Consider the following 56450-nt stretch of genomic DNA (forward strand, 5'->3'; position numbering starts at 1 on the left):
GCACGTCCCCGTGCGTTTCCCGCAGGTCTCCGGACCGCCGCCACGAAAGTCCCGTGGATTCCGGACGAGAGGGGATTTGCGCTTCTTCTGGGCATGATTGACGGATCATCGGCCGGCCGGTAGCACAGTCGCACCCGCAGGCCCTGCACGAGTCACCCGTCCGGCCCTGTGGCTCGTACGACCCGTCCCGCCCGATCGCCCCCAGGAGACCGCGTTGCGAGGATCCCCCACCCGACCCGGCCCCTACCCGGAGGGGGTGCCCGCCCAGGAGGTGTCCCCGCTGCCCTACACGCTGCCGAAGGGCCAGCAGTACGTCAACCGGGGGCGAGGTGCCCGGTGAGTACCTGTACGCGGTGGCCTTCGACCGGTCCTCGCACCAGGTGGTCAGGGGCAAGGAGCTGTACCACCGGATCCAGTTCGGTCACCGGGTCGCCTTCGTGCGGGCGGCGGACGTGACGGTGAAGCAGGGGTAGCGGCGGCCGTCCCCGGCATCCGGTTCCGTCCCTCGTTCCCGGCTTTCCCGCCGGCGGACGGGGCCGGTCAGCCCTGCTGGAACAGTTCGGCGGGCAGCGGCTTGAGGAGGGTGTACAGGTCGTCGGTGATGGGGCGGTCCCAGGCGGCGATGGTGACCAGCACGTTGTCGCTGCGGTCGAACTGCACACAGGAGATCCGGCTCTCGGAGAGCTTCACCCGGCGCACGATGAGCAGGTTGTCGCCCTGCATGACGGGCACGTCCTCGGTGCCGACGACGGTGACCTCCTCTTCGTTCTCCAGCGCCAGCAGCAGCTGCGCGACCTCGAAGGGGACCTCGCCCTCGGAAACCTCGCGGGCGGGGGAGCCCTCCGGCAGATTGCCGATGATCATCGCGGGGCCGCGGCCGCCGAACAGGTCGTAGCGCAGGAAGACGCCCTGGCAGGTGCCGTCAGGGGCGGGCAGCAGCCCGGCGCCCAGGTTCCCGGGCCAGTCGCCGGGGTCCATGGCCAGTACGTCGAAGTCGGGTCCGGCGGGAGTGGCGCTGCGGCGGCGGAGGAACGACATGCCGCCATGGTACGTGCCCGGAACCGCGGACGGACGGCCGGGCGACCCCGCCACGTCCGCCCGGTCGGGCCAGTGGCCGCCGTGGTGCCCGGCTCCCTCCGGACTACTCCTCCGGGGGCGCCGGCGGAACCACCGCGACGGGGCTCGCCGCGTGGAGCAGGACGGCCTGAGTGACGGAGCCCATCATGCGGGCCGGTGCCAGCAGGCGCCGCCGGTGGCGTCCCAGGACGACCAGACCGGCGCCCTGGGACGCCTCGACCAGGTGCCCGGCGGCGTCCCCGGGCAGCACCCGGACCTCGGCGGTGACCTCGGGGTGCCGTTCGCGGTGCGGGGCGAGGAAGCCATCGGCCAGGACGCGGGTCTCGTGCTCGACGGCGCCCTGGTCGATCTGCGGGGCGGGCATCTCCCCCGGCAGCATCCAGGTCTGCAGGGGCCACGGATAAGCGGCGACGACCCGGAGCACGGCGCCACGCAGGGCAGCCTCACGGAAGGCGAAGGCCAGGGTGGCCTCGTCGGGGCTGTCGACGTTCACGCCGACGACGACCCCGGCTCCGGCGGGCTCGGCGGACGCGCCGGTGTCCCGTCCGGGCCGGGGCACCACGACGACGGGGCATTCGGCGTCCCGGGCCGCGGCAAGGGAGTGGGAACCGAGCAGCAGGCCGGCGAAGCCGCCGCGGCCCCGGGAGCCGAGCACCAGCAGCTGCGCGGTGGCCCCCTGTTCGGGCAGGACGGCACCGGGAGCACCGTCCAGGGCCACGAAGTCGACGGCCGGCAGGCCGGTCCGTCCCTCCAGCAGGCCTCGGACCAGAGCGATGACCGGATCGTCCTCGGGGGCGGGTGGTCCGGCGGGCCCCTCCTCGGGCCGGCCCCGGAGGGCGTACTGACGTACGTGCGCCACCCGCAGCGGAGCCTCGCGCCGGTGTGCGGCGTCGAGGGCCCACTCCAGGGCGCGCAGACTGTCGTCCGAACCGTCGACCGCCGCGACGACCGGCTGGGTGCTCATGGGGTTCCTCACTTCCGGACCACGGCCCTCACGTTCCCGGGCCGGCCTGGCTCGGGGCCCGGTCCCGGAAGGGTATCCCCGGTCATGTGTCCAGAAGATCGGCGACGACACCTGTCCGGCTGCCCTTCCGCTCACCGGCCGGCGGGTCCGGGCCCGCGCCGCGAAGCCGTACGCCTCCGGCTCACGTCAGGTCGAACTCCCCCTCCCGGGCTCCCGACACGAAGGCGCCCCATTCGGCCGGGGTGAAGATCAGGGAAGGGCTCTGTGGGCGGCCACTGTTCCGCATGGCGATGAAGCCCTCCACGAAGGCGATCTGGACATCCCCCAGACCCCGGCTGCTGGACTGCCACTGTGCGTTGCTCAGATCCAGGTCGGGCTTGTCCCAGCCGGTGAGCGGTCGCTGCTGGGTGGTGCTTTCGGCCACGTCCGTGCTCCTCCCGATTTCCGTCGTCCGCGGCCAGCCTAGCCATCGGTTCCGGCCGCCGACAGGTCATGCGAGGAGTCGCTTTCCCCGGGGTGGCGCGGGCGGTTCGGGAGACGGGGCCGGCCGCCCACCAGCCGCATGGGGGAGAGGGGACACCGCCGGACACATTGCCGGGAAGACCCCCGCGGGGTCCGGCGGCCCCGCCCGGTGGGCGGGGAGCCGCGTCCGGTGGGCGGGGAGCCGCGTCCGGTGACGGTCGAGCAGGCCCTCGCCTTCCCTTCGGACGTGGCCGTGGTCCAGGGCCGGACGGGCGCGGCGCGACCGTCACCGGAGGAGGTCCCCGGCCCGCTGTCGGGACCGTCGGTCCTCCGACGGCGGACTCCGGGCGGCGGAGTCCGCCCCGCGCGGTCGGGACCACGGGCTCCGGACCGCGCGGTTGAACGCGGAATGGCGTGTGAACGTACTGGTGGGGGCAGGCCCGTTCACGGGCCCGGTGTGCCATGCCCTCGTAGTACCGCGCGGAAGGACCCCGGGTGCAGCTCTTCACACGCTCCCGTCAGCTGTCGGACCACACCGGGAGCGGAGCGGACCCGGCCGACGGTCCGGCCGGAACCACCGGCCACCCCGCCGCCGCCCCCGCCGGCACTCCCGGGCCCTCCGAGCAGGCCCCGGACGGCCAGGCAGCCACACGGCGGGACCGCTGGCGCCCCGGCCACCCCCGCGCGGCCCGTGCCGTCACCGTCGGGACGACCGTCCTGGCCGGAGGGCTGCTGCTGTTCGCGCTCCTCGTACCGAACCGCGTGGAGCGGCTGTCCCTCGAGTCGTTCTTCCGCATCCCGGCCGAGGGCGTCCTGCTGGCGACGCTGCTGCTCGCGCTGCCGCCGAGGCCCCGGCGGATCACGGCGGTGGTCTCGGGCGTCCTCCTCGGTCTGCTCACCGTCCTGAAGATGGTGGACATGGGGTTCTACCAGGTGCTGGCCCGGCCGTTCGACCTGGTGCTCGACTGGATCCTGCTCGACGACGCGGCCGAGTTCGTCCGGGAGTCGTTCGGCCGGGGCGGGCAGATCCTCGCCGTGATCGGAGTGGTCGTCCTGTTCGTCGCCCTGCTGGTGCTGATGACGCTGGCGGCGGTGCGGATCACGAACCTGATGGTCCGCCACCGTGCGTCCGCCGCCCGCACCACCCTGGTCCTGGGCGTCGCATGGATCACCTGTGTCACCCTGGGCGTGCAGATCACCGGTGTCCCGCTCGCCACCAAGGGCAACGCGGAGATGCTGGGCAACCGCCTGGAGCAGGTGCGCGCGGGGCTCGGGGACGCGCGGGTCTTCGAGCAGCAGGCCGCCGTCGACGCCTTCGCCGACACTCCGCCGGACCAGTTGTTCACCGGGCTGCGCGGCAAGGACGTCCTGTTCACCTTCGTCGAGAGCTACGGCCGGGTGGCGATCGACGATCCGGCGATGGCGGAGCCGATCGGCGCGGTGCTGAAGGAGGGCACCGGTTCCCTGAAGGCCGCCGGTTTCGAGTCGCGCAGCGGCTGGCTCAGGTCGCCGGTGACGGGCGCGGGCAGCTGGCTCGCCCACTCCACCTTCCTGTCCGGTCTGTGGATCAAGAACCAGCAGCGCTACCGCAGCCTCACCACCAGCGACCGCATGACCCTCACCAGCTACTTCCGCAAGGCCGGCGACTGGCGCACCGTCGGCATCGTGCCCGGGGTGCGGCGGGCCTGGCCGGAGGGCAAGTACTTCGGCCTGGACCACATCTACGACTCCGAGCACCTCGGTTACCAGGGCCCGTACTTCAGCTGGACGCCGGTGCCCGACCAGTTCAGCATGGAGGCCTTCGAGCGCCTGGAGCACGGCAGGAAGGACCGTGGGCCGATCATGGCGGAGATCATCCTCGCCTCCAGCCACAACCCGTGGTCCCCCAACGCCCGCATGATCGACTGGGACGAGCTCGGCGACGGCTCCGTGTTCCACGAGATCAAGGAGGAGGGCACCGACCCCGCGGAGGTCTGGCAGGCCCCGGAGAAGGTGCGCACCGAGTACCGCAAGTCCATCGAGTACTCGCTGCGCAGCCTGACCGAGTGGATGGAGCGGTACGGCGACGAGGACACGGTCCTGGTCTTTCTCGGCGACCACCAGCCGGTACCGACCGTCACCGCCGGCAGCACCGGCAAGGACGTGCCGGTCACGATCGTCGCCCGCGACGCGAAGGTCCTGGACCGGGTGGCCGACTGGAACTGGACCGACGGCCTCAAGCCCGCGCCCGACGCCCCGACCTGGGGGATGGACGAGTTCCGCGACCGCTTCATGACCGCGTACGGGCCGCAGGGGGGCAAGGGCAGTGGTGGAAGCCGCGGCGGGAGCGGTGGCTCGTCCGTCCCCACCGGCTGAGCGGAGGCCTCCCGGCCCCGCCCCGCTCCCCTCTTCTCCCCCGTTCACGACGTCCCCGGCGCGCGGAAGAAGTATGCGGCGGGCCTTGCCCCGGGCGGGGTCGGACTGGATTACTGATGCCTGCGGGAGCGACCGAATGATCGGTCGCCCGTATTGACCCGACGGACGCGACGGACGCGATGAGCGAGGGGAAGTTCCTGATGGCTCAGGCGGGGGACCTGCTCGACCCGGCGGAACGGCTCGGCGTGGAGGAACTGCGGGCGCTCCAGCTGGAGCGGCTGCGGGCTTCCTTGCGGCAGGCCTACGACCATGTGCCTTTCTACCGGGCGTCGTTCGACGGGGCGGGCGTCCACCCGGACGACTGCCGCTCCCTCGCCGACCTGTCCCGGTTCCCGTTCACCACCAAGGCGGACCTGCGGGATCACTACCCGTACGGGATGTTCGCCGTACCACGCGAACGGATCCGCCGTCTGCACGCCTCCAGCGGGACCACCGGACGACCCACGGTCGTCGGCTACACCGAGGGCGACCTGTCCATGTGGGCGGACGTCGTGGCCCGTTCGATCCGCGCGGCGGGCGGCCGGCCCGGGGACACGGTGCATGTGGCCTACGGCTACGGGCTGTTCACCGGCGGACTGGGCGCCCACTACGGCGCGGAGCGGCTCGGCTGCACGGTGATTCCCGCATCCGGCGGCATGACGGCCCGGCAGGTGCAGCTGATCCAGGACCTGAAGCCCGCGGTGATCATGGTGACGCCGTCCTACATGCTCACCCTGCTCGACGAGTTCGAGCGGCAGCGCGTCGATCCGCGCGGCACGTCCCTGCGTGTGGGGATCTTCGGCGCCGAGCCCTGGACGGAGCGGATGCGGCAGGAGATCGAGGAGCGGTTCGCCATCGACGCCGTCGACATGTACGGGCTGTCGGAGGTCGTCGGACCGGGTGTCGCACAGGAGTGCGTGGAGACCAAGGACGGACTGCACCTCTGGGAGGACCACTTCCTCCCGGAGGTCGTCGACCCCGTCACCGGCGGGGTACTGCCGGAGGGCGAGCGGGGCGAACTGGTCTTCACCTCGCTCACCAAGGAGGCGATGCCGATCGTGCGGTACCGGACACGCGACCTGACCCGGCTGCTGCCGGGGACCGCGCGGGCGGCGTTCCGGCGGATGGAGAAGGTCACCGGCCGCAGCGACGACATGGTGATCCTGCGCGGAGTGAACCTCTTCCCCACCCAGATCGAGGAGATCGTGCTGCGCACACCGGGTGTGGCGCCGCACTTCCAGCTCCGGCTCACCCGGGAGGGCCGGATGGACGCCCTCACGGTCCGCGCCGAGGCACGGCCGGACGCGGACACCGCCACCCGCGCGGCGGCGGCCCGGTCCGTCGAGGCGGCCGTGAAGGACGGCATCGGGGTGTCGGTCGGGGTGGAGATCGTCGATCCGGAGACGCTGGAGCGGTCGGTGGGCAAGATCCGGCGGATCGTGGACCTGCGTCCGCGCTGAGCCGCGCCGCCTCGCACCCGGCCGGGTGCCGCGCTCACCCGGTGAAACGGTCGCGCAGCTCCCGCTTGAGGATCTTCCCGCCGGCGTTGCGCGGCAACCGGTCCACGAAGAGCACACTTCAGATAGGCGTCGGAGTTGTGTCCGTAGGCACCGGCCCGGTCGCCGAGGGAGGGGCGCGCGCCGAGCAGGACGCTCGCCGCGCGGGAGACGGCGGTGTCCAGCGCCTCGTACGTCCAGGTGCGGTCGCCGTACTCGACGGCGACCCGCGCCGGAGTGCGGCGGGCGCTGCGTCGCAGGAGTCCGTCGACCGTGCCGGCGCGTCCGGGCGCCATGGAAGTCGATCCTCGGTTCACCGGCCGGGGAGGTCAAGACACCGGGCCGGCCGGCGGCAGGCCGCGCGAACGGTCCGGCTCACGCCCCCCGATCGGTGAGGACACCCGCTGTCACCCCCGGCCGCCCCTCACCCCGGTGATGCCGGGAGGCACGATGCGTTGACGTCCGAACTCGCCGTACTCCAGTGACCGGCCCCGGCTGTTCCCGGGTGAGCCGTGGGTGACGTCGCGCTTCCGCGAGAAGGACATCCGGTCCTCGCCGGAGCTGAAGGCGGTCCGCGTGCGCGAGCGTCGACGCGCACGGGCCCGTCCGGTGGTGAGCGGCCGTCGCACCGGGCGGGTCCCGCTTCCCGGCCGGGCCGGTTCGACGGCGCGGCCCCGCACGCCCCATTGACACATCCCGCACCTGACAGGAAAGTTTCACCCCGCAAGGCGATCCCGAAAGAATCTTTCAGGCCGCCGGCCGCGGCCACGACACGGGAGGAACCCCCATGGTGGACGACGGGTCGAGTGCGGACACAGCTGAGACCGGTATCACACGCCGTCGGCTCGGCGGTCGTGCACTGGCCTTGGGCGGCGCCCTGGCCTTCGCCTCCCTCCCGGCCGGTCCGGCCGCGACCGCTTCACCGCCTTCGGCGACATCGGCGGCCGGGGCGGCGGGTGGTGGCGGGCACCCGACTCTGCGGCACGGGTCGGCCCGGCGAGCCGGACTGCTCGCCGGCCATCTGGACCAACTCGTCACCGACGCAGAGGCGTTCCTCCGCCCGCCGCCCGAACACCCCTGGTACGCGGGTGCGGTGCTGCTCGCCGGACGCGGCGGCACCGTGGCCCTGCACCGGCCCATCGGCATGGCGGTGCGCTACCGGGCGTACGACGAGAAGACCGGCACCGGCGTCGAGTTCCCGGCGGACCGGCAGATCCCCATGACCGAGGACACCGTCTTCGACCTGGCCTCGGTGTCGAAGCTGTTCACCTCCGTCCTCGCGGTGCAGCAGATCGAGCGGGGCGCGCTGGAACTGGAGGCGACCGTCGCCTCGTACCTGCCGGAGTTCGGCCGGGCCGGCAAGGAGGGCGTGACGCTCCGTCATCTGCTCACGCACACCTCGGGTTTCCGTGCCTGGATCCCGCTCTACCGGGCGCCGACCCACGCGGAGCGTGTCCGGCTCGTCCTCGACGAGGCACCCGCCGTCCCGCCCGGAGCGGCGTACCTGTACTCGGACCTGAACCTGATCTCGCTCCAGCTGGTGCTCGAGAAGGTCACCGGCCGCACCCTGGACGTCCTCCTGCGGGACGAGATCACCGGCCCGCTGGGCATGGACCGCACCCGCTACAACCCGCCCGCCTCGTGGAAGCCGGGGATCGCCGCCACCGAGGACGCCCGCCCGCCCTGGTCCGGCCTCGACCGGGGGCTGGTGTGGGGCGAGGTGCACGACGAGAACGCCTACAGCCTGGACGGGGTCGCCGGCCACGCGGGCGTGTTCTCCTGCGCCTGGGACCTGGCGGTCCTCGGGCGGGCCCTGCTCAACGGCGGCGGCTACGGCCGGGCACGCATCCTGGGACCGGAGTCGGTGGAGCTGATGTTCACCGACTTCAACACCGGCTTTCCCGGGGACGAGCACGGTCTGGGCTTCGAGCTCCACCAGCACTGGTACATGGGCGCGATGGCCACTCCGCGCACGGCGGGCCACACCGGGTTCACCGGTACCTCGCTGGTGCTCGACCCGACGACCGACTCGTTCCTCGTCGTTCTGGGCAACTCGGTTCATCCGGTCCGCAGTTGGCGCTCCGGCTCGGCTCCCCGGGTGGCCGCCGCGAACCAGCTGGCCCGCGCGGTGCCGGTCGGGCCGGCACCGGGGCGGGGAGGGCGGGACGGGCGGACGTCCTGGTTCTCCGGGATGGCCGGCTCGACGACGGCGACGCTCACGCTGCCCGCGCTGGACACGTCGTCCGGCGACGCACGGCTGCACTGTGCGCTGTGGTGGGACACCGAGCCGCACGCCGACCTCCTCGCCCTGGAGGCCACGACGGACGGCGGTACGGCCTGGCAGCCGGTGCCGTTCGTCACCGAGCGCCGGGGCAAGGCGCCCGAGCAGCATGCGGCGGGCACCGCGACGGGCTGGTCGGGCCGGGTCTGGCACGGCCTCACGGCCGCCCTGCCCACCGCGCGGAGCCTCACCCTGCGCTGGCGGTACGCGACGGACCGGCTGTATGTCGGGCGCGGAGCCTACGTGGACGGAATGCGTGTCCGGGCGGGCGGCCGCGTTCTGTTCGACGAGGCTCGTCCGGCGGACGCGGCACGGGTGCGCGCGGCGGGGTGGACCCGGTCCGCCGACTGAACGCCCCGCGCGTCCCCGGTCCGGTCGCCCCGTCAGCTCGCCTCCAGCACCGCCATCGCCGCGTTGTGTCCCGGTATCCCGCTCACCCCTCCCCCGCGCACCGCGCCCGCGCCGCACAGCAGGACGTTGGCGTGCCGGGTCTCCACCCCCCAGCGGCCGGTGCCGTCCTGGGTGTGGGGCCAGGCCAGGGCGCGGTGGAAGATGTTCCCGCCGGGCAGCCCGAGGTCGCGGTCCAGGTCGAGCGGGGTCTTGGCCTCCAGGCACGGGCGCCCGTCGGCGTCGGTCGCCAGGCAGTCGGCGAGCGGTTCGGCCAGATGGGTGTCGAGCTGGGCGAGAGTCGCGGCGAGGAGTTCCTCGCGCACGGCGTCGTTGTCGTGGACGAACAGCCGGGCCGGGGTGTGCAGGCCGAAGAGGGTGAGCGTCTGGTGGCCCTGGGCGGCGAGCTCCGGACCGAGGATCGTCGGGTCGGTGAGTGAGTGGCAGTAGATCTCGGAGGGCGGAGCGGCGGGCAGCTCACCGGCGGCGGCCCGGGCGTGCGCGGCGGCCAGTTGCCCGTATCCCTCGGCGACGTGAAAGGTCCCGGCGAACGCCTCGCGCGGGTCGACGGAGCTGTCCCGCAGCCTCGGCAGCCGCGTGAGCAGCATGTTCACCTTCAGCTGGGCGCCCTCGGCAGGGGCCGGGGGTGTGTCGCCGGTCAGGACGGCCAGTTCTCGCGGGGAGGCGTTCACCAGGACGTGCCGGGCGGCTGCGACGCCCTCGCCGTCGGCAGTGCGGTGGGCGACCTCGGCGGTGCGGCCGTCCGTGTCGATGCGTGTCACCTCGTGGCCGGTGGCGATGACGGCGTCCGCGTGGCGCGCGGCGGCGGCCAGCGCGTCGGTGAGCGCGCCCATGCCGCCGACCGGCACGTCCCAGTCGCCGGTGCCGCCGCCGATGACGTGGTAGAGAAAGCAGCGGTTCTGCTCGAGCGCGGGGTCGTGGGCGTCGGCGAAGGTGCCGATGAGGGCGTCGGTGAGGACCACGCCCCGCACGAGGTCGTCGGTGAAGTTCCTCTCGACGGCGGCACCGATCGGTTCCTCGAACAGGGTTCGCCAGGCCTCCTCGTCGTCGACGGCGCGGCGCAGTTCCCCGCGGGTGGGCAGCGGTCCGGTGAGCGTGGGGAAGACACGCTCGGCGACGCGGCCGGTCATACCGTAGAAGCGCTGCCAGGCCCGGTACTCGCGGTCGGATCCGGTGAGCCGGGCGAACGCCTCCCGGGTGCGCCGCTCACCGCCGCCGACCAGCAGCCCGGTGGGCCGGCCGTCGCGTTCGGCGGGGGTGTACGAGGAGACGGTGCGGGAGCGTACCCGGAAGTCGAGCCCCAGCTCCCGGACGATCTTCCGGGGCAGCAGGCTGACCAGGTACGAGTACCGGGACAGCCGGGCGTCGACACCGGCGAAGGGCCGGGTGGACACCGCCGCCCCGCCGGTGTGGCCGAGACGCTCCAGCACCAGCACGGAGCGTCCGGCCCGCGCGAGATAGGCGGCGGCGACAAGGCCGTTGTGGCCTCCGCCGACGATGACGGCGTCGTATGTCCGGGTTCCGGCTCCCTCGTGTGCGGTCATGGTTCTTCGTAGCATGTGAAGATCCGTGCCGACCAGGTGGCGGGCGACGTCCCTGCGCGGAGACCGTCTGCCCGGCGCGGCGGACCGGCAGGCCCTCCGCTTGCGTGCCCTCCGCCCGTCCTTCGCCGTCCGTCACACTCCGCCCACCGCCCGCTGCTGCCGCGGTGGGACCGCCTCGCGGTGCGGCCCGGCGGCCGCTTCCTCGTCCCCGAGCCGCTCCAGGCACCGGGCCTCGTCGTTGCGGGCGGCGAGGGTGTCGCGGTGGTCCGCTCCGAGGAGGCGCTCACGGGCGTCGGCCACCCGGCGGTAGTCGGTGAGCGCGTCCGCCCAGCGGCCCAGCCAGCCCAGGCCGACGGCGACCTCGCGGCGGCTGACCAGGGTGTCCGGATGGTCGGCGCCGAGGGCGCTCTCGCGCAGCGCGCACACCGTGCGGGACTCCGCGAGGGCCTCGGCCCAGCGGCCGAGCCGGCCGAGGTTGACGCCCAGGCCGTGCCGGGCGCGCAGGGTCTCGGGGTGGGTGGGGCCCTGGACCCGGGTGCGGTCGTCGACCAGGCCGCGGTAGAGGTCGAGGGCCTGTGCGGTGCGGCCGAGCCGGCCGAGTCCGATCTCGTAACGGGCGGCGAGCGTGTCGGCGTGGTCCGGGCCGAGCGCCCGCGCGCGAGCGTCGGCGACCTCCCGGTAGGTCTCCAGGGCATCCGCCCACCGCCCCAGCTGCCCCAGGGTGTAAGCGACTTCGTAGCGGGTGACCAACGTGTCCGGGTGCTCGGGGCCGAGCACCCGTGCGCGGGCGGCGGCCACCTCGCACGCCATGCTGTACGAGTCCTCCGGGCGGCCCAGCCTGTTGAGGTTGAAGGCGAGGTTGTGCCGGCAGCGCAGGGTGTCGGGGTGCTCGGCGCCCATGGTGCGCTCGCGCGCCGAGAGCACCGACAGATACACCTGGTGGGCGTCGGAGGGACGGCCCAGCCGGGCAAGTACGTATGCCATCTCCTGGCGGACGGCGAGCGTGTCGGGGTGCTCGGAACCGAGCGTGCGGATACGGGTCTCGGCCACGTGCTTGTACTCGCGCAGCGCGTCGGCGGCGCGGCCGGTGCGGCTGAGGGCGAAGGCGGCCTCGTAGCGGCTGGCGAGGCTGTCGGGGTGGTCCGGGCCGAGGAGGCGGGCCCGCTCCGCTGCCACCGCCCGGTGCACTTCCCCCCGCCTCCGTCCAGCGGCCGAGGCGGCCGAGGCTCAGGCCGGCCTTGTGCCGTGCGGCCAGCGTGGCCACCGCCTCGGACGACGGGGCGGGCCGCTCGTCCGGCGGGGGCGGGCCGCCGTGGCCGGCCGCCGGGCGGGCGATCCACTCGCCGGAGAGCCCGCCCGCCGGGTCCGGCGGGGTGCTGCGCGGTCCGGCGACGGCCGCCTTGCGGCCGGAGGTCATGCCGCGTGTCCAGGAGGGCAGCCGGGGCGTGCTGCCCACCGGCCCGGGCCGGTGGGCCCAGCGCGGCGGGGCGAAACGGTCATCCGCGTCGGACGGGCCGGCGGGCTCCGGCCAGTCCGGCACCGCGACCGGTGCCACGGCCAGAGCCGCGGTCGGCACCGTCGGGACCGCCTGGGCCGTCTCGACGGCCCGGCCCGCCGCCGGCGCCGGCTGCAGGGCCGACGCGGCCCGCAACGCGCCGACACGACGGGCCAGTTCGCGTGCGCTGTCGGGGCGCCCGGCGGGTTCCTTGGCCAGCAGGTCGAGGATGATCCGCTCGAGGCGCTCGGGCAGTTCGGCGCGGTGGCCGGGGCGGGGTGTCACGGTGCCCGACCAGGATCGCCCACGCGTCGTCGAGGTCGAACAGCGGTACCCCGGTGGCGATCTCGTAGAGCACGCAGCCGAAGGAGTACAGGTCGCTGCGCCGGTCGACGCCGGTGCCGCTGATCTGCTCCGGTGACATGTAGTGCGGGGTCCCCATCGCGACGCCGGTGCCGGTCAGCCGGGAGGTGAACCCGATGTCGTGGCCGAGGCGGGCGATGCCGAAGTCGCAGATCTTCACCGTCCCGTCGGCGAGCCGCACGATGTTGGCGGGCTTCAGGTCCCGGTGCACGATGCCCTGGTCATGGGTGTGGGCGAGGGCGGCGGCGACCTGCTCGGCGATCTCCACCACTTCGTCGACCGGCAGCGGATGCTGCTTGTTCTCCTCCAGGAGGCGACTGAGATCACGGCCCTGGAGCAGTTCCATCACCAGGTACAGGACACCGTCGTACTCACCGAAGTCGTGCACGACGGTGATCCCGCGGTGCTGCAGGGACGCCGCCACCCGGGCCTCCCGCCGGAAGCGCTCACGCAGCACCCGGCTGAACGCGTGGTCGTGCTGTGCGCCCACCGGCTTGAGGCACTTCACCGCGACCTCTCTGCCGAGCGACTCGTCGCGTGCCCGCCACACCTCCCCCATGCCACCCCGCCCGATCGGATCGACCAGCCGGTACCGGCCGTGGATCAGCCTGCTGTCCCTCATCGTCCGCCCCCGTGAGTGTCCAACGCGCCCTCCCCCGGCCCGTCCAGTATGACGATGTCTCACCCGATTTTGTACGGTGCCGCGCGCGTACGTGACGTCAGTGTGCCGAGGAAGCCAGGGTGTCGAGGAACTCCGTGCAGGCCTGCGCACAGGTTCGGCATGCCTCGGCCGTGCGTTCCGCGCCGGGGTGCCCGTCGAAGGCGTGCGCGCCCTCGAGGCACACCTGCCGGCACCATTCGACCTGGACCCGGACGGTCTCCTCGTCCGTCTGACTGCCCTCGGACAGTACGCGGCTGGTGGCGTCGCACACCTCCGCGCAGATGACGCCCTTGCGCCGCACGGATTCCTGGGGCGTGCCGCCACCGGGATCCACCAGGCTCGCCCGCACCGCGCAGGCCCGCGAGCATTCCGCGCACGCCTGCGCGCAGCCGAACCGGTCCTCGAGATACCGGTACAGCTCCTGCTCGGATGTCGTCGTCACCCAGCGCGGGTAGCCATCACCGCGGGCGGTGAAACCCACTGGTGCCGACTGCCTGCCCGGCGGGTTCACCGGGGGGACCGGGGGTACCCGCGGACCATGACGAACACTGCGACGGACACCCCGTGGATGGAAGCAGCCGACCTCGCCGCGAGCCGCGGGATCATGGGCATCGGCCTCGTTGTGGCGGCCGTGCTGGTCGTGGGCCTGCTGATCGGCCTGTTCGCGTTCGGCAGCAAGCGGGTCGGGCAGGGTGACTCGCCCAGGCCACGCCCCGACGAGCAGCCCCGGATGCCTGAGGGGGGCCCGGTCCATGAGGTCCGGGAACACCGGGAGCCCGACGAGATGCCCCGGAGCGACGACCGGCTGACGCCGCACGACCTGCACGGAGGCAGCTCCGGCAGCCGCCCCGTGACCTCGCAGGAACGGCCTCGCCGGGAGGAGGGCGGCAGCGGCGCGTTCGGCAGTGGCGGGCCGGGGCACCGCTGACCACCGGCGGACCCCACCGTCTTCCTGCCGCGAACGTCGCAGTGGCACACCGTAGTCACCGTGAACAAGGAAGTGAGCACCATGGCAGACCCCGCACGCGAGACCCTGCCGCTGCCCGATTACGACCATCTGCCGATCGGCGGCCTGGAGAGCCGTGTGCGCGCGCTGTCCGCGGACGAGGTGGAGGAAGTCCTGGACTACGAGCGTGCGCACGGCGACCGCCTCCCGGTGATCGAATTGCTGGCGGCCCGTCTGGATCAGTTGCGCACGGGTTCCGAGCCGACGTCGGGCGACCCGGGGGCACTGCGTCCCGAGCAGGGCGCGGGCCGCACGGGCTCCCCCGTCTCGCCCGCCACCTCGCCGCAGCCGTTCGGCCCGCCACCGCACGGCACCCCCGACCAGCGGGGCAGGCCGAAGGGCGACCGCATGGAAGGCTGACCCGTCCGGCACCGCCGCCCTGCGCCTCGCGCGCGCTCCGGAGCGGGCCATGAGCTCATCGACCGCGTCACGCGGGCGTGGAGCTCACGGCCCGCTCCTTCGTTCGCCCCACGTGAGATGGATCACGGCGCCCGGGTGCATCGTGGGGCGGGGTCCAGCGTCTTTGTCCGGGTGTAGGGGTTCGAACGGACGGGACGGTGAGGATGGAGCGGTTTCGGGCAGACGGCTTCGACGAGTTCGCGGCTGCCCGCTGGGGGGCGCTGCTCCATGTCGCGCGTCTGCTCACCGGCGGCGACCGGCAGCGTGCCGAGGACCTGGTGCAGGAGGCCCTGGTGAAGCTGTGGTTCGCCTGGCCGAGGGTCGCCGAGCAGGCGCCGGACGCGTACGTCCGGCAGGTGCTCGTGCGGCTGGCGGCCCGTTCCGCCCGGCGGCGCTGGTGAGGTGAGCGTCCGGTGGATCAGCTGCCCGACCGGCCCGATCCGGGTGATGTGTCGTCGGTCGTGGCGGAACGTTCGCGGCTGGAGGCCGCGTTGGCCCTGCTGCCGCCCCGGCAGCGGGCCGCGGTGGTGCTGCGTTACTGCGAGGACCTGCCCGAGGCCCAGGTGGCGCGGGCCCTCGGCTGCCCGGTGGGCACCGCCCGGTCCCACGCGTCGCGGGGCGTGGCGCGACTGCGGCAGATCCTGTCCGACGCCGTCAGGCCCGTGGGATGAGGGGAGAACCGATGGACGACTTCGAGCGGGAGCTGACGCACATGCTGCGCGGCCCCCGGCAGCAGGCCCCCTTCGATTCCGAACAGCGGGAGCGGCTGTACCGGGGCGTCCGGGCCCGTCACCGGTCCCGGACGCTGTGGCGGGCGGGCGGCTCGGCCCTGGCGGTGGCCGGGCTCAGCGCCGTACTCGCCCTGCTGCCCGGCCTCGGCTCCGACTCCCGGCCGCCTGCCGATCACCGTCCGCCGCCCGCGACCGGTCCGACGTCGCCCCCGGCGGTCCCGACGCCCACTCCACCGGCGACGAGCTCGGCCACCAGCACCTCCCACCCGCCCGTGAGCCCGCCCGTCACCACCGGCGCCGACACCGGTGCCCCGGGGAGCAGCTCACCGACCACGGCCCCACCGCCCACCACGGCGGGCGGGAGCGAGCCGACCTCGGCGCCGGCGTCACCCCCGCCCACCTCGAAGCCTCCGCCCTCGCCCTCCTTCCCGGCCGGCCCCGAGTCGGCCGGAAGCGGGTAGCCGCAGCACCGCGCCGCCCTGCCCCGGCCGGGCGCCCCGTTCGCCCCCGGGACCTTCGCTCCGACCACCACCACGGGCGCATTGGCATGCTCACCTCGGAATGGGGGATTCTGCCCTACGCCGCAAAGTGACCGTGAACCAGCCATGAGAACCGCCGGACGGCCTGCACCGGCCGACAACGACGACAAGGACAGCGACGGCGGGCACCCGAACCCCGTACTCGACCTGGTCGTCCCCGTGCACAACGAGGAGAAGGACCTGGAGCGGTGCGTCCGGCGCCTGCACGCGCATCTCGTGGAGACGTTCCCGTACTCCTTCCGGATCACCGTCGCCGACAACGCCAGCACCGACGCCACCCCTCGGATCGCCGCCCGGCTGGCCCGGGAACTGCCCGGTACGTGCTGGATCCGGCTGGCCGAGAAGGGACGCGGGCGCGCGCTGCACACCGCCTGGTCCGGCTCCGGGCCCCGGTGCTCGCGTACCTGGACGTGGACCTTTCCACCGGTCTCGCGGCCCTGCTGCCCCTCGTGGCCCCGCTGATCTCCGGGCATTCGGACCTCGCGATCGGCACCCGGCTGGCGCGCGGCTCCCAGGTCGTGCGCGGACCGAAGCGGGAGATCGTCTCCCGCTGCTACAACGGCCTGCTGCGCGGCACCCTCGCCGTGGGGTTCTCCGACGCGCAGTGCGGTTTCAAAGCCGTACGCCGGGACGTCGCCGAACAGTTGCTGCCCCTGGTGGAGGACAGGGGATGGTTCTTCGACACCGAACTCCTGGTGATCGCCGAGCGGGCCGGACTGCGCATCCACGAGGTGCCGGTCGACTGGGTGGACGATCCCGACAGCCGGGTCCGCATCGTCTCCACGGCGCTGGCGGATCTGCGCGGCATGGCCCGGCTGGGGCGTGCCCTGGCCGGCGGCCGGCTGCCGTTGACCGCACTGCGCCGGGGCGGAGGTCTCGAGCGGGTCGCGGAGTTGCCGCCCGGCCTGGCCGGTCAGCTGCTGCGCTTCGCCGCGGTCGGTGCCGCAAGCACCCTGTGCCACCTGCTGCTCTACACCGCGCTCCGGGTCTTCACCGGCGCCCAGGCCGCCAACGCGCTCGCCCTGCTGGCCAGCGCGATCGCCAACACGGCCGCGAACCGGCGGCTGACCTTCGGGGTGCGCGGCCGGCACGGGGTGCTCGGGCACCAGCTCAAAGGGCTGGCCGCCTTCCCGGTCGGCCTCGCGCTCACCAGCGGGGCGCTCGCCGTCCTGCACCGCGCCGCCCCCGGGGCCGGTCCCGGCACGGAACTGCCGGTCCTGGTCCTCGCCAACCTCGCAGCGACCCTGCTGTGCTTCCTCCTCCTTCGGGCCTGGGTGTTCCCCGGCCGCAGCACCCGCCGTACGACAGGACCCTCCGCCTCATGAGCAGCACCGTCCGGACCGGCCGTCCGGCAGACCCGTCGGACTCCGCGGACCGGGCGCCGGATCCGACGCCCTGGCCCGATGTCTCCCCTGCGGTGGACGCCGGCCAAAGCCCTCCGGAGCGGCAGCGGCGGGCCGTCGCGCGCCACGGGCCCGTCCTCGCGACGTACGGCGTGCTCAAGCTCGTGGGGTTCGCCGCCTTCATGTACCTGCTCGACTCGGCCGGCGACTTCCGCGGGAAGCATCCCCGCTTCGGCGGCGGCGACCACACCTGGGACGTGCTGGGCAGCTGGGACGGCTGGTGGTACCAGCAGATCGCCCTGCACGGCTACGACCCGGCCCCGGAGCCCGTCCCCGGCGCCACCGGCATGATCACCCTGAAGGGCAACTCGGCGGCGTTCTTCCCGCTCTACCCGACACTGATGCGGCTGGTCTCGGAGGTCACGGGGCTCGGCCCGTACGGCGCCGGGATGACCGTCTCGGTCGTCTGCTCGTTCGTCGCGGCGCTCGGGATCCACGCGGTCACGGCCCGAGTGGGTGGGCGGCGGGCCGGTCTGGCCGCCGTCGGCCTGTGGGCGGTGTGGCCGGGTTCCGGCGCCGAGTGGGCGGTGTACTCCGAGTCCCTGTACACGGCTCTGGCCGTGTGGGCCTGCTACGCCGTCATCACCCGCCGCTGGCTCGTCGCCGGGCTGCTCACGTTCCTCGCCGGGCTCGCTCGGCCGACCGCCGTCACCCTGGTCGCGGCCCTCGCCGTCGCCGGGCTGATCGCGGTGTGCCGGCGGCGGGAGGACATCCGCCGTCCGCTGCTCGCCGTGGCGATCGCCCCGCTGGGAACGCTCGGCTACCTCGGCTGGGTCGGCCACCGCATGGGCGACTGGGGCGGGTACAGCAAGCTCCAGGACGGCGCGTGGGGCCACACGTTCGACTACGGCCGGCACAGCATCGGCGTCCTGACCTCGGTCCCCGTGGGCCATTTCGACTACCTGTTCGCGATGCCCTTCGAGGACGTCATCGGTGTCGGAATGGTCCTGCTCGTGCCGGTCCTCACCGTGCTGCTGGTCCGGTTGCGCCCACCCGCCGTGCTCGTCGTGTACACGGTGCTGTCGTACCTGATGGTGATGGGCACCCAGCAGTACTTCGGCAATGTCTCGCGCCATCTCCTCCCCCTGTTCCCCCTCCTGATCCCGCTCGCCCTGGCCATGCGCCGCCTCCGGCTGCCCTCGCTGGCCACCGTGCTCGGCACGGCGGCACTGGCCTCCGGGTCGTACGCGGGCTACGTGCTGTTCGAGCTCGGGGTGCCGTAGGACCCGCACCGCGTCTTCGGTGGACCGTGCCCGGGGCACGGTCGGCCGGACGGTGTCGGCGCTCCGGCACCGGTGGTCATGCGTCCCGGCCGCGGAACGTCCCGGCCGCGAGCAGGAGCAGCGCCGCCGTGCACCCGGCGGTCAGCAGCGGGACGGCCAGGGGCCGGGACTGCCGACGGTCCGGGCGGTCGCGTCGGAGCCCTGGGTGAGCTTCTCCAGGGCGGCCGTGGGCGAGACGCCCGCGGTCCAGGCCCGGGCGTCGCCGACGAACGGGCCGAGCAGGGACGGCAGGAGCAGCAGACCCACGGCAGCGGTGACGGCGCCCGCGGAATGACGGACGAGTACACCGATCGCCGGGCCCGGCAGCGCGGCCGCGGTGAAGCGGCCGGCGACGCCGGACAGGGCGGGCCACGGCTCGCCCCTGGCGTGGGCGCCGTCGTCGAACAGGGCGTTCCCCCGACGGCGAAGGCGAGGGGACAGGAGACGGGGGCGACGGCGTACGCGAGACCCTCGACCAGGGTCGCCTTGGCCGCGAGCACGGTGGTGCGGCGCGGGGTGGCGGCGTCGAGACCGAGGACGAGGCGCATCGTGGTGGACTTTCCGGCGTCGCTGGGGCCCAGGAAACCGGTGGCCCGGCCGGGCAGGACCGTGAACGTCAGCCGGTCGGCGGCGGTCCGTTCTCCGTATCGTTTCGTCAGTTCCTGTGCTTCGGTCATGTCTGCGACGGCAGGGACCCGGAACGCCCGGGACATCCCGGAGCCGGTCCCTCCTCCGGCGGGAGCAGCACCACCGCTCCCCGGGTCACCGCTCCCCCGCCCTGACCAGACCCGTCTCGTACGCCAGCACCACCAACTGGGCCCGGTCGCGTGCCCCCAGTTTGGTCATCGCGCGGCTGACATGCGTCTTCGCGGTGAGCGGGCTCATGAACAGCCGTCCGCCGATCTCCTCGTTGCTCAGCCCGGCGGCGACCAGCGCCATCACCTCCCGCTCCCGGTCCGTGAGTGCGGAGAGCCGCTCGGCACCGGCGGCCCCGGGCCCGTTGAGCCGGGCGAACTCCTCCACCACCGTGCGGGTGACGGCGGGGGCAAGGAGGCTCCGGCCGGCCGCGACGGTGCGGATCGCCGCCCGCAGGTCGTCCGGGTCGATGTCCTTGAGCAGGAAGCCGGCCGCGCCGTGCCGCAGCGCCTCGAAGACGTACGCGTCGGTTCGGTAGGTGGTGAGCACGACCACCCGTACGCCGTCCAGCGTGGCGTCCGCCGCGATACGGCGGGTGGCCTCGATGCCGTCGACACCGGGCATGCGGATGTCCATCAGGACGACGTCGGGCCGGGTCGGCCGCACCGCCTCCACCGCCCGGAGCCCGTCGGCCGCCTCCGCGACCACGACCAGATCGTCGGTCAGGTCCGGCAGGGCGCGAAACCCCGCCCGTACGGCGGTCTGGTCGTCCGCGAGGACCACGCGCACGCTCATCACCCGCCTCCCACGGCATCACCGGCGGGCAGGACGGCCCGTACCCGGAAGCCGCCGCCGTCCAGCGGCCCGTGGTCGACGCTGCCCCCGGCCGCGGCCGCGCGCTCCCGCGTCCCGAGCAGCCCGAAGCCGCCGGCGCCGGAGGCCCGTCGTCGACGCCCTCCACCACCAGCCGGTCGTCGTGGCGGACGACGGACACCGTGGCGTGCCGGGCGCCGGAGTGCCGGACGACGTTCGTCAGCGCCTCCTGCACGATCCGGTACGCGGCCAGGCCGACCGCGGGCGGCACCCCGTCCGTACCCCCTTCCCGTCGGAGCGCGAGCGCGACACCACCCCCCCGCGAACCGTTCCACCAGGTCGGCAAGCCGTTCGAGCCCCGGCACGGGTTCCCTCCCCTCGCCCCTACCGTCCGTCCCGCCCGGCGCTCCCGCCTCGCTCCGCAGCACCGTGACCGTGGCCCGCAGTTCCCGTACCGCGTCCTTGCCCGATGCGCGCACCTGCCGCATCGCTTCCCTGGCCAGCTCGGGCCGTACGCCGAAGGCGTCCAGGGCGACGCCCGCCTGGACGGTCATCGCCGTCACCGAGTGCGCGACGACATCGTGCAGGTCGCGGGCGATCCGCAGCCGCTCCTCGTGTACGCGCCGCTCGGCCTCCCGCTCCTCCTCCGCGCGGGCGGCCCGGTCCGCGTACTCCTCGATCAACTGCCGCCGGGTGCGCACCACTTCACCCAGCAGCAGCGGCACCAGCGGCCAGAGCATCTCCAGCACCGGCAGGCCCTGCGGGTTCACCACGTCCTTGCCGACGGACAGCGCGACGGCACCCGAGACGGCGGCGGCGACGAGCCCTGTCCACAGGGTGCGCCGCCGGTCACCGAGCACGGCGACGGTGTACAGCGCCACGATCACCGGCAGGTTCAGCAGTTCCCCGATGTGCCCGTGGAGGGCCCAGCCCGCGCAGGCCGCCCCGGTCACGACGGCGACGAGCACCGGACGGCGCCGGCGCCACAGCAGCGCCACCAGGGAGACCACCAGCAGCAACCAGGTGAACCGGTCCGCCTGCCGGTACCCGGGTTCGTTCACCGCCGCGTCCGACGCGGTCAAAAGCCCGACGGCGGCCACGACCAGGACGTCCACGGCCCCCGGGGGCGGCGTCCGCAGACGGGTGGGCAGACGGTCGAAGGTCGTCACGACCACACCGTACGAGCCGCGCCGTCCTGCCGCATACGACAGCGGGAGTAGCCGCGCCGACGGACGGGGCCGGTCCGGACGGCCCCGGGAGCGGGCGCGGTCAGACCGCCGACCAGCCGTTGTCCACCGGCAGGACGACGCCGTTGATGCTGCTCGCGGCGTCGGAGGCGAGGAAGACGATGACGGCGGCCTGCTCCTCCGCTTCGCTGACGCGGCCCATGTTGACCATGTACCGGCCGACGACGGCCGGCCCGTGGGCCTCCCGGTCGATCTCGAGACCGGTCGAGATGCCGGTGATCGTGCCGCCCGGCACGATGGCGTTGGCGCGGACGCCCTGGTCCCGGTACATCACGGCGAGGGAGCGGGTGAGGCCGAGGACACCGTGCTTGGAGACGGTGTACGCGGTGCCCGCCGCGCTGCCGCGCAGCGCCGCCTCGGAGGCGGTGTTGACGACGGCTCCGCCGCCGGCGGCGAACAGGTGGGGAAGAACGGCCCGTGTCAGCAGGAACGGCGCGGTGAGATTGATCCGCAGGACCCGCTCCCACTCGGCGTCGGTGACGTCCAGCGGCGCGGACATGCTGTCCATGACGCCCGCGTTGTTGACCAGGACGTCGATCCCGCCGAAGGCGTCGACCGCGGCGGCCACGACCGCGTCGACCACCGCGCCGTCACTCAGGTCTCCCGCGACGGCGACCGCCGTGCCGCCCGCCGGCCGGATCTCGTCGACACACCGTCACGGCCGCCCTGCGCCTGATCACCCACGTCGGGTGACGGGAACGGCGACCGCGTCACCGGAACCGCTCAGCCGCGTGAGGCCGCCGCGGCACCTCGGCGTGGACCTCCCGGTGCACGAGCCCGTCCTCCTCCGCCTCCCGCAGGTGGTGCACCACTCCCGGTTCAGCGGTCCGGACCCGGTCACGGCCTCGAGGCGACGGGGTGCGGGCCGGCGTCCGGGCCCGTTGTCAGTGGTGGGCGGCATGATGCCGGTCATGACTACTCCCGCAGCAGTGATCGGGGATGCCGTCGCCTACGCGCAGGCGGTCGAGAACGCCGTGAGCGCGGCGGCCGCCTACTACGACGGCGGCACCTCGCCGTTGGACGACGACACCTACGCCGGCTGGTGCGCGGGATCGCCGCCTGGGAGGCACAGCACCCGGACGAGGTGCTGCCCGACTCCCCCAGCGGCAAGGTGGCCGGCGGCGCGGTGGAGGGCGACGTACCGCACACGGTGCCGATGCTCAGCCTCGACAACGTGTTCTCGGCGGAGGAGTTCACGGCGTGGACCGCGTCCCTGAACCGGCGGATCGGCCGTGAGGTCACCCGCTTCGGTGTGGGCCCGAAGCTGGACGGGCTCGCGATCGTCGCCCGCTACAGCGGCGGTCGCCTCACCCGGCTGATCACCCGGGGGGACGGGACGGCCGGGGAGGACGTCTCGCACGCGATCGGTACCGTGGTGGGGCTGCCCGAGCGGCTGGCCGAGCCGGTCACCGTGGAGGTGCGTGGTGAAGTCCTGATGACGGCCGCCCAGTTCGAGTACGCGAACGAGGTCCGCACGGGCCACGGCGGTCAGCCGTTCGCCAATCCGCGCAACGCGGCCGCGGGCACCCTGCGGGCGAAGGACCGGCTCTACACGGTGCCGATGACGTTCTTCGGCTACGGACTGCTGCCGCTGCCCGACACCGACGCTCCCCTCGCCGAGCGGCTGACGGAGCTCGCGCACAGCGAACTGATGAACCTGACCGCCGGGCTCGGCGTGCACACCAGCGCCGCGACCATGGTCCCGGACTCCGTGGCCGAGTCGCCGGAGGAGGTCCTGGCCCGGGTGAAGGAGATCGCCGGGGTGCGGGCCGAGCTGCCGTTCGGCACAGACGGGATCGTGATCAGGGCAGACCTGGCCGCCGACCGGCGTGACGCCGGTTCCGGCTCCCGCGCGCCCGGTGGGCGATCGCGTACAAGCTGCCGGCCGTGGAGAAGATCACCCGGCTGCTCGAGGTGGAGTGGAACGTCGGACGGACCGGCATCATCGCCCCGCGCGGAGTCCTCGAACCCGTGGTCGTCGACGGCTCCACGATCACCTACGCCACCCTGCACAACCCCGCCGACATCACCCGCCGCGATCTGCGGCTCGGCGACCACGTCATGGTCCACCGCGCCGGTGACGTCATCCCCCGCATCGAGGCTCCGGTCGCCCACCTGCGCACCGGCGAGGAACAGCCCGTCGTCTTCCCGGGCAGTGCCCGCGCTGCGGGTCGGACATCGACACCAGCGGGGAGCGCTGGCGGTGCGCGCAGGGCCGCAACTGCCATCTGGTCGCCTCGCTCTCCTACGCCGCGGGGCGCGACCAGCTCGACATCGAGGGTCTGGGCGCCACCCGCGTCGTCCAGCTGGACGACGCGGACCTCGTCTCCGATCTCGCCGATGTGTTCGCCCTCGGACGCGGCCAGTTGCTCGGCCTGGACCGGATGGGCGAGACCAGCACCGACAACCTGCTCGCGGCGATCGCCAAGGCCAAGGAACAGCCGTTGTCGCGGGTGCTCTGCGCGCTCGGCGTCCGTGGCACCGGCCGGTCCATGTCCCGGCGCATCGCCCGGTACTTCGCCACCATGGACAACATCCGCACCGCCGACGCCGAAACGATGCAGCGGGTCGACGGCATCGGGCCGGAGAAGGCACCCTCGATCGTCGCGGAACTCGCCGAACTCGCCCCGCTCATCGACGCACTCGTCGCGGCGGGTGTCAACATGACCGAGCCCGGGGCCACCCCGCCCCTGGCCGCCGACGCCGCTCCCGGCGGCCAGGACACGGCAGGGGCGACCGGGGCGGACCGCCCGCTGGCCGACATGACGGTGGTGGTCACCGGCGCGATGACCGGAAGCCTGGAGAAGCTCTCCCGCAACGAGATGACCGAACTCGTCGAACGGGCCGGCGGCCGCTCCTCCTCCAGCGTCTCCGGGAAGACCACTCTCGTGGTCGCCGGAGAAGGAGCCGGCTCCAAGCGCGCCAAGGCCGAACAGCTCGGCGTCCGCCTCGCCACCCCGGACGAGTTCGCCACCCTGGTCGCGGCTCTCCTGGACTGACCGGCCGCGGCTGCACCCGCGTCCGGGAATGGACGCGAGCCCGACCCGCGTTGCCGCGAGCATGACGAAGAATGCGCCGCGGCCCGAGGTATTGCGATACACCGCCTTCTCGAGCACCCCCGACGGCGGAAACCCCGCCGGTGTCGTTCTGGACGCCACCGGCCTGGACGACAGCGACATGCTGGCCATCGCCGCCGGCCTCGGATACTCGGAGTCCGCGTTCCTGACCGCGCCTCCGGAGGGCCTCGACGGCCGGAAGGGCCGGACGTACGGCATCCGCTACTTCAGCCCCCGGGCCGAGGTGCCGTTCTGCGGGCACGCCACCGTCGCGACCGCCGTCGCACTCGCCGAGCGGACAGGCCCCGGGGAGTTGGTGTTCGCGACGCGCGCGGGCACCGTGCCGGTGGAGGTGGCCGAGGAGGGCGGAACGGTCAGGGCCACGCTCACCAGTGTCGAGCCGCACATCGAGGGGGTCGACGACGGCACTCTCGCCGAGGCGCTCGCCGCGCTCCGCTGGCCGGCCACCGATCTCGACCCCGGCTTCCCGCCCCGTATCGCCTTCGCCGGCGCCCGGCATCTCGTCCTCGCGGCGGCCACGCGCGCCCGTCTCGCCGATCTCGCGTACGACTTCGCGCGCCTGGAAGCCCTGATGCACCGCTGGGACCTGACCACGCTCCAGTTGGTGTGGCGTGAGTCGGCCACCGTCTTCCACGTCCGTGACCCCTTCCCCGTCGGCGGCGTCGTCGAGGACCCGGCGACCGGCGCCGCGGCCGCCGCGTTCGGTGCGTACGCCCGTGAGCTGGGCCTGGTCCCCGAGGACGCCGTCCTCACCCTGCACCAGGGCCAGGACCTGGGCCGTCCTGGCGAGCTCACGGTGACGCTGCGCGCGGGTGATCCGCGCGTCCGGGTCGGCGGTGCGGGAGCTCGCATCGGCTGAGGCCCGGCCGTGCCGGGGAGTGCCGGCACTCCCCGGCACGGCCCCCGGCGAGTGACACGCTCCGCGGCGCGGATGACCGTTTCGAGGGTTTTTCGGCCAACCGGTGGCACACGCGGGCGCCCTCGGGGGACGGATGGTGCAGGAGCCGACGGTTCCACCGCCGCCGAGGAGGCAGCCATGAGTGAGAAGACCGCCGGTACGGACGGTGCCGGCCAGGCCCGCCCGGACACCGGCTTCGGCACGGTGAAGGCGAACGTCCTGGAGCACTTCGTCCCCGGATTCCGCCGTACCGGCTTCGTCGACGTCGTCCGGGACTCCGCGTGGCCCGGGTGAGCCGCCGTCAGGAACCCTGCCGTCCGCCGGGGGACGCCCCCACCGCTACACCAACGGAGTGACAGTCATCCAGGACAGGCTCCGCACCGGGCAGGAATCAGCGCATCCGCACCGGGGCACTCCGCGGAAGCACTGGTGTGCAGGTGACCGAGAGTGAGAAAGGGTTGTGCATGCTTGAACTGCGGCCCACTGCGGCCGAACCGGTTGGGCCCGTCAGCGGTCCGCTCACCGCCCTCGACGCCGTCCAGGCCGTCGAGGCGGAACTCGAGCACGTCCTCGACGAAGGGATGCGCCGGGCCCGTGACGTGGATCCGGTCTTCGCCCGCGATGTCGCCGGCCGGGTCACCGCGTTCGTCCGGCGGGGCGGGAAGCGGCTGCGTACGGCGTTCGCGTGGTGCGGGTGGCGGGCCGCAGGCGGTTCGGGCGACGCAACGGCGGTACTGCGCACCGGCGCGGCCCTCGAACTCGTCCAGGCATGCGCTCTCATACACGACGACGTGATGGACGGGTCATCACTGCGCCGGGGCGCGCCGGCGGTGCACGTGGACCTCGCCCGCATGCACCGCGCCGCACGCATGAACGGTTCACCCGAGGCGTTCGCGACCTCCGCCGCGGTGCTGGCCGGCGATCTGGCACTGGCCTGGGCGGACGACCTGCTCACCGAGACGGCACTCGGCTCCCCGCACGGCCTGCGGCTGCACCACGAGTGGCGGGCCATGCGCGGCGAGATGGTCGCCGGGCAGTACCGGGACATCCACGCCCAGGCGTCCGGGTCGTCCTGCGTCGACGAGGCCTTGAGCATCGCCACGCTCAAGAGCGCCCTGTACACGGTGGAGCGCCCCCTGGCCCTGGGCGCGTCCCTGGCCGGCGCGCAGGCCCACGCCCTGGACGCGCTGCGCTCCGCCGGACGGTGTGCGGGTCTGGCCTTCCAGCTCCGCGACGACCTCCTCGGCGCCTTCGGCGACTCGGCCCTGACGGGCAAGCCGGCCGGCGACGACCTGCGGACGCGCAAGCTCACCTACCTGCTCGCGGTCGGTCTGGGGCTCGCCGACGCCTCTGGTGACGAGAGGGCCGCCGAAGCACTCGCCCCCGGCACGGTCTCCCGGTCGGACGAGAGCGTGGAACGGATGCGGGCGGCACTGGAACGGACCGGGGCACGGGCCGCCGTGGAGAGAAGGATCTCGGAGCTGGCGACGACGAGCCTGGGGCACTTCGCGAGAACCGGCGCCGAGTCCGCCGTACGGCGGGACTTCACCGTGCTGGTCGCACGGGCTTCGGGCGTCGCGCTGGAGCGTGCCGGGGAGGCCGCGTGAGAACGGTACCGGGGCCGACGGATCACGTCGTCGTGGTGGGTGCAGGACTGTCCGGCCTCGCATGTGCCCTGCATCTGCTGGGCGCCGGCCGCAGGGTGACGGTCGTCGAACGGGACTCCGGACCGGGCGGCCGGGCCGGCCGCGTACGCCTCGGCGGCTACGAGGTGGACACCGGCCCCACGGTGCTGACCATGCCGCACCTGGCCGACGAGGCCTTCGCCGCCGTGGGCGACAGCCTCTCCCGCCACGTCGAGCTGATGGCGCTCCACCCGGCTTACCGGGCGTGTTTCGCGGACGGAACGTCGCTCGACGTCCACACCGACAGCGAGGCGATGGAGGCTGAGGTGCGGCGGTTCGCGGGGCCGGCCGAGGCGGCGGGCTACCGTGGGCTGCGGGAGTGGCTGGAGCAGCTGTACCGGGCCCAGATGCGGCGCTTCATCGACACGAACTTCGACTCGCCCTTCCGGCTTCTGCACCCGGACCTGGCCCGTCTGGCGGCGCTGGGCGGGTTCGGACGGCTGGACAGGCGCATCGGCCGCTTCCTGTCCGACGAGCGTCTGCGCCGGGTCTTCTCCTTCCAGGCCCTGTACGCCGGTGTCGCGCCCGCACGGGCCCTCGCCGCCTATGCGGTGATCGCCTACATGGACACCGTGGCCGGCGTCTGGTTCCCCAAGGGCGGCATGCACGCGCTGCCTCGCGGCATGGCGGACGCGGCAGCCGGCGCGGGTGCCGCGTTCCGCTGGTCGGCCGAGGCGACCGCGCTGGACCGCTCGGCCGGGCGTGTACGTGCCGTGCGGCTCGCGTCGGGCGAGCGGATCCCGTGCGACGCGGTCGTGCTGACCTGCGAGCTGCCCACTGCTCACCGGCTGCTGGGACGCGCCCCGCGCCGCCCGGTACGACTGCGTCACTCACCGTCCGCCGTGATCCTGCACGCCGGGACCGACCGCACCTGGCCCGGCCTCGCCCACCACACCCTGTCCTTCGGTACGGCCTGGGAACGTACTTTCGACGAGTTGACCGTCAAGGGGCAGGTGATGAGCGACCCGTCCCTGCTGATCACCCGGCCGACGGCGCACGATCCGGACATGGCGCCGTCCGGCAGGCACCTGCACTACGTACTGGCTCCCTGCCCGAACACCGATGTCGGTCCCTCCGCCGCCGCCTGGCGGGACCTGGGGCCGCGCTACCGCGACAGCCTGGTCGCCGAGCTGGAGCGGCGGGGCCTGGAGGGGTTCGCCGGCAGTGTCCAGGAGGAAATGCTGGTGACCCCGCTGGACTGGACGGCACAGGGGCATGCGGCGGGCAGCCCCTTCTCGGTCTCCCACACCTTCGCCCAGACCGGCCCGTTCCGGCCGCGCAATCTGGTGCGCGGCCTCGAGAACGTCGTGCTGGCCGGCTGCGGCACCACCCCGGGTGTCGGCGTGCCGACGGTGCTCATCAGCGGCAAGCTGGCCGCCGCACGCGTCACCGGCGGCCTCCGAAACCGTGGTGCCGCCCGCGCCCGTCCGGCGCCGGGCTCCACCCGTGCCGTCGCCTCGGCCTCGGAAGGTGTCCATGACCCGTCGTGAACTGGACGCCGCCGGAATCGCCGATCCCGCCCTGCGCGCCGCCTACACCGAGTGCCGGCGGCTCAACGCCCGGCACGGCCGGACCTACTTCCTGGCCACCCGTCTTCTCCCCGTGGAACGCCGGTCCGCAGTGCACGCCCTGTACGGCTTCGCCCGCTGGGCGGACGACATCGTGGACGACCTCGACGGGCGCCGGACGCCACAGGAACGGGACCGGCTGCTGCGGCGCCTGGAGGACGACCTGGCGCACGGGCTGCGCACCGGTGGCGGGGACGAGCCCGTGGTCCGTGCCGTGGCCGACACCGCCGGCCGGTACGGCATCGAGCACGTGCTGTTCGCCGACTTCCTGGGCTCGATGCTCAGTGACCTGCACGTCACGGACTATCCGACCTACGGCGACCTGCGGGCCTACATGCACGGCTCGGCCGCGGTGATCGGGCTGCAGATGCTGCCGGTGCTGGGCACGGTCGTGCCCCGGGAGGAGGCGGCGCCGCACGCGGCGGCCCTGGGGGAGGCGTTCCAGCTCACCAACTTCCTGCGGGACGTGGGAGAGGACCTGGACCGGGGCCGCGTCTACCTGCCGGCGGACCTGCTCGCCGCACACGGCGTGGACCGTCCGCTGCTGGAGTGGAGCCGCCGCACCGGGCGTCACGACCCGCGCATCCGCGCGGCACTCGTCGCCGCCGAGGCCATGACGCGAAAGGTGTACCGGGCGGCGGAACCCGGTATCGCCATGCTCGACCCGCGGACGCGCCCCTGTATCCGCACCGCGTTCACGCTCTACGGCGGCATCCTCGACGCGATCGCGGATCAGGGGTACGCGGTGCTGCACCGTCGTGCGGTGGTGTCGCGGGGACGTCGTGCGGCGAGGGCCGCCGCAGGAGTCGTGCAGATCGCCGGCGCGCGGTGGCGCACCCGCGCCTCACACGCGATGCCCCGGGCGGGCGACGCGGCACTCCGGAGGAAAGGACCCGTGCAGTGAGCGACCGAACGGACCGGGCCGGCTGGACACCACCGTTGCGGCGACGTCGCCGGTCGCGCTGGGCGGCACAGACCCCGACCTGGCGGGAGGCGCGCCCGGCGCTGATCGCCGACGCGTTGAAGCGGGCGTCCGCCCGTCCGTCCGGCAACTGGTTCGTCGTGGGTGCCTCCCGGGACGTGCGCGCCGGTGGTCCGCCGTACGGCCGTACGGTGGGCGGCGTCGAGGTCGTGGTGTGGCGGTCGGACGCGGGAGAGCTGCGCGCGGGACCGGGCACCTGCCCGCACCTCGGTGCACCCCTGCGGGACAGCCGGGTGGTCTGCGGGGAGTTGGTGTGTCACTGGCACGGACTGGCCCTGGACGGCGGGCCGTTCGCCGGCTGGGATCCGTACCCGGTGCACGACGACGGCGTACTGGTGTGGGTCCGCCTCGACCCGGTCGGCGGCGAAGAGCCGTCGGAGCGCCCCTTCGTGCCGGTACGGCCGGTGGCGGGCAGCGCGGTGGACGCCGTGTTCACCGCGGTCGGGCGGTGCGAACCGCAGGACGTGGTCGCCAACCGGCTCGACCCGTGGCACGGTTCCTGGTTCCATCCCTACTCGTTCGTGGACCTGACGGTGGCCCGGCCGCCACGGGGCGAGGAGGACGACGTCTTCGTCGTCGATGTCTCCTTCCGGGTGACCGACCGTCTGGTGGTGCCGGTCCGGGCGGAGTTCACCGCTCCGGAGCCGCGCACCGTCGTCATGCACATCACCGAGGGTGAGGGGGCCACGTCCGTGGTGGAGACGCATGCCACGCCGCTGACCGGCGAGGCGGACGAGCGGCCGCGGACCGCGGTGATCGAGGCGGTCGTCGCCGCCTCGGACCGGCGGGGCTTCGCCCTGGCACGGGCCGCCGCGCCCGCGCTGCGCCCGCTGATGCGCCGGACGGCCGCCCGGCTGTGGCGTGACGATCTGGCCTATGCCGAGCGGCGTTGGAGGCTGCGCAGCACCGGGCGCTTCCCGGGGTGAACACGGCCGGTGGCCGGGCTCACCCGGGCGCCGGCCACCGTGTTCCGGCGACGTCGCGCCGCCGTACCGGGACGGAGCCCGCGCTGCGGACTCAGGTCCCGGCGAGCGCGCCGATCACCCGCAGCGTGGGTGAACGGCCCGCCCGGGGAACCGTCCACAGCACCTGGCCCCGGACACCCCAGTCGGCGAGAAGGGCGCCGGCCGCCAGGAAGCCGGTGGTGGCGGCGCGTTCCATCAGGGCCACCGGAAGGTCGCAGCCGATCGCGTCACCGGCCAGGGTCACCCGGGGGTGAGGTGTCAGCACGGTGGGCCGCCGGGCGTGGGAGCCGACCGGAAAGAGCGGGCAGTCGGAACGCCACTCGTGCCGGGCGTCCAGGATCCGCGCGCTCCGTGTTTCCGGGTAGACCTGGCGCAGGCTGTCGAGGAGGCGGTTTTGCACCGTGTCCGGCTTCGCGTCGGTGGCGACGGCGTAGGCGTGCAGTTCCACCACCGAGCCGCCGGTCCGGGCGGCCCAGCGGGCGGCCTCGCCCTCGTAGCGTTCCAGGACGCTGATGTTGTCGAGGCCGTCGTATCCGCTGGTGCCGAGGAACCCGGGGCGGTCGGTGGCCACCGGCCGGTCCAGCCAGAGCCGGGAGACGAGGAAGGGCGGGGCGGTGGCGAGGGCGGCGACGTCGTCGCGCCAGGCGGGGGTGCCCAGGCCGGGTGACGCCGCGACGACCCCCTTCAGCGCTCCGGGGTCGAGGGCGAGAACGGCCGCCTCGTGCAGGTCGGTACCGGTCTCGGTCCGCACCTGGACACCCCCGCCGTCGCGGGGGTGGACGCCGCGCACGGGTGTACCGCTGCGGATGTCGACTCCGAGGCGCTGGAGGTAGTCGCCGAGCGGCTCCCACAGTGCCTGGGGAAAGGGTTCGCTCGGCACGTCGAAGAGCAGGCCCTCGGCGGAGCCGAGGAAGTAGATGTGGAACATCAGCAGCAGTTCGGCGGCGGACAGTTCGCGCGGGTCGGCGAAGAAGCTGCGCGAGAACACCTCGAACGCGAGATGGTGCGCGGCTTCGGGGAAGCGGACCCGCTCCAGGAAACGGGTCGCGCTGATCGAGTCGAAGCGTTCGTAGACCTCGGGCACGCGGACGTCGAGCAGGGGCAGCGCGGCCCGTGCGTCCATGGCGCCGAGGTCGCGCCAGCCGAAGGTGGGGCTGAGGGCGACGAACCCGAGGGCGCTGAACGGTGGTGTGCGCGGGACGCGGGCGAAGCTGTCGGTCAGCCCGCCGCTGTGCCGCAGCGGGTAGTCGGGCAGCGGCCGGAGACGGTCGAGACCTGGATCGGTCCGCCGCAGGAGGCCACGCAGGTTGTAGTACTGGCGGAAGAAGGCATGGAAGCCGCGGCTCATGGTCGCCCCGGAACCGTCGGCGAGGCGGGTGCGCCAGCCCGCGAGACGGCCGCCGAGCGAGTCCTCCCGTTCGTAGAGGGTCACGCGGGCGCCCCGTTCGGCGAGCAGCGTGGCCGCGGCGAGACCGGCGATACCTCCCCCGGCCACGGCCACGGACGGAGCGTCGCCGGGGGCGAACCGGGCCCGGCCCGGCGCGGGCATCATGATCTCGGCCTTGCGGTCGCGCCCTCGTCGAGCCGCGCGGCGGGGGGCGGTCACTGGGCGTACTCCGCCGCCGCGGCCGCACCGTTGCGGGCCAGGAAGGTGTGCACGATGCCGGTCTGCCACCCGGCGACGGGTACGGCACGCACGTCGGTGAACCCGGTGGACGTCAGACGTGCGGTGAAGGCGGGGACGGTGTCGAAGTCGATGACGCTTCGCCACAGGTGCCGGTAGAGGGCGCCGTTGCCGCTGAGCGCTCCCGCGGGGATGATCATCCCCTGGCACACGGTCGTCCACAGGGCCCGGTGTGCGGCCGAGCCGCTGAGGCTGTACTCGTGGACGGCGAGCCGGCCGCCCGGTCGCAGCAGGGACCGGACGGATGTCAGGACAGCGTCCGGGTCGGTGACGTTGCGAAACAGGTAGGCGGCGAAGACCGCGTCGTACGGCTCCTTCTCTTCCCTGGCCATCTCCTCGGCCGTCAGGTGCTGGAAGCGCACTCGGGCCGGCCAGGGTTTGGCCCGTGCGCGCCGCAGCATGCCGGACGAGGCGTCGACTGCCGTGATCCGGGCGCGGGGCGCGGCCCGCAGCAGGGCCTGGGTGGAGGCGCCGGTGCCGCAACCGAGGTCGAGAACGTGCAGACCGGCGCCGGCCCGGGGCAGGCGGAGCCGCCGCGCTGAACGCAGGAGGTCGGTGCGGTAACCGGGGTTGAGGGCCGTGAGGCGGTCGTAGGTGCGCGAGGCGTGGTCGAAGGCGCGGGCCAGATCGTGGTCGCGCAGCAGTGTCATCGGTGCCTGTCTCCGGTTCGTGGGTCGGGATGGGATCGGCGGGGCAGGAAGGGGAGTTCGACGGCGGTCCGCAGCATGGGGCCGACGGGGGTGCGCAGGCCGATGCCCCACTCCTCCCAGGGAGAGGTTGCCCCGTCCAGGAACCGCAGCAGACGTTCCGGCGGGATGCGGCGGAAGAGGCCGGTGAAGAAGTCCGGGCCGTCGATCCGGCCCGCGTCCAGGGCCCGTAGCAGCACCGCGTCCATGGCCAGTGCCCGCCGCCCGTGCGGTGGGGGTACGATCGCCCGTCCGTCGCGCAGGGCGGCGGCGATGGCCCGGCTCTGCCGCTGCACGGCCGCGAAGGTGTAGCCGGTCGCCGGGCGGGTCGCGCCGCCCGCGGTCCCGATCCGGAAGACGGCGGGGCCGGTCCGGCGGGCGAAGCGCGCGTCCGTCATGGGAATGACGCCCTGCTCCGTCGACTCCACTGCGAGCGCGCCGAGCCTCAGGACGTCGCGGCTGTAGTCGGCCAGCGCCGCGTCGTACTCCTCCGTGGTCAGCGGGGTGCGGGAGAACTCGGTGTACTCGACGAGCGCCCGGTCCGGCGCCAGCGGCAGTACGTAGCCGAAGGCGAGCCCATGGCGCGGCTGCGGTACCCGGAAGTCCATCAGGTCGGCCACAGCGGGATCGAACCGGTCCACGTCCGTGCGCACGAACCAGCCGCGGAAGTGCTGCATCAGCTGTGTCCGGGCCGGTGGCAGGGGGCGCCGCGGGCGGGAGTCGAACACGTGGCGGGCGCGCAGTGTCAGCGTGCGGCCGTCGGGGGTCGTGCAGCGGACCTCCGCTCCGTGGGCCGTGTTGCGTACCGTGTCCGCCGTCGCGCGCAGGACGCGTGTGCCGGGGGAGCGTGCCAGCACGGAGTGCACCAGCCGTTCGAACTCCGTGGACCGGAGCATGCGGTAGCGCAGCGGAGTGGGGTCCAGGGTGATCGCGTCGCCGTCGGCACCGTGGACGCGCAGCAGGGACCAGGAGGCGCTGACCGCCTCGTCGTGGTCGTCTGTGTCCTGATCCCAGTAGCACCAGGTCCGCTCGGAGGGCCGGCGCGGACCGTCCGGTGCCTCCACCAGGGTGACGGTGGCGGGGGTACCGGTCGCCGCCAGCCGGTGCGCGAGGCTGAGCCCGGACGCGCCACCGCCGACGATGACCACGTCGGACGTCTCACCGGGTGCGTCGGAAGGTCGGTTCACCTGGCGCGCCGTTCGACGAGGAGTGTCCCGTCCGCAGCCGTGCGCAGCAGCTCGGCGTCCGCTTCCATCGCGTCGGCGACGGCTGCGACGACCTGGCGGGGGTCGCCCCCTGCGGGCATCGGCGGGGCCGTGCCCGCGACGGACCGGTCCGCGAAGCCGGTGTCCAGATGGCCGGGCCGGATGTCCAGGACCCGGATGCCGGCGCTGCGCGCCTCGCGGCGCGCAGCGCCGAGCCAGGCGCTCAGCGCGGCTTTGGAGGCGCTGTAGTCGGCCATACCCGGCTGCGGGCGCTCCGCGACCACGCCGGTGACGGCGGCGATCACAGAGCCGGGTTCCATGACGGCGAGCGCGGCGCGGAAGAAGGCGGCGGGGGCGAGGACGTTGACCGCCATCAGGTACTCCGCGATTTCGTCGCCGGTCTCCTGCGCCCGGCCGAAGGCAACCGATCCGAAGGCCGTCACGACGGCGTCCAGCCCGCCCGGTTCGGCCGCTGCGCCGTGAACGGCGCGGGCGCAGGACGCGGGGTCGTAGGCGTCGAACAGGAGGGTCGGGGCGTCCGGGTACGCCTGGGCGGCCCGGGCCAGGCGGGCCGGGTCGCGGCCGGCGAGGGCCGGGCGCGCTCCCCTGCCGGCCAGTTCGGCGGTGAGGGCTTGGCCGAGGACGCCGGTGGCGCCGGCCACCAGCACGCGCGCGCCGTTGAGGTTCACGTCTCGCTCCCGATCGCAGGGGCAGGTCACCAGCTCTGCTTCTCCACCGTGTGTTCCGCGAACCGGCCGCCGCTGGATGCGGTGGAAACGGTCCGGCCGGCCGTCAACCGCGCGCCGGGGCGCGGAGCACCTCCCGGGCGGCCCGCGTGCCCGAGGCCAGCGCGCCCTGCACCGAACCGGTCGCCCGGTGGTCTCCGCAGACGTACCGGCCCGGGGCGAACCGCGTGGGGCGGCTCAGCGGCCAGGGCGGTTCCATCGCGGGCAGTGCCCCCTCGACGGTGTACACGGCGATCTGGTGCCAGCCGCTCGTGTCCGTGCCGTACAACTCGGCCAGGCGCCGGAGCACGGCCTCACCCGCCCCGGGCCGGTCCCCGCCCAGTACGGAGCTGGAGACCAGCACGGTGCCGGACGGCGCGTAGGTGGGAGTGACCTCGGTCAGCACACAGGTGTTCAGCACTCCGCCGGTGGCGTCCACGATCAGGGTCGGCTCGGCCAGCGGGGTGCGCGCTGCGGCGTGGTAGTACGTGGTGACCGTACGGCCGTACGGCACGGCCAGGCCCGGCAGCAGTCGGGCCGCGGCAGCGGCCTCCGTCGCCACCACGACGGTCGTGGCCGGCAGTTCGCTGCCGTCCGCCAGGAGCACCCCCGAGGCGGTGACCCCGGCGACGGGCGTCTCCAGCCGGAGCACGCCCTCGGGGAGGGCGGCAGCCAGTCGGGCGGGTACGGCGCCGATGCCGTCGGCGGGCAGGCAGAGCGTTCCCCTGACCATGCTCCGCCAGACCAGATGGAAGAAGCGCGCCGAGGTCTCCATCCGGTCCTCCAGGAAGACGCCGGACAGGAACGGGCGCATGATCCCGGTGACCGTCGCGGCCGACAGCCCGGCGCGGGTCAGGGCGGCGGCGGTGGAGCGGTCCGGACGGTGTGCGAGGGAGCGGGCGGGCAGGAGGGCGTCCCGCGCGGTGAGTGCGGCCAGCGCGGCCAGGTCACGGGCCGGCAGGACCCTCCCGGGCAGCAGCGCCCCCGCCGCCTTCGGCCGCCGGGTCGGGTCGCAGAGGTGCACGGGCCCCGTCGAAGTGTGCGCGACGATGCCCGGAGTGAACGGCCTCAGCCGCAGACTCCGCAGGTCCAGACGCCGTTTCACCTGCGGATACGAGGTGTTGAACACCTGGAATCCCCGGTCCAGCAGGAAACCCTCGCGCCGGTCCGTGCGCATCCGGCCTCCCACACCGTCGGACGCCTCCAGCAGCGCCACACGCCGCCCGGCGCGGCACAGGTCCAGAGCGCAGGCCAGACCGGCGAGACCCGCTCCGACGACGACCGTGTCAGGGCTCCGACCGTGTTGAGTGGTCATGTTCCTCTTCCTTCGACGTCCTTCGATGTCCTGGACGCGAACCTCTGTACGAACGGGGTGGGCATTCGCCCTGCGGCGCGCCCTGCGGCACGGGACGCGTCGTTCGCGGTGCGTCGTTCACGGGCGCCCTGACCGGACGCTCACGAAGTCCACCCGAGCACGTTCCCTCCGATGAGACCAGGCGCCACCGCGATCACCTACCCGACAGGCTGAGCCACGTCACCTGAGCACGACCGACTCCACCGCCGCGACAGCCTCCGCCAGCCCCGGCGGATGCGGCGATCCCGACACGGTCTGCCCGGCCCAGCCGGGCCCGAGTGTCAGGACCAGCGGCCTCCGGCGGGCTCCGCGCACACCCCACTCGATCGCGGCGACATGCTGGGCCAGCGGTCGGCTCGCCGTGGTCCGGGACTGCGCCCACAGCCCCACCGCGGCCGGTCCGGTCCTGCGTACGGCGGTCACGAGTGACTCGACGGGCAGCGCACCGCCGAACATGCGCACGGGAAGGCCGCGTTCGGCCAGTGCGGCCGCCAGTACCTCCAGGGGCAGTGTGTGGTTCTCCCCGGGCACACAGGCGAGCACCGTGGTGGCACCGGACCGGGCGGCGGCCAGGGGCGGCGCGTGGCGCCGGAGAGCACCCGAGACGTGCCAGGACAGGAAGTGCTCGACCTCGACATACCTCTCGCCGGAGATCTCCCACTTGCGGCCGGCCGCCTGCAGCGTGGGCATGATCACCTCCGTCCATGCCGTGACCAGGCCGTGCTCCTCGATCACGGCCCTCAGCAGCTCGTCGAGAGCGGCGGCGTCGAGACGCAGGGCCGCGCGGGCGACCCCTCTGCACTCCTGGCGCACGTCCCCCAGCCGCAGACCGGTGCCGGCCCTCCTGCCGAGGCGGACCGCCGGCTGCGGTACGGGAAGGGCTTCCTCCTTGCGCGGGGCCGCGTCCGGACCTGCCTCGCCGAGCGCCAGGCGGGCGGCCTCGGCGGGCGGCACCCCGGTCGCCGTCAGGGCACACATCCGCTCCAGCCGTGCCAGATCCCCTGCTGTCCAGCGGCGGTGCCGGCCACCGGTGTGTGCGGTGGGGCCGAGGCCGTAGCGGCGGTCCCACGACCGGACCGTGGTGGGTGCCACCCCGAGACGCCGCGCCACCTCGCCGGTGGTCAGCCCGCCCTCGCGCCGCACCTCTGTCTGATCGACATCGTTCTCGTTCACGCCCACACGACCACCTTACGACGCACAACCGACGCATGTTGTGTGTGTCGTTTCGGCTTACAAGACTGGACGGTACGCGCCCGGTGGTCACGGCACACGCCCGCCGGGTCCGCTCCGCAGGCGGCCTTGCGTCCCGCACTGCTCCCACGGCAGGAGGAACGTGCCATGAGCACGAACACACGATCCACCGATGACCACCCCCCGGCCGTGCAGAGGATCCCGTACGAGGACGAACTGGCCCGTGGCCTGCGGGCCGCCGACGAGAACGCGTTCGCAGCCGTCTACCTGCGCTGGGGCTCACTCGTCCACACCATGGCCACCCGGTCGCTCGGCGACACCCACGAGGCCGAGGACGTCACCCAGCAGGTGTTTCTCGGCGCCTGGCGCGGACGGGCCGGCTTCCGTCCGGAGCGGGGACCGCTCGGCGCCTGGCTGGTCGGTATCACACGCCGGAAGATCGTCGACGCCCTGGCAGCCAGGACGAAACGTCTCACAGTGATCGATTCGGTGGCACACGACGCCGGTTCGCACCGCCAGGAGGTGAGTGCCCCGGACGAGGTCCTGGACCGGGTGCTCCTGGTCGACGCCCTGTCCCGTCTGCCGCACCACCAGCGCGAGGTGCTGTGCATGGCGTTCTACGAAGACCTGACCCAGGTCCAGATCTCCGAGCGCACCGGAATGCCCCTGGGCACCGTGAAGAGCCACACCCGGCGTGGCCTGCACCGGCTGCGTGAGGCGATGGAGCAGGGCCTCTCCGACGAGTCCGCCGCGTAGCCGCACAGGAATTCCCCGTCCCGCGCATCCACGACGGCACCCGCGCACGAAACACGGATGAGACACCGCAAAACGGCGGAACCTCTCGACGAAGGGACGATCCTCATGACCTCCCGAACCCCCCTCGCTCTCGCCGCCTCGGCCGGCGCCTGCGCTCTGGCCCTCGGCGTCACCGCACCCGCCATGGCGGCCCCCTCCGCCGAAGACCCGGCCATGGTGTCGGTCTTCCACGGCGTTCCCGACCTGACCGTCGACGTCTACGCCAACGGCGAGGAACTGCTCGGCGACTTCGAGCCCGGCACCGTGACCGACCCGCAGTCCCTCGACGCGGGCACCTACGACATCCAGGTCTTCGAGGCCGGACAGGGCCCCGACGGCACCCCTGCCGTCGAGAAGGAGATCGAGGTGCCCGCCGGGGCGAACGCCACCGTGGCGGCCCATCTCTCCGCCGAGGGCGAGCCCCAGCTGACGGCGTTCGTCAACGACGTCTCGAAGGTGGACGCCGGCCAGACACGGCTCACGGTGCGTCATGTCGCGGCCGCGCCTGCCGTGGACGTCCGGGCGGGCGGGCAGCCGCTCTTCCAGGGCCTGGAGAACCCGAAGGAGGACACCACCGTGGTCGACTCCGGCACCGTTTCGGCCGACGTCGTGCTGGCAGGCACCGACACCGTGGCGATCGGCCCGGCCGACCTGGACCTCGAGGAGGGCACGAGCAGCATCGTCTACGCCTGGGGCAGCGCCGAGGACGAGAACCTGGCGCTGGCGACCCAGACGCTCAGCGGCATGGAATCGGCACCGAAGGGCGTCGACGCGGGCGGCAACGGCGCCGCCGTCGCCGCGAACTCCTCCGACCAGTGGCTGGCCTGGGCCGCCGCGGGCGGCATGGTCACACTGACCGGCGGTTTCCTGATGGCACGCCGGGCAGTGGGCCGGCGTGGGTGAGAAGGGACGACGACTCGGCGGTCTCACGGTGACGGCCTCCGCGCTGGCGGGGGTCCTCACCCTGGCGGCCTCCCCGTCGGATCGGGCGGCTCCCCCGTCCGATTTCGGTCCTGCGGTGCCGGCCCGGGCCGCCGGGCCGGCCGAGCACCCCGGTCCCACCGCGACGGACCCGGATCCGGGTCATCGCTCCGAGCGCCCGCTTCCGCCGCCCCGGCGCGTCCTGGTCCGCGACGTGGGTCTCGACGCCCCGGTACGGCCGGTCGGTGTCACGGGGCAGGGCGCGCTGGCGGTCCCCTCGAATCCCACCGTGGCCGGGTGGTACCGCTTCGGCCCGGCGCCCGGAAGCTCTCGGGGCTCGGCCGTGCTCGTCGGACACGTGGACAGCGACTCGGGCGCCCTCGGTGAGTTCGCGGCACTCTCCGGCGTACGGCCCGGAGACCGCGTGGAGGTGCACCGGGCCGACGCCGCACCGGCTGTCTACCGGATCGTCGCGCGTACGACGGTGCCGAAGGACGATCTTCCGTCCTCCGTCTTCCGCCGGACCGGTTCCCCGGTTCTCACGCTCATCACCTGCGCGCCCCCGTTCGTCCCCGACCGGGGCGGCTACCTGGCCAACGTGGTCGTCACGGCGGAGCCGGTCCGGGAGTGAGCGGGTGCACGCATCCGCGTGCGGACTCCCGCCCGGTACGGGCGGGACAACAGAAGGCGGAACACAGGGAACAGGAGGTTGTGGTGGACCACGTCGAGCCCGCGCACCTGGTGGAACTGGCACTGGGGAACGGCGTTTCGAGCGACGACGTCAGCGCCCTGCGGCACATTGCCGTATGCATCCGGTGCAGGAGGGAACTGAACCGGATGACACGTGTCGTGGCAGCCGCACGCAGCGTCGAGGAGCCGGACCTGCCGACCGGCCGCCCGGAGCAGGTCTGGCAACGGATCACGCAGGAGCTGTCCCTGGCGGGGGAGGCCGCCCCACCACCGCCCGCGGGGGCCGACCACACACTTCGCGTGGTACCGGCGTGCGAACACTGCACCGGCGCCCCCGGGGACGCCGTCGCCCGGACGGCTCGTCTTGTGCTGGCCGTTTCCGTCGTGGCCGTGGTCGTCCGGTGGCTGAGGCGGTCCCGGCCGGCGGAGCGGTCCGGCAGGAGCGGCTGACGTCCGGCCGGCGCCCCGGGAGCCCGTGATCCGGGCCGGCCGGTGCCGCCCCCGGGGCCCTCACGGCTGGCTGCGCGCCTGTTCTGCCGCCTGACCTGCGGCGCCGGTCTCCGTGGTGGCACCGCGGGTGCTGAGCTCGCCACCACTGGACTCCAGGTGCGCACGGACGAACCACTGGAAGAGTTCCAGGCCTCGCAACTGCTCGATGAGCATGTCCTGAGTGACGGGATCGGACGTCTCGGTGGCCTGCATGGCCTCACGGTGGTCCTTGATGACGGCGGTGTACACCAGATCGAGGGCCCCGAGGTGCTCGATCGCCTCCGCCCGGCCGATCGAGTAGTCGTTCCAGGTGCGCCGGTCCACCAGTGCGCCCGGAGTGCCGTTGGGCTGGCCGCCGAGTGTGGAGATCCGCTCGGCGAGGTCGTCGGTCATGGCACGGACCTTGTCGACCTGGGGGTCGATCATCTCGTGCACGGCGATGAAGTGCGGCCCCACGACGTTCCAGTGAACGTGCTTGAGCGTCAGATGAAGGTCGTTGAGGGAGTGCAGACGCATCTGCAGCAAATCGCTGATGCGCCGGCTGTCCTGGGTGCTCACCCCGGGCACGGTGTACGAGATGTCCGCGTTCTGTGACGGCACGACGGTACTCCTTGTGCGATTGGATGCCGAGACGACCAGACAAGCACCGATCACCGCGATCTCGGCGTACGGCCACGTCCCACCCCTCCCATCTCACCGGTTCGGAGCAGGCCGCACACAGGCAACGTGAGAGGAGGGGCCCGCTGTGTCACCTGCCTGCACCCGGGAGGAGCGAGCCGGACACGCGTGCGGAAGGGGACGGGCGCAGAAACCGCGCGGAGGACATAGCCGGCACGTCGCCGCCGCCCGCGAAGGCGCGACCGGGCAGGCTCCGGCCGCCGGCGGGCCGGACGGGCACGTGGAACGGCGGGCCCCGGACGGTCCGACGGGCCTGCCCGGACGCCTCCGCCCGGACGCCAGGCACGGCAGCGTTCAACCGGAGTGCCCGTACGGTCTTCGTGCGCGTGGGGAAGCGGGGGAAGCCGGTCCGCCCGGCCGCGCACACCGGAGGCATACGGCGCCCTGTCCCCGGTGCCCCCGCCCTGCTCCTGCGAGCCGGGCCCGCGCCACCGTCGAGGCGCGGGCCCGGAGGCGGGTTCACCGCACACCGCCGGACCGAGCGGTGCCGCACCGGGGGTTCTGCGCGTCCTCCCCCGGCTCAGCCGGCCAGCGGACCGGCGGCAAGGCGAAGAGTGTCCTTCTGCGCGGCGAAGGCGTCGGAGTCCTGGGCGATCTCCGTCCACCAGCCGGGGCCGTCCTCGATGCAGCGCAGCATGACACCCTCGCGGATGGCCCACGGGCAGACCGTGGCCTCGCGCAGCCCCATGACTTTCATCGCGGTGTGGCCGACCACCGCTCCGGCCAGACTCTGCGCGGCCCGGGGCGCGGTGATGCCCGGCAGGTGCGCGCGTTCGTCCACCGGGAACGCGGCGAGGACGCCGATGGCCTCGCGAAGGTCCCTGCGCTCCATGCTCCGGTGGCTGAACGGACCGTGGCGTCCGGGAGCGGCGCCACAGAGGCGGGCCAGCTGCTGGAAGGTACGGGAGGTGAGTACGGCGGTTGTCGGGCGCTCCCATCGGATCCGGGCCGCCACGTCCCGCAGCGCATGGCGAACCCGGCGGCGGAGAGCTTTCAGCTCGGCCTCGGCGGGCGCGTCCTCGACGTGGAAGAACTCACGGGTCAGGCGACCCGCGCCCAGCGGGAGGGAAGCGGCGAACTCGGGTAAACGGCCTCGTCCGAAGGCCACTTCCAGTGAACCGCCCCCGATGTCGAGAAGGACCAGTGGCCCGGCGCGCCAGCCCAGCCACCGGCGAGCTGCCAGGAACGTCAGTTCGGCCTCGGTCTCCCCCGAGAGTGTGCACATCGGTATGCCGGTCTCCTGACGCACGAAGCGCAGTACTTCGGCGCGGTTGGGTGCGTTGCGCACGATGGCGGTACCGAACGCCAGTGGCTCCTCCGCCTTCCAACGCCGCGCCGTACGCCCCGCCCCGGCCACCGCCTCGGCCATCTGCTCCAGTGCGCCTTCGCCGATGGTGCCGTCCGCTCCGGTCCGTTCGGACAGGCGCAGCTTCCACTTCGCGGTGTGCACCGGCAACGGAACACCGCCCTTCACGTCCGCGACCACCAGACGGACCGTGCGCGACCCCGCGTCCACCACGCTGACCCTCATCTGGCCCGCCCTACCCCGTCCGGGCCGGGCGAAACGGGAGGCGGTACGCCCGGCCCGAAGTGTCTCCACGGATGGCGGGAACTCCGTGCGACGCCGGGGCCGTCGAGCCCGCCGCTTCCGGGTGGCCGACAGCGTGGGGAACAGTCGTTTACGGGTACTCGGGCCGGGCGGCGGTGAATCCACCGTCCGCACCGTAGAGGGACGGTCCCGTGACCCGGCGGGCCGGTGGCTGCGACCTGGTGGTACGCGCGGTGGCCGAGGGCGGCGATCCGGACACCACCACCGCGGCGGCGAACGCGTGCGGCGACTGTCCGGTCACGCCGGGGTCCGGCGGCACCGGCGCCGCCCGGCCCCACCCGTGACACGTCACGTCCCACGTCCTCACCCGAGCCCCGAAAGGAGTGCCCGTCATGACGACTCCTGATCCCGACCCGAGGCGAACCCCGGGGGCAGAGCCGGGCGGCGTTGCGCCACCCGGTGAGACGCCACCCGGTGAGACGCCACCCGCCGAAGGAGGCACCTACGGCATCTCCCATCCGGAGCCGCCCGAACTGCGCAAGGGCTGGGGGCCGGTGCCGCTGGTTCTGATCATGGCCGTGGTGGCGCTGGTGGTGATCGGGCTGATCGGCATGCTGGTGTCCCTGATCGCGTGACACCGCCCGGCCGGGCGACTCGGCCGGCCGGGCGGTGACAGCGGAGGGGCGCCCCTGCCGGGCGCCTCTCGGGTCCTCAGAGGGTGGAACCGGGATTCTCCGGCCGGATCCGTCCGCGCCAGGCACCCGTCTCGCCACCGCCGCCCTCGATGAAGTCCTTGAAGCGGTGCAGGTCCCCCTTGACCCGGCGGTCGATGACACCGAGCATGTCCGCGCCCTTCTCGGCCACTCCGGAGGGCTCGATCTCCATGGTGAGCTCGACCCTGGTGCGGGTGTCGTCCAGCCGCTCGAACCTGACCGATCCCCGCTGCCGTGTCTCGCCGTCGACGGAGCGCCAGGTGATCCGGTCGTCCCGCAGCTGGTCGACGATCTCGGTGTCGAACTCGCGCCGCACCCCGCCGATGCTGGTGACCCAGTGGTTGTGCCGGTCGTCGAGCTGCCGCACCTCCTCCACCCCCTCCATGAAGGTCGGGAACTCCTCGAACTGCGTCCACTGGTTGTAGGCGGTGTGGACGGGAACCTCGACGTCCACCGCTTCCTTCACCGTGCTCATCGTCTCCTCCTCGGTGTGGTCGTTCACCTGCACGACCCGCAGGTACCCGGGGACCGGAGGATCAAGACCTCGATCCGCCGCGTGTCCCCATGCCCTCTCCCGGTAGGTCGTGGGCCGCGGGCGGCACGGCGTGTGATCGCCCTGCCGCTCCGTCTTCCTCCGTCGCCGTTTCGGCCGCGCGCGCTCGGGGCACCCGGGCCGGGCCCGGAACCCGCGGTGAGGCGTGGCGCCGTTTTACGGCACCGCCCCACTCCGCGCCGGTGAGGCCGGCGCGGCCGACGGCATCCGAAGGGACCGGTCCCCATGAGCTCGCACTCCACACCCTCGGCGGCCTCCCCGGAGTGCCACGGCCCGGCCACCCCGCCCGGCTGACCGCGGTCCTCGACACACCGCTGTCCCGCTGGCTGTGGCTGGTCAAATGGGTGCTCGCCCTCCCGCACTACGTCGTCCTGGTCTTCCTGTGGGTGGCCTTCGCGGGGGCGAGCGTGGCGGCGTTCTTCGCGATTCTCTTCACCGGCCGCCACCCGAGACCCCTCTTCGATTTCACCACCGGTGTACTGCGGTGGAATTGGCGAGTGGCCTATTACGCCTACGGTGCTCTGGGCACCGACCGCTATCCGCCGTTCACGCTCGCCGACGTCCCCGGCTATCCGGCGCGCTGGGAGCTGACGTACCCCGGAGAGCTCTCCCGCGGCCTCGTCCTGGTGAAGTGGTGGCTCCTGGCCGTCCCGCACTACCTGGTCCTGGGCTTCTTTCTCGGCGGCGTCCGCGTGGGCTGGTTCAGCGGTGGTCTCATCGGGCTGCTCACCCTGTTCGCCGGCGTCTCCCTGGCCGCCACCGGGCGCTACCCGCGCGGTCTGTTCGATCTGGTGCTCGGGCTGAACCGCTGGGTGCTGCGCGTGGCCGCCTACGCGGCCCTGCTCACCGACGTGTATCCCCCTTCCGGCTCGACCAGGGCGGTCGCGAACCGGCGGAGCCGGCATGACTCCGCCCTCGGCCCCGGCCTCCGCGGTTTTCGGTCTCGTGGCGTGAGCCGCCGCGGGACCGGGAAACGCGCCCACCAGGACGGAAAGGTGAGCTCGCATGGACGTCCTCGTCGGATACGCGACCGTGCACGGCTCCACCCGGACGATCGCCGAGAGGACGGCCGCCGTCCTGAGCCGTGCGGGGCAAAGGGCCGAGGCAAGGCCCATGACCGAGGTGGAGGACGCCGACGTCTACCGTTCGTTCGTCCTCGGCAGCGCCGTACACGAACAGAGCTGGGCCGCCGGCCAGGCGATTCGTGCGGGAGAACCTGGATGTGCTGGCCCCCCGTCCCGTGTGGGTCTTCAGCGTCGGGATGCCCGCGGCGCTGCGCGGGCCGTGGCGCCGCATGGCCGCCAAGGAGCTGCCGGCCATCGAGGAAGGCCTGCCGCCAGGTCTGGGGTACCGGAGCCACCGCCTGTTCTCCGGTGTCGTCGAAGGGGACCAGCCGTCCCGTACCGGACGCCTGCTGTTTCAACTGGTGGGCGGCCGGTACGGCGACTTCCGGGACTGGCATGCCGTCGACGGCTGGGCGACGGCCATCGCCGGGGAACTCCGGGTGGACAGATGACGCCGGCGCACCATTGGAGTGAACGGCGGGCGTGGGCGGCCGGGCTCGCCCGCACCAGGTAGGTACTGTCCCCGGGGTGCGCTTCGATACGGATGCCGACCCGCCTTGCTTCCACTCCCCCACCTGCTCTGCCGGTCCGCTCAGGAGCGTCTCGACCGTCCGTGACCGATGGCTCCACTGGCGCGTCGGCGTCGTTCCCGGCAGCGTGGAGATCCGCAGACAATGACAGCTGAGTGAGGTGACCATGCAGTCCTCAGATCCGGCACCTCGGGTGGTCGTGGGCGTGGACGGATCGCCTTCGTCCCACGCGGCTCTGCGGTGGGCGGACCGTTACGCCCGTACCATCGGCGGTGTCGTGGAGGCGATCCATGCCTGGGACACGCCGTCCGCCATGGGCTGGAGCGGGCCGGTGAGCGATCCCGAGTTCGACCTGGAGCAGGCCCGGGAGCGCTTCGCGGAGGAGTTGCGCGCCGTCTTTCAGAGCGAGCATCCGCCGGGGCTGAGGGAGCACCTCGTCGAGGGCGACCCGTCGGAGGTGCTGATCCAGGCCTCACAAGGAGCCGAGCTCCTCGTCGTGGGGCGTCGTGGCCGAGGCGGCTTCGCCCGGGCGATGCTGGGCTCGGTCAGCCAGCGCTGCTCCCAGCACGCGGCCTGCCCTGTCACCGTGGTCGGTCCGGAACAGGAGTCCGGCCGGTGACCGGCGCTCATGCCGAGCCTGCCTCCGTGTCCTCGGCGGCCACCCGGCCGAAACCGCACCGTACTTCCAGCACCACGTCCGGCGCTTGCGCCAGTGTGTTCGTGACCGTGCAGTGGGGGACCACCGCGCGCAGAGCGGCCAGCCGCTGCGGCGGCAGGGCGGGGGCCAGGACGGTCAAGGCGAGAGAGCCGACCCGGGGCGGCCCCTCGTCGGCCATGGCGAACTCCGCTCGGACGGACAAGCCGTCCCGGCCCACACCGTGGCGGTCGAGATAGCGGCCCGCGTAGTGCGCCGCGCAGGAGGTGACCGCCGCCACGAAGAGCTCCACGGGGGCGGGCGCGGTGTCCCTTCCTCCGCCCGACAGCGGTGGGTCGACGGTCAGGACATGGCCCCGGATCCGAATCTCGAAAGCGTCACCCCCGGTCGGCACCGCCTCGGCCACCCCGGGCCGGCCCACGGGTTCGGGGTCCACCGCAGCCGCCTGGGACAGCAGCAGCCCGGCGAGGTCCCGGGCTTCCCCGGCCGTCAGCGAAACCCCGGGTTCGCCCTCGTCGTGCGGTGCGCAAGAAGTGTTCACGACGACGCGCCCCACGGGGGTCGGCAGTCCCCGTGACGCGGAACGGGTGACGTCGACCGTGCGCCCACAGCGCGTTTCCATTTTCATCTCGGCTCCTTGCCGGCTCGTTCCACCGCGAAAACCGGGCACTTCCCGGTTCACCGCCTCGCCTCCCGGGATGCTGGAGCCCCATGGCCCACATCACGGTCCGAAGGTCCCCTCGATGCTCGTCGCAGCGGGAAACGATCTCGGTTGCGCGCAATGACGGGAGGTCGCCGGCCGGGCCCACCGCCACACGACCGTGCGCCGGAGCGCAGCCCGACCGGGCCGGAATCCGGTGCGCACGGCCGTCCGAGCACGAGGAGGAGCACGAGCGGCTTGGTGGTGCGCGGGAAGCCGGCCCCGTCGCAAGGGTGCGGGGATGGCGGCCCGGCCCACGGGTGGCGAAACAACCGGCGCGGTCCCCCTCTGTTCAGCGGGCTTCCTCCGGGTTCGGCCGGCACCGGCGCACCTCCACGGCACCCATGGCCTTGGCACGGGTGCCCTGAACGCGTGCTGCGGCGGGTTTCAGCGACCGCGCGGGGCAGTGACCGCGCAGAGGACCAGGACCGGGCCGGCCGCAGTGCCCGCTGCGAGGAGCCGGAAGGCCGGGTGCACGAGCAGGCCGAGCACGGGGCCGAGGAGCACCGGCGTCCCGGCCGTGGAGGCGTTCGCCCGGCGGGCTCCGGGGGTGACGGGGGTGCGAGGACCGGTCACGGCATGGGGGATCCTTGAGGGTCGACACCGTCCCGAACCGGGACGCAGAGTGCCCCCAGGGGTATTTTTCGAGGAGTGGCCGTGGAACTGGAACTCGAGGGCGCGGACCTCAGGTCCGTACTGAACCGTTTGCGCCGTGCACAGGGGCAGATCTCCGGTGTGATCCGGATGATCGAGGAGGGCCGCGACTGCGAGGACGTCATCACCCAGCTCGCCGCCGCCTCCCGCGCACTCGACCGGGCCGGTTTCGCCATCATCGCGACCGGTCTGCAGCAGTGCGTGACCGACATCGAGTCCGGCCGCAGAAGCGGCGAGGACAGCGAACAGATGCGCGCCCGGCTGGAGAAGCTGTTCCTGTCCCTGGCCTAGCCCCGGAACTGTGTGTTGCTCCGCGTCACGCCACCGCGTGCCGCATCCGCAGGCCGAGAACGCTCACCAGCGCCGGCACGGCGAGGAGGCCGCCGCGCGGGCCGGAGGGTCCCGGCTTCGTGCCGTACGGCTCGAAGCCGGTGCGAGCATCACGGGGAGGAGCCGAGAGGCCCCGCTCCGCGGGCGCTCTCAGGTCGTCCGCACCGCGACGACATCGTGCGGTTGCCCACCGAGCACGATCTTGAGGGCACCGGTCTCGGCGGCGTTGCCGAAGACGCCGTAGGCCTCCTCCATGCGGTCCAGCGGGAAGGTGTGAGTGACCAGCTGTGACGCCGGCAGCCGACCGGCGGACGCCATCCGCAGCAGGGTCGGTGTGGAGTGGGTGTCGACGAGCCCCGTGGTGATGGTCAGGTTCTTGATCCACAGGTCTTCCAGGTGCAGGGTCGCGGGCTTGCCGTGCACACCGACATTGGCCACGTGCCCGCCGGGCCGCACCATGCGCGTGCACTGTTCGAACGCCTCCGGCACACCGACCGCCTCGATGACGACATCCGCTCCGAGCCCCTCGGTGAGGTCGGCGACCAGCTGCTCGGGTTCCTCGCGGGCGTCGGCCACCGCGTCCGCGCCCAGGCTCCTCGCGGCTTCCAGCCGGGAGGCGGTCAGGTCCACGGCGACAATCCGCTCGGGCGTGAAGAAACGGGCCATCGCGACGGCCGCCAGCCCGATGGGACCGGCCCCGACGACGACCACGGTGTCCCCGGGCCGCATCTTCCCGTTGAGGACGCCGACTTCGTAGGCGGTGGGGAAGATGTCGGCCAGCAGCACGGCGTCCTGACCGGTCACCGCGCTGGGCAGAGGGTGCACGGACAGGTCGGCGTACGGGACGCGGACGTATTCGGCCTGGGTGCCGTCGACCAGGTGACCGAGAATCCAGCCTCCGCCTCCACGGCACTGGCCGTACACACCCTCCCGGCAGTAGCGGCACCGCCCGCAGGCACTGACGCAGGAGACCAGCACCCGGTCCCCGGGACGCACCGTGTGCACGTCACCGCCCACCTCGACGATCTCGCCGACCGCCTCATGCCCCAGCACGGTGCCGGGCCGCACCCCGGGCACGTCGCCCTTGAGGATGTGCAGATCCGTCCCGCAGATGGTCACCGCGTCGACGCGGACGATCACGTCGGTGGACTCCTTGAGGCCCGGGTCCGGGACCTCCTCCCACGAGGCCTGTCCGGGACCGTGGAAAACGTAGCCTTTCATGCCGCTCCTCCGCTCTCTACCGGGCTCCGGCACGATGCCGGAAAAACCCCGTACATCCAGATTGTCCGACAGTGCGGAGGGCCGCTCGGGCCGGTCGGCCCGTCAACGGCATCCGCACGGGGTCACGGGGCCCGGCCCGTGTACTCGCCCTCCCCCGCGCCCCGTCCGGCCGGTCCACCGCGGCGGTATCCGCTTGCGCACCCGGCGCCACGCGACTTCCCTGCGGGCAGGGCAACAGGGCGAGCACGAGAGTGCGGTCCTGCGCCGGCGGGCAGGGCCCGGGCGTCACCGGTGGTGGCGCCCGGGCGGAACACCACCGCGGTGGCGGCGGCGCGCGGGGCCTCTTGGGCCGGGGCGGGAAGAAGGACGGGGGAGATCAGGGATACGGCTGCCGGGACGGCGCCTTCGCCTCGCGGCGCAGCATGACCTTGAGGGCTCCGGTGTCGGGGCCGCGGGAGAAGACCTCGTACGCGTCCTCCACCCGGTCGAGACCGAAGACGTGGGTGACGAGCGGGGAGACCGAGATGCGTCCGAAGGTCACGAGGTCGAGCAGCCACGGCGTGGAGAACGTGTCGACCTGGCCGGTACTGATCGTCAGGTTCTTACGCCACAGAGCCTCCAGATGCAGCGTGACCGGGCTGCCGGGCATGCCGATGTTGGCGATGTGCCCTCCCGAGCGCACGACACGTGTGGACAGAAGGAAGCTCTCCGGATCGCCGACGGCCTCGATGACCACGTCGGCCCCCGGGCCCTCGGACAGATCGGCGATCAACCGCCCGGGCAGTTCAGCGGCGTCGGCACCCAGGCGTGCGGCGGCTTCCAGCCGGGAGGAGGACAGGTCCACCGCGATGATCCGGCGAGGCGAGTAGAGGCGGGCGATGATGACCGCGGCGAGCCCTACGGGGCCCGCGCCCACCACGACGACCGTGTCCCCCGGGCTCACGTGTCCGTTGCGCACCCCGACCTCGTAGGCGGTGGGGAGGAGCTCGGCGAGCAGGACCGCGTCGCCCAGGGGAAGGGAGGAGGGCCGGCGGTGCGTGGAGGAGTCGGCGAAGGGGACGCGAACGAACTCGGCCTGCGTCCCGTTGATCATGTTTCCCAGGACCCATCCACCGCCGCCCTGGCACTGTCCGTACATGCTGGCGCGGCACATCGGACAGTGTCCGCAGGCCGAGACGGACGACACGATCACCTGATGTCCGGGCCGCCGGTTGTGCACCCCGCGGCCGACTTCCACCACTTCGCCGGCGGCCTCGTGGCCGAGGACCGTACCCGGTTTGACCTCGGGGAGGTCTCCCCGCTGAATGTGCAGATCACTTCCGCAGATGGTGGTCGCGTCGACGCGTACGATCGCATCGGTGTCCTCCTCGATCGCGGGATCCGGGACTGTGTCCCAAGAGGTCTGTGCAGGACCGTGATAGACGAGTCCTCGCATCGTTGCTCACTCCCTCACTGCCTCACTCCACTGTCGCCTTCGAAGGGCCTGCGGGCAACGCGGAAAGCCGGGCCGCCCCGTGTCCCGTCAGTCCGGCAGCATGTAGGGACGACGGAAGACCGGGGTCTGGCCGGTGTCCCACGGGCGTACGGATGCCAACGCCTGGACGACCGCGGTCTCCAGGGCGCCACTGGTGTCGACCGTGACGGCCTCGGGCCACGGTGACGCCTCGGCCGCCATGGCGGTGGCAACGGCGAGGTCGGCGTCGGATGCCGACGCGCCGGGGGTGCGGGAGTCGAGGCGGGCCGCTGATACGTCGCCGGGCACCCGGCAGTACAGGGCCACCAGGTCCGCGCTGGTGCGTTCGGCCACGCGCAGGGCGGCTTCGCGTTGTCCCGCGTCCGACCAGGTGGCGTCCAGGACGACGGACTCGCCCGAGGACAGCAGGGTGGACGCACGGTCCAGCAGGGCGGCGTAGGTCCTCGCGGTCCACTCCGGTGTGTACAGCCCCTCACCGTAGTCGGCCGCCGCGGACTGTTCGGCCGGGATGCCCGCCAGTTCCTTGCGCAGGCGGTCGCTGCTGAGCAGCGTCACCCCCAGACGGTCGGCCAGGGCCCCGGAGAGCGTGGATTTCCCGCTGCCCGGAAGTCCCCCGACGAGTGTCAGACCGACGGTGGAGGCACGCAGATGACGCAGCGTTCCCGTGACCAGTCGCCGGGACGTCGCCTCGGCGGTGGGCGCACCCTGGCGTGCTTGGATCAGGGAGACCTTGGCGCGGACGAACGCGCGGTAGGCGACGTAGTGGTGCCACAGGGACGGGGTCACCGGGTCGCCGGAGTACTCGCTGTACCGGGCGAGAAAGTACGCCGCGGCGTTCGGGGCGCCGAGTTGTTCCAGGTCCATGGCGAGGAAGGCGGCGTCGTCGAGGCCGTCGAGGTGGCGAAGGTGGTCGTCGAACTCCAGGCAGTCCAGGATGCGGGGGCCGTCGTCGAGGCAGAAGACGTCCTCGGCGCGCAGGTCGCCGTGACCGTCGACGATCCGTCCCTGCGCCACCCGCGTGTCGAACAGTCGCTCGCGGCCGGCCAGGTAGCGGCGCACCAGCCGCTCGACCTCGTCCGTGCCGTCGGGGAGGGCGAGATCACCGGCCAGGGCGTGGACCTGTGCGAAGCTCGCCTCCCACCGGGAGGACAACGCGTCCCGGGTGCCCTGCTCGTCCACCTCCGGGCTGCGGGGCGCGTTCGTGTGGTGTGCGGCGAGCTGCCGGGCCACGGCCCGGAGGACGTCGTCGAGGGCGGCCCCCTCGCGTACCAGCCGGGACAGGCGGCGGTCCGCCGGCATGCGGCGCATCACGACCATGGGCTCGGGTGCTTTCGTCTGCGGGCTGCGGATCTCTCCCAGGCCCAGGTAGACGTCCTCGGCGAAGCGGCGGTTGAGAGCGACCTCGCGTTCGCAGGCGGTCCGGCGGGCCTCCACGGTGGTGTAGTCCAGGAACTTCAGATCGACCGGTTTCTTGATCTTGTAGGCGTGGTCGCCGACGAGGAACACGATCGCGGTGTGGGTCTCGCTCATCTCCGCGAGCGGGGGCGACGCGGTGCCGCCCGCCTCAGTCATGAGGGACGACCGTGACGGGGCGGCGTGCCGGGTGGACGGCGGCCCGGCCCTCGGCGGCGGCCCGGCTGCCGGCGGCAGGACTCCCGGGCGGGCCGTCGGGGCCGACGGTGATCGCTGGCTCCATGGCGCGTGCCTCCGTCTCGTAAGAAGCTGGGACGACGTGAAGGAGTTCGTCCGTCCGGAAGCGCCCGCCCACCGCGCACGGCACTTCTGCTCGGTCGAGGAGTACCCCATACCTTTCCGCGGCGCATGCGCAGCGGTGGAGGGGTGGAACCCGGACGGACGGGATCTCGGGACGAGAGGAGACATGAACGGTGACGATTCCCCTGGTGGTCGGCGTCGACGGGTCCGAGGCGAGCCTGGAGGCGGTGGACTGGGCTGCCGCCGAGGCGGCCCGGCACACGGTCCCCCTCCACCTGGTGCACGCGGCGGCACCGGAGCAGGAGGCGTCCGACGTGATCGGCGCTGCCTCGGAGCGTGCCGGGAAGGGTGCCCCCGCGGTGCGGTTGTCGAGCGAGGTGCTGCAGGAGGACGCCGCCTCCGCCCTGATCGGCAAGGGCCGCAACGCGTTCGCGCTGGTGCTCGGCTCCAGGGGACAGGGCGACCTTGCCGGGCTCCTCCTGGGTTCGGTCGGTCTGGCCGTGGCGGCACGGGCCGACTGCCCGGTCGTGGTGGTGCGGGGCTCGGCGGAACACCGGGAAGGCCGGTTCGGGAACGTCGTCGTGGGTGTCGAGGACGGGGAGGGAAGCGATACCGCTGTGGAGTTCGCGTTCCGCGAGGCACACGTACGGCGCTGTGAGCTGGTGGCGGTACACGCCTGGAGTGCGCCGATCGGCACACCCTCGGAACCTCCGCCCGGCGCGTGGTACGCCCTCGAGGCCCATCGGCGCCCGCCCGCGCAGGTGCTCGACGACGCCCTGCGGGGCCCTGCGGAGCAGTACCGGGGCACTCCCGTGAACCGCGGGGTGGTCGAGGGACAGGCACGGCATGCGCTGTTGACGGCCGCGTCGGGCGCGGACCTGCTCGTGGTGGGGGCCGGGAAGCGACATGGGCACTCCGGCCTGCAACTCGGGCTGATCAACCACGCCGTGTTGCATCACGCGCCGTGTCCGGTCGTGGTCGTGCCGCAGATATGACGACGCGTTCCCGGCACCGCGCCGACGGGGCCGGCCGCTCAAGGCTCGCAGGTCCGTCCCACCGGGGACGGTCGGCCCCGTGACCGGACTCTCCGCTGTCCGGCGGTGACCGGAGAAGCGGTCGGCGCTCGCGTCGGTGTCCCGGCCGACGTGCCGTACGAGGGCTCCGCGTACAAGATGGTGAATACGGCGGCCGGCCGGTGACGACGCTCTCCCGGCGAGGGTACCGGCAGGCCACTGCTGGAGACGACGATGCGGAACGGGCAGCGCACCGGTGAAGGGTCCGCCCTCGGCGAGCGCGGGGAGAGAGGTGCCGCCGGCCACCCGGCGGCCCCGGAGCCCCGTCGTGCCCCGGGCGGCGCTCCCCGGTCCCCTGACCGCCCTCGCCGCACGGGGCCGGCGCCGCGTCGGGGAGGACACGTCGGCACCGGACACGCCCGGAAGGCCTGGGCGAACCGCGTCCGGACCGCACCGAGCCGCGCCGAGGAGGACAGCGATGCCGCACACCGTGGAATGGAAGGTTCGTCTCCACCTCTTCGAGGACGAGGGAACGACGAAGGCACGCGCGGTGGTCGATACCGGAAGCACGGTGCTTACCGGCCACGGAGCCGCGCACCGTAATCCGGCGGACACGGAGGTGCCGGAGATCGGCGACGAACTGGCGGCGGGCAGGGCCATGGCGGACCTCGGCCGGCAGTTGGTGGACGCCGCCGGACGCGACATCGAGGGCATGGGCGCATCGGGGCCGGCCTCCCGCCCGGTCTCCGGCTGGCCCACGTGACCGACGGGAGCGAAGGGGCCGGGGCGCCTCGCGGGGAAACCGGGCGACGGAGTTCCCACGGTGCGTGTCCCGGAGGCCGAACAGCCCAAGCCGCCGGACGGCACGCGTGGCACGTTGGACATGGCAACACTCTGAGCAAAGGGCGGCGATCATGCGAGCTCACCTCGGCGACCACCTCGTCATCGAAAGCCCGGCGACCGGCGCCACCAGGCGCGACGGCGAGATCGTCGGGCTCCACCACAAGGACGGGACACCCCCGTACGACGTGCGCTGGTCGGACACACAGGCGGTGACGCTCGTGTTTCCCGGACCCGACGCGCACATCCTGCATCCGGGACACGAGTCCGCGACCGCCCGGGAACAGTCCACGGCCCGGGAAACGTCCCGTCCGCCGGGCGCGGCCGGGGCGGGTGCCGGTGTGGGTGCGCCCCACTCCAGCGACCTCGGCCGGCGGGTGGCCACCGAACGGGCGCGCCAGGGTCTGACCCGGGCCGAGACGGCCCGCCGCGCCAGGATGGCGCCCGAGTATCTCGCGTACCTCGAGGAACACCAGGCCGATCCGAGCCTGGCGACGCTCGTCAACCTGGCCTCGGCACTGAACACCACGGTCCACGCCCTGCGCGGCGGCGGCACCGACATGCCACCGGGCCGGGGAACGGCGCTCGCCCACCCCCGGCTGCTGGACCTCGGCCCCGAGGAGTGCCGCACCCTGCTGTCCACACACGGGGTGGGGCGCGTCGCGGTGTCGACCGCGGACGGCCCGGCGGTCGTCCCGGTGAACTACGACGTCGTCGACGGCGCGGTCGCCTTCCGGACCACCCCCGGCTCCGTACCCGCGGCGGCCGTGGGATCGGACACCGCCTTCGAGGTCGACCACATGGACGAGGCCATGAGCCAGGGCTGGAGCGTGCTCGCCGTCGGCCCCGCGCGACGGGTCACGGACCCCGACGAGATGCGGCGGCTGAACGAGAACGCCCACACCGCGCCGTGGGCCGGGGACGAACGCGAGATGTGGGTGTCGATCCGGCCCACCGGTCTGACCGGACGCCGCATCACTCCGGCCGACCGGTGAAGGGCACCCTCGCACGGCTCGCGTTGCGCCGCCCGGGCCCGCGGGCCCGGCCCCCGGTCCGCGCCACAGGACCCGGCGAAGGAAGGCCCCGGTGAACCAGCGACCCGAACCGGAACCGCTGTCCGACGAGCGTGTGGCCGCCCTGGTCGGCGACGCCGCTGCCGCACCGTCGATGCACAACGTCCAGCCGTGGCGATTCCACTACGTCCGGGGCAGCCACACCCTCCACCTGCGCGCGGATCCCGACCGCGTCCTGCCGCACGCCGACCCCGACAGCCGCGCCCTGCACCTCGGCTGCGGCGGCGCTCTGCTGAACCTGCGGGTCGCGGCGGTCCACGAAGGCCTGCACCCGGCGGCCCGCCTGCTGCCCGACCAGGCCGACCCGGCGCTGCTCGCCTCGGTGCAACTGGCCGGACCCGGGAGCGGTGAGAGCGACCTCGCCCCCCTGTATCCGGCGATTGCCCGCAGGCACAGCAGCCGCTTCCCGTTCGACGAGACGGAGATCCCCCCCGAGGTGCGCGCGGCCCTCGTCGACGCCGCACGCCATGAGGGAGCGATGCTGGCCTTCCCCTCCCCGTGGCACCTCGATGAGGTGCTGGGGCTGCTCGAGGAGGCCGAGGCACGCAACCTCACCGACCGCGGCAGCGACGAGGACCTGGCGCGATGGACCCGCATCGACGTCCCGCCCGGGGAGAAGGTCTCGGACGGTGTTCCCGGCTACGCCTTCGGACCACGCAAGCGGGGCGGCAAGGCCCCCATGCGTGACTTCGCCGGGCCCAGGCCGGTGGCAGGCCGTGACAGCACCGAGTTCGAACGGACGCCGCAGCTGGCGGTTCTCAGCACGGTCCGTGACGGTCCCGAGGACTGGCTGAGCGCCGGGCAGGCCATGGAGCGCGTCCTGCTGCTGGCCACCCTGGAGGGCCTGTCCAGTTCCTTCGCCACCCAGGCCCTCGAGTGGGGGGACCTGCGCTGGCCCCTGCGCGACCCCGTCTCGGGTACGGGCCACCCACAGATCGTGCTGCGCCTCGGATACGGCCCCACAGGCCCCGCCACACCACGCCGACCGGTGGCGGACGTACTCGACATCCAGCCCTGACGTGCCTTCGTGCCGGCTCTCTGCGAACCGTCGGACCTGTTCGCCGGCCCCGGTGGTCGTACGCATCGAGGCCGGGAAGGCTTCCAGCCGGTCGCTGCGGCTGCGGCGGTCCGCGGGTAGTGCGACCGTATTGGCAGGGGATCTGCCATCGCCCGCACAGGACGGAAGGTGAGGGACACCATGGAACCCCCGCTGGTCACAGGCGTCGACGGGTCGGACTGCAGCCTTCGGGCAGTGGACTGGGCGGTGGACGAAGCGGCGCGCCTCGGCGTGCCCCTGCGCCTCATCCACGCCTCCTTGTGGGAACGCTACGAAGGAGCACTCCCCTCCCTCGGGACCGATCGCCCCGCCGAACAGGTCATGGCGGAGCACATCATCGCCTCGAGCCTGGAACGTGCCCGGCTGCGCAATCCCGAGGTGAAAGTGTCGGGCGACCTGCTGCCCGACGATGCCGTGTCCGCGCTGCTGCATGCGGGACGCGAGGCATTCGCCCTGGTCACGGGCTCACGCGGGCGAGGCGGGATGACCGGGCTGCTCCTGGGCTCGGTCAGCCTCACGGTGGCGGCCCGCGCGTTG

50 protein-coding genes and 10 pseudogenes (1 of these 60 running past the window's edge) are annotated in these 56450 nt (G+C 73.2%); 33 read left to right on the top strand and 27 right to left on the bottom strand.

The features are described from left to right. Positions 1 to 244 precede the first annotated feature (244 nt). Positions 245 to 473: pseudogene (locus TU30_RS34385) on the top strand (N-acetylmuramoyl-L-alanine amidase); the annotation flags it as partial. Between the two features lie 67 nt (positions 474 to 540). Here the strand turns inward: TU30_RS34385 and TU30_RS21460 are convergent. The 3 genes from TU30_RS21460 to TU30_RS21470 form a co-directional block, all read right to left on the bottom strand. After that, complete coding sequence (locus TU30_RS21460) at positions 541 to 1038, bottom strand: hypothetical protein (protein ID WP_042172415.1); 498 nt, start codon at positions 1036 to 1038, stop codon at positions 541 to 543. Between the two features lie 103 nt (positions 1039 to 1141). After that, a complete protein-coding gene (locus TU30_RS21465) occupies positions 1142 to 2041 on the bottom strand; it encodes a universal stress protein (protein WP_042172418.1) in 900 nt (299 codons plus the stop codon). A 181-nt stretch (positions 2042 to 2222) separates the two neighbouring features. Further along, the gene (locus TU30_RS21470; protein WP_042172421.1) at positions 2223 to 2465 is read right to left on the bottom strand and encodes a DUF397 domain-containing protein; all 243 of its coding nucleotides are present in this window, start codon (positions 2463 to 2465) and stop codon (positions 2223 to 2225) included. Between the two features lie 533 nt (positions 2466 to 2998). Here TU30_RS21470 and TU30_RS21475 point away from each other — a divergent pair. Both TU30_RS21475 and paaK read left to right on the top strand, forming a co-directional pair. Continuing rightward, the gene (locus tag TU30_RS21475; RefSeq protein WP_078878416.1) at positions 2999 to 4858 is read left to right on the top strand and encodes a sulfatase; all 1860 of its coding nucleotides are present in this window, start codon (positions 2999 to 3001) and stop codon (positions 4856 to 4858) included. A 200-nt stretch (positions 4859 to 5058) separates the two neighbouring features. Further along, positions 5059 to 6357, top strand: coding sequence for a phenylacetate--CoA ligase PaaK (gene paaK, locus TU30_RS21480; protein ID WP_042172562.1), 1299 nt, complete (start codon positions 5059 to 5061; stop codon positions 6355 to 6357). Between the two features lie 95 nt (positions 6358 to 6452). Here the strand turns inward: paaK and TU30_RS37480 are convergent. Next, positions 6453 to 6689 (bottom strand): annotated as a pseudogene (locus tag TU30_RS37480) (AMP-binding protein); the annotation flags it as partial. A gap of 491 nt (positions 6690 to 7180) precedes the next feature. Here TU30_RS37480 and TU30_RS21490 point away from each other — a divergent pair. Further along, entirely contained in the window at positions 7181 to 9025 is a 1845-nt protein-coding gene (locus TU30_RS21490) for a serine hydrolase domain-containing protein (protein WP_042172425.1), read from the top strand. 32 nt (positions 9026 to 9057) lie between these two features. On the opposite strand, the gene TU30_RS21495 is transcribed toward TU30_RS21490, so the two are convergent. The 3 genes and pseudogenes from TU30_RS21495 to TU30_RS21505 form a co-directional block, all read right to left on the bottom strand. Next, positions 9058 to 10626, bottom strand: coding sequence for an NAD(P)/FAD-dependent oxidoreductase (locus TU30_RS21495; RefSeq protein ID WP_199816880.1), 1569 nt, complete (start codon positions 10624 to 10626; stop codon positions 9058 to 9060). A gap of 132 nt (positions 10627 to 10758) precedes the next feature. Continuing rightward, positions 10759 to 13106, bottom strand: a pseudogene (locus TU30_RS21500) (tetratricopeptide repeat protein). Positions 13107 to 13203: 97 nt separating this feature from the next. Next, entirely contained in the window at positions 13204 to 13587 is a 384-nt protein-coding gene (locus TU30_RS21505) for a ferredoxin (RefSeq protein WP_042172564.1), read from the bottom strand. Between the two features lie 96 nt (positions 13588 to 13683). Between TU30_RS21505 and TU30_RS21510 the strand changes: the two genes are divergently transcribed. The 6 genes and pseudogenes from TU30_RS21510 (at position 13684) to TU30_RS21535 (ending at position 18446) form a co-directional block, all read left to right on the top strand. Further along, positions 13684 to 14073 (top strand): DUF6479 family protein, encoded by a 390-nt coding sequence (locus TU30_RS21510; RefSeq protein WP_042172429.1) that lies wholly within the window; start codon positions 13684 to 13686, stop codon positions 14071 to 14073. A gap of 81 nt (positions 14074 to 14154) precedes the next feature. Then, the gene (locus TU30_RS21515) at positions 14155 to 14511 is read left to right on the top strand and encodes a hypothetical protein (RefSeq protein ID WP_042172431.1); all 357 of its coding nucleotides are present in this window, start codon (positions 14155 to 14157) and stop codon (positions 14509 to 14511) included. A gap of 203 nt (positions 14512 to 14714) precedes the next feature. Further along, a pseudogene (locus TU30_RS21520) lies at positions 14715 to 15221 on the top strand (SigE family RNA polymerase sigma factor). Positions 15222 to 15232: 11 nt separating this feature from the next. After that, the gene (locus TU30_RS34395; RefSeq protein ID WP_078878417.1) at positions 15233 to 15742 is read left to right on the top strand and encodes a hypothetical protein; all 510 of its coding nucleotides are present in this window, start codon (positions 15233 to 15235) and stop codon (positions 15740 to 15742) included. Positions 15743 to 15886: 144 nt separating this feature from the next. After that, positions 15887 to 17145: pseudogene (locus TU30_RS21530) on the top strand (glycosyltransferase). Then, on the top strand, positions 17142 to 18446 hold the full coding sequence (locus TU30_RS21535; RefSeq protein ID WP_234307934.1) for a glycosyltransferase family 39 protein: 1305 nt from the start codon (positions 17142 to 17144) through the stop codon (positions 18444 to 18446). The pseudogene TU30_RS21530 and the gene TU30_RS21535 overlap by 4 nt, the downstream one beginning before the upstream one ends. A 141-nt stretch (positions 18447 to 18587) precedes the next feature. On the opposite strand, the gene TU30_RS36105 is transcribed toward TU30_RS21535, so the two are convergent. The 5 genes and pseudogenes from TU30_RS36105 to TU30_RS21555 form a co-directional block, all read right to left on the bottom strand. Next, positions 18588 to 18752 carry a hypothetical protein gene (locus TU30_RS36105; RefSeq protein WP_158719349.1) on the bottom strand — a complete coding sequence of 55 codons (165 nt, stop codon included), beginning with the start codon at positions 18750 to 18752 and terminating at the stop codon, positions 18588 to 18590. A gap of 230 nt (positions 18753 to 18982) precedes the next feature. Continuing rightward, positions 18983 to 19162: pseudogene (locus TU30_RS37485) on the bottom strand (ABC transporter ATP-binding protein); the annotation flags it as partial. Between the two features lie 85 nt (positions 19163 to 19247). Further along, positions 19248 to 19916 (bottom strand): response regulator transcription factor, encoded by a 669-nt coding sequence (locus TU30_RS21545; protein WP_042172434.1) that lies wholly within the window; start codon positions 19914 to 19916, stop codon positions 19248 to 19250. Then, positions 19916 to 21103, bottom strand: a complete 1188-nt coding sequence (locus TU30_RS21550) for a sensor histidine kinase (RefSeq protein ID WP_234307935.1) — start codon at positions 21101 to 21103, stop codon at positions 19916 to 19918. The genes TU30_RS21545 and TU30_RS21550 overlap by 1 nt, the downstream gene beginning before the upstream one ends. 100 nt (positions 21104 to 21203) lie before the next feature. Next, positions 21204 to 21830 (bottom strand): annotated as a pseudogene (locus TU30_RS21555) (SDR family NAD(P)-dependent oxidoreductase); the annotation flags it as partial. A 262-nt stretch (positions 21831 to 22092) separates the two neighbouring features. Between TU30_RS21555 and ligA the strand changes: the two are divergent. From ligA to TU30_RS21585, 7 genes and pseudogenes are all read left to right on the top strand, one after another. Then, positions 22093 to 24180: pseudogene (ligA, locus tag TU30_RS21560) on the top strand (NAD-dependent DNA ligase LigA). A 61-nt stretch (positions 24181 to 24241) separates the two neighbouring features. Further along, entirely contained in the window at positions 24242 to 25117 is an 876-nt protein-coding gene (locus TU30_RS21565; RefSeq protein WP_042172437.1) for a PhzF family phenazine biosynthesis isomerase, read from the top strand. A 177-nt stretch (positions 25118 to 25294) separates the two neighbouring features. Then, entirely contained in the window at positions 25295 to 25450 is a 156-nt protein-coding gene (locus TU30_RS35540) for a hypothetical protein (protein ID WP_199816881.1), read from the top strand. Positions 25451 to 25620: 170 nt separating this feature from the next. Further along, complete coding sequence (locus tag TU30_RS21570) at positions 25621 to 26763, top strand: polyprenyl synthetase family protein (protein ID WP_042172440.1); 1143 nt, start codon at positions 25621 to 25623, stop codon at positions 26761 to 26763. Beyond that, a complete protein-coding gene (gene crtI, locus TU30_RS21575) occupies positions 26760 to 28331 on the top strand; it encodes a phytoene desaturase family protein (RefSeq protein ID WP_042172442.1) in 1572 nt (523 codons plus the stop codon). The genes TU30_RS21570 and crtI overlap by 4 nt, the downstream gene beginning before the upstream one ends. After that, positions 28318 to 29313 carry a phytoene/squalene synthase family protein gene (locus tag TU30_RS21580; RefSeq protein ID WP_042172444.1) on the top strand — a complete coding sequence of 332 codons (996 nt, stop codon included), beginning with the start codon at positions 28318 to 28320 and terminating at the stop codon, positions 29311 to 29313. Before crtI ends, TU30_RS21580 begins: the two co-directional genes overlap by 14 nt. Beyond that, entirely contained in the window at positions 29310 to 30317 is a 1008-nt protein-coding gene (locus tag TU30_RS21585) for a DUF5914 domain-containing protein (protein WP_042172445.1), read from the top strand. The genes TU30_RS21580 and TU30_RS21585 overlap by 4 nt, the downstream gene beginning before the upstream one ends. Positions 30318 to 30408: 91 nt before the next feature. Here the strand turns inward: TU30_RS21585 and TU30_RS21590 are convergent, their stop codons facing one another. From TU30_RS21590 to TU30_RS21615, 6 genes are all read right to left on the bottom strand, one after another. Beyond that, positions 30409 to 31908: an NAD(P)/FAD-dependent oxidoreductase gene (locus TU30_RS21590; RefSeq protein WP_107068538.1), complete on the bottom strand. Its 1500-nt coding sequence runs from the start codon at positions 31906 to 31908 to the stop codon at positions 30409 to 30411. A 50-nt stretch (positions 31909 to 31958) separates the two neighbouring features. Then, a complete protein-coding gene (locus TU30_RS21595; protein WP_042172449.1) occupies positions 31959 to 32690 on the bottom strand; it encodes a methyltransferase domain-containing protein in 732 nt (243 codons plus the stop codon). Continuing rightward, positions 32687 to 33913 carry a lycopene cyclase family protein gene (locus tag TU30_RS21600; RefSeq protein ID WP_042172450.1) on the bottom strand — a complete coding sequence of 409 codons (1227 nt, stop codon included), beginning with the start codon at positions 33911 to 33913 and terminating at the stop codon, positions 32687 to 32689. The genes TU30_RS21595 and TU30_RS21600 overlap by 4 nt, the downstream gene beginning before the upstream one ends. Continuing rightward, entirely contained in the window at positions 33910 to 34620 is a 711-nt protein-coding gene (locus TU30_RS21605; protein ID WP_042172452.1) for an SDR family oxidoreductase, read from the bottom strand. Before TU30_RS21605 ends, TU30_RS21600 begins: the two co-directional genes overlap by 4 nt. A gap of 103 nt (positions 34621 to 34723) precedes the next feature. Continuing rightward, on the bottom strand, positions 34724 to 35971 hold the full coding sequence (locus TU30_RS21610; RefSeq protein WP_042172454.1) for an NAD(P)/FAD-dependent oxidoreductase: 1248 nt from the start codon (positions 35969 to 35971) through the stop codon (positions 34724 to 34726). A gap of 219 nt (positions 35972 to 36190) precedes the next feature. Beyond that, positions 36191 to 37183 (bottom strand): MerR family transcriptional regulator, encoded by a 993-nt coding sequence (locus TU30_RS21615; RefSeq protein ID WP_042172570.1) that lies wholly within the window; start codon positions 37181 to 37183, stop codon positions 36191 to 36193. A gap of 165 nt (positions 37184 to 37348) precedes the next feature. Here TU30_RS21615 and TU30_RS21620 point away from each other — a divergent pair, with 165 nt between their 5' ends. The 4 genes from TU30_RS21620 to TU30_RS32965 all read left to right on the top strand — a co-directional run bounded on the left by TU30_RS21620 (position 37349) and on the right by TU30_RS32965 (position 40057). Continuing rightward, positions 37349 to 37957, top strand: coding sequence for a sigma-70 family RNA polymerase sigma factor (locus TU30_RS21620; RefSeq protein WP_042172456.1), 609 nt, complete (start codon positions 37349 to 37351; stop codon positions 37955 to 37957). 105 nt (positions 37958 to 38062) lie between these two features. Then, a complete protein-coding gene (locus tag TU30_RS21625; protein WP_042172571.1) occupies positions 38063 to 38899 on the top strand; it encodes a DUF4397 domain-containing protein in 837 nt (278 codons plus the stop codon). Beyond that, positions 38892 to 39548 carry a class F sortase gene (locus TU30_RS33240; RefSeq protein ID WP_042172458.1) on the top strand — a complete coding sequence of 219 codons (657 nt, stop codon included), beginning with the start codon at positions 38892 to 38894 and terminating at the stop codon, positions 39546 to 39548. Before TU30_RS21625 ends, TU30_RS33240 begins: the two co-directional genes overlap by 8 nt. An 83-nt stretch (positions 39549 to 39631) precedes the next feature. Then, positions 39632 to 40057, top strand: a complete 426-nt coding sequence (locus tag TU30_RS32965; RefSeq protein ID WP_052479877.1) for a hypothetical protein — start codon at positions 39632 to 39634, stop codon at positions 40055 to 40057. A gap of 60 nt (positions 40058 to 40117) precedes the next feature. Here the strand turns inward: TU30_RS32965 and TU30_RS21640 are convergent, their stop codons facing one another. Beyond that, entirely contained in the window at positions 40118 to 40696 is a 579-nt protein-coding gene (locus TU30_RS21640; RefSeq protein WP_042172461.1) for a Dps family protein, read from the bottom strand. A 598-nt stretch (positions 40697 to 41294) separates the two neighbouring features. Continuing rightward, a complete protein-coding gene (locus tag TU30_RS21645) occupies positions 41295 to 42305 on the bottom strand; it encodes a hypothetical protein (protein WP_042172463.1) in 1011 nt (336 codons plus the stop codon). Between the two features lie 209 nt (positions 42306 to 42514). On the opposite strand from TU30_RS21645, the gene TU30_RS36110 reads away from it, so the two are divergent. Beyond that, the gene (locus TU30_RS36110) at positions 42515 to 42667 is read left to right on the top strand and encodes a CBS domain-containing protein (RefSeq protein ID WP_141713746.1); all 153 of its coding nucleotides are present in this window, start codon (positions 42515 to 42517) and stop codon (positions 42665 to 42667) included. A gap of 48 nt (positions 42668 to 42715) precedes the next feature. Next, positions 42716 to 42958, top strand: coding sequence for a DUF6480 family protein (locus TU30_RS21650; RefSeq protein WP_042172465.1), 243 nt, complete (start codon positions 42716 to 42718; stop codon positions 42956 to 42958). A 76-nt stretch (positions 42959 to 43034) separates the two neighbouring features. Here TU30_RS21650 and TU30_RS21655 read toward each other — a convergent pair whose 3' ends face one another. After that, positions 43035 to 43511: an SRPBCC family protein gene (locus TU30_RS21655; RefSeq protein WP_042172575.1), complete on the bottom strand. Its 477-nt coding sequence runs from the start codon at positions 43509 to 43511 to the stop codon at positions 43035 to 43037. 89 nt (positions 43512 to 43600) lie between these two features. Here TU30_RS21655 and TU30_RS34405 point away from each other — a divergent pair. From TU30_RS34405 to TU30_RS21665, 4 genes and pseudogenes are all read left to right on the top strand, one after another. Continuing rightward, positions 43601 to 44392 (top strand): annotated as a pseudogene (locus TU30_RS34405) (DUF4389 domain-containing protein); the annotation flags it as partial. Between the two features lie 202 nt (positions 44393 to 44594). Continuing rightward, a pseudogene (locus TU30_RS37490) lies at positions 44595 to 44717 on the top strand (flavodoxin); the annotation flags it as partial. Between the two features lie 76 nt (positions 44718 to 44793). Then, positions 44794 to 45105, top strand: a complete 312-nt coding sequence (locus tag TU30_RS37495; protein WP_234307945.1) for a flavodoxin domain-containing protein — start codon at positions 44794 to 44796, stop codon at positions 45103 to 45105. Between the two features lie 244 nt (positions 45106 to 45349). Then, entirely contained in the window at positions 45350 to 45802 is a 453-nt protein-coding gene (locus TU30_RS21665) for a universal stress protein (protein WP_042172576.1), read from the top strand. Between the two features lie 7 nt (positions 45803 to 45809). Here TU30_RS21665 and TU30_RS21670 read toward each other — a convergent pair whose 3' ends face one another. Both TU30_RS21670 and TU30_RS38065 read right to left on the bottom strand, forming a co-directional pair. Next, the gene (locus TU30_RS21670) at positions 45810 to 46466 is read right to left on the bottom strand and encodes an OsmC family protein (protein ID WP_078878420.1); all 657 of its coding nucleotides are present in this window, start codon (positions 46464 to 46466) and stop codon (positions 45810 to 45812) included. Between the two features lie 459 nt (positions 46467 to 46925). Then, the gene (locus TU30_RS38065) at positions 46926 to 47114 is read right to left on the bottom strand and encodes a hypothetical protein (RefSeq protein ID WP_042172467.1); all 189 of its coding nucleotides are present in this window, start codon (positions 47112 to 47114) and stop codon (positions 46926 to 46928) included. An 81-nt stretch (positions 47115 to 47195) separates the two neighbouring features. On the opposite strand from TU30_RS38065, the gene TU30_RS21680 reads away from it, so the two are divergent. Next, positions 47196 to 47483, top strand: coding sequence for a metal-sensitive transcriptional regulator (locus TU30_RS21680; RefSeq protein WP_042172469.1), 288 nt, complete (start codon positions 47196 to 47198; stop codon positions 47481 to 47483). Between the two features lie 189 nt (positions 47484 to 47672). On the opposite strand, the gene TU30_RS21685 is transcribed toward TU30_RS21680, so the two are convergent. From TU30_RS21685 to TU30_RS38070, 4 genes are all read right to left on the bottom strand, one after another. Continuing rightward, positions 47673 to 48743: a zinc-dependent alcohol dehydrogenase family protein gene (locus TU30_RS21685; protein WP_042172471.1), complete on the bottom strand. Its 1071-nt coding sequence runs from the start codon at positions 48741 to 48743 to the stop codon at positions 47673 to 47675. Between the two features lie 376 nt (positions 48744 to 49119). After that, a complete protein-coding gene (locus TU30_RS21690; protein ID WP_042172473.1) occupies positions 49120 to 50178 on the bottom strand; it encodes an alcohol dehydrogenase catalytic domain-containing protein in 1059 nt (352 codons plus the stop codon). A gap of 87 nt (positions 50179 to 50265) precedes the next feature. Continuing rightward, on the bottom strand, positions 50266 to 51747 hold the full coding sequence (locus TU30_RS21695) for a bifunctional aminoglycoside phosphotransferase/ATP-binding protein (protein ID WP_042172586.1): 1482 nt from the start codon (positions 51745 to 51747) through the stop codon (positions 50266 to 50268). Positions 51748 to 51781: 34 nt separating this feature from the next. Next, positions 51782 to 51913 (bottom strand): hypothetical protein, encoded by a 132-nt coding sequence (locus tag TU30_RS38070; protein ID WP_256082520.1) that lies wholly within the window; start codon positions 51911 to 51913, stop codon positions 51782 to 51784. 190 nt (positions 51914 to 52103) lie between these two features. Between TU30_RS38070 and TU30_RS21700 the strand changes: the two genes are divergently transcribed. From TU30_RS21700 to TU30_RS21720, 5 genes are all read left to right on the top strand, one after another. Continuing rightward, a complete protein-coding gene (locus TU30_RS21700; protein ID WP_042172475.1) occupies positions 52104 to 52925 on the top strand; it encodes a universal stress protein in 822 nt (273 codons plus the stop codon). Between the two features lie 496 nt (positions 52926 to 53421). Continuing rightward, positions 53422 to 53706, top strand: coding sequence for a DUF1876 domain-containing protein (locus TU30_RS21705; RefSeq protein ID WP_042172477.1), 285 nt, complete (start codon positions 53422 to 53424; stop codon positions 53704 to 53706). Between the two features lie 151 nt (positions 53707 to 53857). Beyond that, positions 53858 to 54778, top strand: a complete 921-nt coding sequence (locus TU30_RS21710) for a pyridoxamine 5'-phosphate oxidase family protein (RefSeq protein WP_042172480.1) — start codon at positions 53858 to 53860, stop codon at positions 54776 to 54778. A gap of 91 nt (positions 54779 to 54869) precedes the next feature. Beyond that, on the top strand, positions 54870 to 55874 hold the full coding sequence (locus TU30_RS21715; RefSeq protein ID WP_234307936.1) for a nitroreductase family protein: 1005 nt from the start codon (positions 54870 to 54872) through the stop codon (positions 55872 to 55874). Positions 55875 to 56054: 180 nt separating this feature from the next. Further along, positions 56055 to 56450: the beginning of a universal stress protein gene (locus TU30_RS21720; RefSeq protein WP_042172482.1), read on the top strand. 480 nt of this gene lie beyond the right edge of the window; the window shows 396 of its 876 coding nt (coding positions 1-396); the start codon lies at positions 56055 to 56057; the stop codon falls past the right edge of the window.

Source organism: Streptomyces sp. NBRC 110035, from assembly GCF_000829695.1.
GTDB lineage: Bacteria > Actinomycetota > Actinomycetes > Streptomycetales > Streptomycetaceae > Streptomyces.

What these genes read in the sequence shown, in the direction of transcription:
- TU30_RS21460 (WP_042172415.1), bottom strand. Translation starts at nt 1,038, where the DNA reads ATGTCGTTCCTCCGCCGCCGCAGCGCCACTCCCGCCGGACCCGACTTC.
- TU30_RS21465 (WP_042172418.1), bottom strand. Translation starts at nt 2,041, where the DNA reads ATGAGCACCCAGCCGGTCGTCGCGGCGGTCGACGGTTCGGACGACAGT.
- paaK (WP_042172562.1), top strand. Translation starts at nt 5,059, where the DNA reads ATGGCTCAGGCGGGGGACCTGCTCGACCCGGCGGAACGGCTCGGCGTG.
- TU30_RS21490 (WP_042172425.1), top strand. Translation starts at nt 7,181, where the DNA reads ATGGTGGACGACGGGTCGAGTGCGGACACAGCTGAGACCGGTATCACA.
- TU30_RS21495 (WP_199816880.1), bottom strand. Translation starts at nt 10,626, where the DNA reads ATGACCGCACACGAGGGAGCCGGAACCCGGACATACGACGCCGTCATC.
- TU30_RS21510 (WP_042172429.1), top strand. Translation starts at nt 13,684, where the DNA reads ATGACGAACACTGCGACGGACACCCCGTGGATGGAAGCAGCCGACCTC.
- TU30_RS21515 (WP_042172431.1), top strand. Translation starts at nt 14,155, where the DNA reads ATGGCAGACCCCGCACGCGAGACCCTGCCGCTGCCCGATTACGACCAT.
- TU30_RS34395 (WP_078878417.1), top strand. Translation starts at nt 15,233, where the DNA reads ATGGACGACTTCGAGCGGGAGCTGACGCACATGCTGCGCGGCCCCCGG.
- TU30_RS21535 (WP_234307934.1), top strand. Translation starts at nt 17,142, where the DNA reads ATGAGCAGCACCGTCCGGACCGGCCGTCCGGCAGACCCGTCGGACTCC.
- TU30_RS21545 (WP_042172434.1), bottom strand. Translation starts at nt 19,916, where the DNA reads ATGAGCGTGCGCGTGGTCCTCGCGGACGACCAGACCGCCGTACGGGCG.
- TU30_RS21565 (WP_042172437.1), top strand. Translation starts at nt 24,242, where the DNA reads ATGACGAAGAATGCGCCGCGGCCCGAGGTATTGCGATACACCGCCTTC.
- TU30_RS35540 (WP_199816881.1), top strand. Translation starts at nt 25,295, where the DNA reads ATGAGTGAGAAGACCGCCGGTACGGACGGTGCCGGCCAGGCCCGCCCG.
- TU30_RS21570 (WP_042172440.1), top strand. Translation starts at nt 25,621, where the DNA reads ATGCTTGAACTGCGGCCCACTGCGGCCGAACCGGTTGGGCCCGTCAGC.
- TU30_RS21580 (WP_042172444.1), top strand. Translation starts at nt 28,318, where the DNA reads ATGACCCGTCGTGAACTGGACGCCGCCGGAATCGCCGATCCCGCCCTG.
- TU30_RS21590 (WP_107068538.1), bottom strand. Translation starts at nt 31,908, where the DNA reads ATGATGCCCGCGCCGGGCCGGGCCCGGTTCGCCCCCGGCGACGCTCCG.
- TU30_RS21595 (WP_042172449.1), bottom strand. Translation starts at nt 32,690, where the DNA reads ATGACACTGCTGCGCGACCACGATCTGGCCCGCGCCTTCGACCACGCC.
- TU30_RS21610 (WP_042172454.1), bottom strand. Translation starts at nt 35,971, where the DNA reads ATGACCACTCAACACGGTCGGAGCCCTGACACGGTCGTCGTCGGAGCG.
- TU30_RS21620 (WP_042172456.1), top strand. Translation starts at nt 37,349, where the DNA reads ATGAGCACGAACACACGATCCACCGATGACCACCCCCCGGCCGTGCAG.
- TU30_RS21625 (WP_042172571.1), top strand. Translation starts at nt 38,063, where the DNA reads ATGACCTCCCGAACCCCCCTCGCTCTCGCCGCCTCGGCCGGCGCCTGC.
- TU30_RS21645 (WP_042172463.1), bottom strand. Translation starts at nt 42,305, where the DNA reads ATGAGGGTCAGCGTGGTGGACGCGGGGTCGCGCACGGTCCGTCTGGTG.
- TU30_RS21650 (WP_042172465.1), top strand. Translation starts at nt 42,716, where the DNA reads ATGACGACTCCTGATCCCGACCCGAGGCGAACCCCGGGGGCAGAGCCG.
- TU30_RS21655 (WP_042172575.1), bottom strand. Translation starts at nt 43,511, where the DNA reads ATGAGCACGGTGAAGGAAGCGGTGGACGTCGAGGTTCCCGTCCACACC.
- TU30_RS21665 (WP_042172576.1), top strand. Translation starts at nt 45,350, where the DNA reads ATGCAGTCCTCAGATCCGGCACCTCGGGTGGTCGTGGGCGTGGACGGA.
- TU30_RS21670 (WP_078878420.1), bottom strand. Translation starts at nt 46,466, where the DNA reads ATGAAAATGGAAACGCGCTGTGGGCGCACGGTCGACGTCACCCGTTCC.
- TU30_RS21685 (WP_042172471.1), bottom strand. Translation starts at nt 48,743, where the DNA reads ATGAAAGGCTACGTTTTCCACGGTCCCGGACAGGCCTCGTGGGAGGAG.
- TU30_RS21690 (WP_042172473.1), bottom strand. Translation starts at nt 50,178, where the DNA reads ATGCGAGGACTCGTCTATCACGGTCCTGCACAGACCTCTTGGGACACA.
- TU30_RS21695 (WP_042172586.1), bottom strand. Translation starts at nt 51,747, where the DNA reads ATGAGCGAGACCCACACCGCGATCGTGTTCCTCGTCGGCGACCACGCC.
- TU30_RS38070 (WP_256082520.1), bottom strand. Translation starts at nt 51,913, where the DNA reads ATGGAGCCAGCGATCACCGTCGGCCCCGACGGCCCGCCCGGGAGTCCT.
- TU30_RS21705 (WP_042172477.1), top strand. Translation starts at nt 53,422, where the DNA reads ATGCCGCACACCGTGGAATGGAAGGTTCGTCTCCACCTCTTCGAGGAC.
- TU30_RS21710 (WP_042172480.1), top strand. Translation starts at nt 53,858, where the DNA reads ATGCGAGCTCACCTCGGCGACCACCTCGTCATCGAAAGCCCGGCGACC.